Source organism: Vibrio sp. OPT20, assembly GCF_963889365.1.
In the GTDB taxonomy this organism is placed as follows: Bacteria; Pseudomonadota; Gammaproteobacteria; order Enterobacterales; family Vibrionaceae; genus Vibrio; species Vibrio splendidus.
Window position 1 is genome coordinate 114,510 of record NZ_CAWPOA010000101.1, and the last position, 43,931, is coordinate 158,440.

Below are 43,931 nucleotides of genomic sequence, written 5' to 3' on the forward strand. Positions count from 1 at the left end.
CGAATTTCGTTGAACAAGGTTACGGGGTTCTACCTCGCAAGCTGATGTACAACGACTTTGTCATTGTTGGTCCTCAAAGCGATCCAGCGAAGATTGAATCTCAAAAAGCAGTGACTGATGTATTCAAAGCAATCGCGAACAATAACGTGACCTTTGTTTCTCGTGGTGACGACTCTGGTACTCATAAGAAAGAGATGGGTATTTGGGCACAAACTAAAATGGAACCAAACTTCGGTGGTTATCGCAGTGTTGGTCAAGGCATGGGCCCTACTCTGAACATGGCGTCAGAGATGCAAGGCTACACCATGACAGACCGTGGTACTTGGTTGGCTTACCAAAACAAATTGGATCTTAAAATCCTTTTCCAAGGTGACACGAACCTGTTTAACCCTTACCAAGTGATTCTTGTTAATCCAGAACGCTACCCGAGCATTAACTACCAAGCAGCGAAAGTATTCAGTGATTGGCTGGTTAACCCTAAAGGTCAGAAACTGATTAACGACTTTAAACTGCACGGTAAACAGCTGTTTGTTGCGAGCGCAGAATAGTTTGTTGCAAGCTTAGAATAGTTGATTGTAAGCAATGAGTCGTTGGTTGTAAGTAAAGCGTAGCGTTGAAGGTGTAGTCAAAACCAACAAGCACTACACTTAGCTAAACAGTTAACGAAGCACTCTTAAAAACAATAGCTGGCCAATTCAAGCTCAAATAGTTTGTGTCAGCTATGATTAACATCAGTCATTACCGATAAAGACCTATTATCGATTCACACGAGATACTTCATGACCCTATGGCAAACAACGATTGATGCAATGAACCTACTAGTGAGTTTTGACCACGAATTGTGGAAAATCGTCGCGGTATCTTTCAGCGTATCTTTGTCCGCCATCTCATTAGTGATTGTTCCTGCAATCCTTATGGCTTTCTTATTGGCTTATACCGAGTTCCCCGGGAAGTGGGCATTGTTATCGGTGATTAACACCCTGCAAGCTATCCCAACCGTGGTTATCGGTTTGTTGATGTACATGATGCTCTCTCGTTCTGGCCCACTCGGTGATTGGGAATTACTGTTCACCCAAAAGGCGATGATTCTAGGTCAGATGCTGATCTGTTTCCCAATCCTAGTCGCGATGATGCATGGCGCTCTGCAAGCCAGTGACCGCCGAGCGGTTGAAACTGCGCGCACGCTTGGTGTATCAACCACACGTGTGGCATGTACCTTAATTTGGGAAACGCGCTTCCCTCTTTTAGCTGCAACTATCGCTGCCTTCTCTCGTATCGTCACTGAGGTTGGTTGTTCAATGATGGTCGGTGGCAACATTATGGGGATGACAAGAAACATCCCAACAGCTATCGCTATGGAAAGCCACAAAGGCGCATTCGCTCAAGGCGTCGCCCTCGGTATGGTGTTATTAGCATTGGCATTAGCCCTTAACTTTTTCCTTTCCAGTGTGAGAGGAAAAGGCTATTTAAGAACTTAGGAACGCTGTCATGAGTATAAAAATAACAACGCAGCAAATTTCAATGCGCTACAAAGAGCGTGTTTTGTTCCATATTCCCGAATTGTCGATCGGCCCTAACGATGCCATTTATCTCAAAGGAGATAATGGTGTGGGTAAAACGACCCTACTTAAAATATTGTCTGGATTGATTCAGCCAAGCTCTGGCCGCATTCAGTCTCCGACACAAAGCTGGCAGCAGATCTTATTCCCTAGGCTCAAGTTCAAAGACATTATTTACCTGCATCAAACCCCCTATCTTTTTGATGGTTCGGTGTACCAAAATGTCGCTTATGGCATTCGCTTTAACAAAGAGAGCCAAAAAAATAAGCGAGCTCAAATAATTAATGCGCTGAGAATGGTAGGTTTAGAAACCTTGGCAGATGAACACATTTCTGTGTTGTCTGGTGGTGAGCGTCAACGCGTTGCAATGGCACGAGCTTGGATTCTTAAGCCGTCAATCTTGCTAATGGATGAACCAAGTGCCTCTTTAGACAAAGAATCTATTGAAAGATTGGTGATAATGGCCGAAGATCTTCTTCAAAGAGGCGCGAGTTTAGTCATCACGAGTCACCAAACTAACGCGTTAACCGACTTATGTAAGAAGCAATGGTGGATCAAAGACAATACTTTGACCGAATCGCCGCTTCTGCAAGTTATTCAGAAAGATAAAGCACAAGAGAATATTTATGCTGCTTCCAACGCAAACTAGTTGGGTTATTTTGGCTGGCGGACAGGCCAGCCGCATGGGCGGAAAAGATAAAGGACTTGTTGAGCTCAACGGTTCTCCGCTTATTCAATACGTTATAAACAAGCTGTCACAGCAAGATGTCAGCATCACTATCAATGCCAACCGTAACTTAGACAGTTACCAAGCATTTGCTCCGGTTGTTTCCGATTCCTTCCCTGACTATCCAGGTCCATTGGGCGGTATTCATGCTGGCCTTAAAAACGCGAGCACAGACTGGGTCGGCTTTGTCCCTTGCGACAGCCCACAAATCAGTGACGACCTTGTTGAGCGTTTTTGTTCTGCAGTTAAAGAAGACAGCGACATTCTTGTCGCGCATGATGGCGAATTTAAGCAACCTGTATTCACCTTATTCCACAAACGTGTTCTGCCAAAGCTAGAAGCGTTTTTGGAACGTGGTGATCGTAAAATCATCTTGCTATACAAAGAGTGTGTTACCGAATATGTCGATTTTAGCGATTCTCCTAACTGCTTTGTTAATCTGAACACGCCAGAAGAACTCACCCAATTCGGAACGCTTCAATAATGAAAGATTCAAAACAACGCCCTAACCTTCCTCTATTGGGCTTTGCTGCTTATAGCGGTACAGGCAAAACGACCGTACTTGAAGCTCTGCTTCCGCTGTTGACTGATGCGGGTTTAAAAGTGGGTGTTCTTAAACATGCTCACCACGATTTTGATGTCGATAAGCCGGGTAAAGACAGTTACCGCTTACGTAAAGCGGGCGCGAATCAAATGTTGATTGCATCGCGTAATCGTCACGTGATGATGACAGAAACGCCAGAAGCCGAAGCTGATTTTGATTACCTTCTGACACGTTTCGATACCAACACGCTGGACTTAATTCTGGTTGAAGGCTGTAAAAACATCGCTTTCCCTAAAATTGAATTGCACAGAGATGAAGTCGGTAAACCTTGGTTATACCCGAACGATGACAACATTATTGCCATTGCTGCAGACAGCCAAGTGGAATCCGAACTGCCACAAATGGCGATCAGTGACTTAGAAGCGATTCGTGATTTCATCATCGAATATGCTCAATCATTCGACCCTTCTTCGCAAACAAGCAAAACAGCGTCGTGTTCGTCTTCAAAAGACAACACGCCCGCAGTGTGTTGTGATTCGTTCTCTCCTGCTGGTTTAACCGTTACTCAAGGCCAACAAAAGATTGTTGATAGCATTGACGCGCTTGATCTCACAGAGAGTGTTGAACTATTGCAGGGCTACGGTCGTGTGTTGGCTGAAGATGTGATCTCGCCAATCAATGTGCCTCAAAACACCAACTCAGCAATGGATGGCTACGCAATTCGTAGTGAAGATTTAGAACTGGATAGTTACCAACTGGTTGCTGAAGTTATGGCTGGTCACAGCTACGACAAAACCGTTCAACAAGGTGAAGCCGTTAAGATCATGACGGGTGCACCAATGCCTGAAGGTGTTGATGTGGTTGTGATGCGTGAGCAAGCCGTTCAAGAAGGCGACACAGTTAGCTTCCCAGACGCTAAAATCTCCGTAGGACAAAATGTCCGTATGGCGGGTGAAGATTTAGAAATCGGCCAACCTGTCTTTACTCGTGGTACACGCATCGAAGCACCTGAAATGGGCATGATGGCGTCGTTAGGTTTTGGTACCTGCCCTGTCCTGCGTAAAGTTAAAGTGGGTGTGTTCTCCACGGGTGATGAAGTTCAAGCACCGGGCAGCGAGCAAAAACCAAACTCTATCTATGACTCAAATCGTTTTACTATTATCGGCATGCTTCAAAAGCTTGGCTGTGACATCGTAGATTACGGCATCATTGAAGATGATGAGCAGAAGATGATGGACGTGCTGCACTCTGCGTCGTTAGAGACCGACATGGTTCTGACTTCTGGTGGCGTATCTGTTGGTGATGCGGATTACATCAAGCTTGCGTTAGATAAGCTAGGTGAAATCAACTTCTGGCGTATCAATATGCGTCCTGGTCGCCCACTGGCTTACGGCAAAATTGAAGACAAACCTTTCTTCGGTTTACCGGGTAACCCAGTTGCTGTGATGGTGTCGTTCATTAACTTTGTAGAGCCAGCGATCCGCAAGCTTCAAGGTCAAACGAACTGGACGCCAGTGAAAGCAAATGCCGTAGCGACTGAACAATTGCGTTCACGCCAAGGTCGTACGGAGTTCAGCCGTGGTGTGTTCTCAATGAACGAATCAGGCGTACTTGAAGTGAAAACAACCGGTAAGCAAGGTTCAGGTATTTTACGTTCAATGAGCGAAGCGAACTGCTTAATTGAAATCTCGCCAGCGGTTGATACCGTGAAAGTTGGTGAAACGGTAACGATCATTCCGCTACAAGGTCGCGTTTGATTCAAAGCTCAAACACCTAAATTGACTTGGCCGCTTTTTAATTGACTGAGAAGCTCTTTGCCAAAACATAGATGAAGCCCCTTCTATCGAGCTTTCGATATTATGGGGCTTTCTTTTCTGTTCGTTTTGTAAAAGACAACCTGTTCGTTGCCTAAAAGATAAATAGCTTAAATTACGCTAAACGTTAGAACGATAATCTTAAGATTTCTTATCATAACCTTGAGCCACGTACTGTTTTTATGTAGAGTGCGCGCAAAGTAATAATTCTATTGGAGAGCATCATGGCTCGTACCATTCTGTACACTTACAAAGACGAAGACAAAGAGTTACTGTTTTCGAAACAAGAACACCGCACGATCCAAGAAGCTGTAGCTGCAGCCGAAGGCATCGACATCACTGAGTACCTAAAAACTGAGCAACAGCTTGAGTTTATTTCTGATACTAAAGCGGTTCGTAACTACCAAGACAACTATTTCCGTAAGCTTGGCTTCACTAAGCTTACGTTGAAGCAAAAAGACAACCTTGGTGTTGGTAAAAAGAAGAAGTAAGCCCTCTGGCTTCTTTTTCTCGATCTGTAGTTTCTAGCTTTTCGTTTGCACTTGAGAGCTAAGAAGTTAAGAGCTAAAGAAACTGAAACACCGAACAATAAAAAATGCCGCAACCTCTTTTGAGATTGCGGCATTTTTGTTTGTGCTTTTAACTATCTAACCTTAACTAGGTTAACGGTAAGTAACGATTACTTAATGTTAAGGAATGCTGCGCCACGAACGCCGCCTGAATCACCGTGCTTCGCTTTGATGATTTTTGGACATTTCGCTACAGACAATAGGTATTTAGGAACACGCTTTGGCATCTCTTCGTAGATAAGTTCGAAGTTTGAAAGTCCACCACCTAGAGCTACAACATGCGGGTCAAGTGCAGTAAATAGGTTTGCGAAACAGATAGCCAATAGCTCCATGAAACGGTCAACGTGCTCAGCTGCTTTTGCTTCGCCTTCATTGTACGCTTGGATGATTTCAATCGCTTTCTTTTTCTCACCGAAGTAGTGCTCATAAATCAGTTCAAAGCCGCGACCAGATAGGTAGCTGTCTAAACAACCTTTCTTACCACAACCACAACCCAATAGCGGTGCGTTGTCACCAAGGTGGAACCATGCATCAATAGGAAGACGCATATGGCCGAGCTCGCCAGCAACGTGGTTACGTCCTGAGAATACTTTACCATCAAAAACCAAACCACCACCAAAACCAGTACCTAGAATTAGGCCAGCTACTGATGGTTCATCTTTCAATTCATCATCCCACGCTTCAGACAGCGCAAAACAGTTCGCATCGTTCTCGATTTTAACACTACGACCAATCAGCGCTTCTAAGTCTTTGCGTAATGGCTTACCTGTTGAAGCCGGTACGTTAACAACAAGCATAGTGCCGTCGTCCGCATCTTCCATACCAGGAAGACCAAGGCCAATTTTGCCTTCGCAAGAGAATTCGCTATCGTATTTTTTTACCAAACCGGCAATCGTATCAAGTAGCAGTTGATAATCTTCAGTAGGCGTTGGTACGCGTTCGGTTGCTACTCGCTCAAGTTTTTCATTGAACGCACCAAACTCAATTTTTGTGCCGCCAACATCAAAGCCGTAATACATGAAATCTCTCCAATTTTTCCCTAAATTCGGGCAAATAAAATTTTTAAATTAAACAACTAGGAAGCATTATCCATAACACTCCCCCTACAAACCGTGATAGATAACAAACTTATCTCGTGTTCGAATCTGTTTGAACAACAAGTCAGCACAAAGCGGTTAAAGGTTAGAGTGACGTCTCACTTTTAGTATGCTCTATGAAAGCATTCAGGCTTGGCTTGGTTGGATCCGATTTATAACGTGTCTTACTCAACATGTAGCTTTCACGAAATGCTTCAAACCATAGCTGTAAAGTCTTAGCACCCTGCTCTTCACCGGCTTGTTTCAAAACTAAGCTCGCGACTTCGGCCGTTGATAGATGTTGTTCGTTGTCTGACTTACGCATCATGTATTGAGAAACCGATTCCGGTTCAATCGACAACACCGGTAAATCTTGCAGATACTCTGACCGACGGAAGATACGTCGTGCTTCGCGCCAACTGCCATCAATGAAAATCAACAACAGTGTTTTGTTTGGGTCGCGCATTTGTGGCAGATCTTGAACAACACGCTTTTTGTCGTCGGTATAGTCTTCAGGGAATACGATCACAGGTTGGTATTTGTCATCTTTGAGGACATCCAACATCTCTTGATTTGGCTCAGTACGATGCCAAAGGTAGGCGTAACTGTCCTTAACCGTATCAACAATCAAACGGCCAGTGTTACTTGGCTTTAAGATTTCGTTGTCTGACAAGATCAACATAGTCGCGACATTCGTATTAACGTTAGGTTGATGCTCACAGATACAGCTGTCTTGTTTGATTTTACAGAATTCACATCGCACGACTTTACACCCGCGCGCATTAAACGGTTTGGTAGCAATGGATAAACGATGTTGATATAAACGGTGAAAAGCGTGGATTCTCATGGACAATAACGATAACTCTAGAAAAGTGGCACGATTGTACTTACAGTGTCCTTAGAATGATAGAAGGAATTCCCATGCAAGACCCATCACTGCTTCGCCTTGTTTGTTTTATTGTCGTTTTTGGATTGTGTGCGCTTTGGGAATACCGTTTTCCGCGAAAAACACTGACTCAAAGCAAATGGTTTCGTTGGGGGAATAACTTTGCGTTGGTTGCTTTGAACAGCTTTCTATTAGCCACTCTGATTCCTATCGCAGCATTCCAAGCGGCGGTTATCGCGCAAGAAAACCAATGGGGTCTGTTCAATACCCTGTCACTTCCGAAAGAGCTCACCATTCTGGTCTGCGTATTACTGTTAGATTGCGCCATTTACCTGCAGCACTTGGTGTTTCACCGTGTTCCTTGGTTGTGGAAGCTACATCGAGTTCACCATGCGGACCTAGATATCGATGTCACAACCGGAACGCGCTTTCACCCTATTGAGATGATTCTTTCAATGCTCATTAAAGTGAGTTTGGTGATCGCACTTGGTGTCCCTGTTATCGCAGTCGTGATATTTGAAATTGTTCTTAATGCGAGTGCGATGTTTAACCACAGTAATGGACGTTTTCCGCTATGGGTGGATAAGCGATTGAGAAAAGTGATTGTGACCCCAGACATGCACCGCGTTCATCACTCGGTCATTGTGAAAGAAACCCACTCTAACTTCGGCTTCTTTTTATCTGTGTGGGACATCTGGTTTAAGACTTACCGCGCTCAACCAAAGCTTGGCCACGATAAGGTGCATATTGGCGTTCCAGAGATTCAAGATGGTAAAGAACAACGGTTAGATCTGATGCTACGTCAGCCATTTACTCAATTCCCGACGACGAAAAACTAGGTTTGAATTCGTTTGAGGCTCAAGCTTATCTTGAGACCAAACTTATCTTAATAACGAAGTTAGCTTAAATACAAACTTAGCTGAATGCCAAAACAAAACGCCCTTAGATTCTTGTGAGAATTTAAGGGCGCTTCTGTATCGATAGTCGTTATAAGCGTAGTTAGTGATTAAGTGCTGCTAGTGCTTAAGCTCTTGCGCACACTAACTTAACTCTCACGCACGTTTATTTCAGCACGTACTTGTGAAGCATAGCTTGTTGGTGCCCTGCTATCTCACCAACTTGCTCTGAGCTTTCAATCATAGATTCAAGTTGCAGTTTAGTATTTTCCCCCTGCTCAGATACGCGAGTAATTGAATGCGTTACATCTACAGTCGCACGGGCTTGTTGTTCGGTTGCCACCATGATTTGCTCAACACGTCCTTTGATCTGGCTAACCGCGAATTCGATTTTCTCGAAGGCCTGCTTTACATCGCCACTGGTTTCCAGTGCATTCGCCATTTCGCTTCTCGATTCCGTTACAGAAGCACGTGAGCGATCAGCTGCCGCTACTAGCTCGTTCATCATGTTGCGAATATTGGTGGTTTGCTGGGAGGTACCACTCGCCAGTTTTCGTACTTCATCGGCAACCACTGCAAACCCGCGGCCTTGATCTCCTGCTCGCGCTGCTTCTATTGCGGCATTCAATGCGAGTAAATTGGTGTTTTCTGCAATACCACTGATCACGTCGACCATTTCACGAATCTGTTTAACGCGAATATCCAAGTCCGTCATCGATTCTTGATTCAGGCTAAGAGATTGCTCGAGTGCTTGTAATCGCTTCTGATTAAGGCCGACCACTTGGCTACCATTGACTGATTCGTCTTCTGCTATCTGCGCGTCGTCATTCGATGCGTTCGAGATACGAGCAATCTCACCAATGGATGCTTCAAGTTCTGTAATTGTGGTGATCATATTCTGTAGCGATTCGTTCTGCTCGTTCAAGCTTGAATTGGTTTGCTCGGCAGCGTCATGGCTTACTTCAGCGGTTTGATAGAGCGTTTCACAGTTGCGCGTTACCAAACGAACCGAATCCGCGGTGGAATCAACGACCGTATTGAGTTTCGAAGTAATAACCTGTAACTCTAGCGGCCCGAGTAGTTCACTTTGTTTAGAGAAATCATGATCTGCAAGTGAACTCAACTGGTGAGTAATGTTTTTAAGCCCTTTATTCATCCAGCGGCGTAATACAAACCATGAGAGCACGATGATTATGGCAATCACTAGCCCGCTGATAAACAACACACGATCAATGTTGGTGATGGTTTGATTTACAACGAGTTCACTTTCATCAATCAGGTGGGAAGCGGTAGAAGACAACTGATTCAATGTGCTGATGACGGTATTCGCTAGGGTGATGACTTGCGTTAAGTTCTGCTCTTGCTGCTGAACCAGTTCGAGTTTTAAGAGGATTTGTTTGATTACACCTTCTTCGGTAAAGCCTTCTTTCACCATCTCGTAAGGCGCCGTCAAGCTCGCGAACTCTGCAATGTCTGGGTGCCAATCGGCAAAATCGCTGTAAGCCAAGTTAAGGCCTGCGATTCGGTTTCTCAATTGACGGTATTCGTCTTGTGCTTTATCAATGTCAGATTGCATCATCAACATCAGGAAGGTGTTCGCCATAGCAGACGCACTGGATGTAAATCGGTTCGCTGCATCGCTCGCTTCTGGGTTGTCTTCAACCAAGAATGAGCTGATTCGGTTCATTTCAGGTCCGATAGATCCAACACCATAACGAAACTCGCCCATTTTACTGTCGATTAGGTTTTGCTTACTTTGAATCTCAATCTGTGCCAGCAATACCGTATTAGTCATGGTTTGCAGTTGCGCCATATCATCAATAAGGTTTTGTTGCTGCTCTAAAGAGATCGCATCAGGAAAAGATTGGGAGATAAAAAGGAGTTCCTCAAGCGTGGTATTACTCTCTGTTGCGAGCTGGTCAATTGAAACCATTGTCGACTTCAGCGTATCTAAGTCGGTTGACTGGGTGCTATAGGTGAGAAGTTTTACTTGCTCTAATACGCTTTGCGTTAATTCGGCGTTGTGTAAAGCAAGGGGTAAAGCTTGTTCTGAAAGTGCGTCAAAATGTCCTCCGACTCGTTCAACTCCCCGAATGCTAACCATTGATAAAAAACTAACGAGTAAAAGAATGGAAATAAATACAGCAGTGACGGTTTGAATGAGCGAGAATGTATAACGTGAGGGTTTTATTGATAAATTTGTGTCGGGCATGTGAAATCCAGTTTGACTACGAAAAGAGATATCCTTAAGTTAGTTCGTATACTAGAAGTCCTTGATGACGTTTTTATTTCAGTTTTTTGTCAGAAGAGTTACATATGAAATTCAGAAAAATGGCTGTAGTTACAATAACTTTAGCAACATTGGCTGCGTGTAGCTCGTCACCATCGCCTTCTCAGCTTAGTCAAACCGCACAGAAACCCTTATCAAAGTCAGAACAATTGACTACAAACGCTTATATGAGCGTGTATGAACAGTGGAAAGGTGTGCCATACCATTTCGGTGGGACATCATTTCGAGGCGTAGATTGCTCCGCTTTTGTTCAAATTGCCGTGCAAAATGCGACACAACAAGCCCTACCGAGAACCACAAAAGATCAGAGCAAAAAGGGAAAAGAAATAGCGTATGGACAAGCAACAAGCGGAGATTTGGTATTTTTCAAAACGTCGATGACGGTAAGACACGTAGGTGTGTATTTAGGGAATAATCAATTCCTACATGCTTCGACATCGAAAGGTGTCATTATATCGAGGTTGGATAACCCTTATTGGGCTTCTAAGTTTTGGCACTTTAGGCGTTTATAGCGGTTTAAAGTCTTAACCGCTAAACGAGGTCACTTTTAAAGCTACGACGTAAACGCCTATCATCGTGAACATAATCATCGTGAAAAAATGACTAACGAGGAAATGGACAAATAGTTAGTCGTATTTAGCGACAGCAGAATCAAATAGATTCTTCACTAGCGCGATGTATTCATCTAGAAATACAATTTGCTCGTTGGTCGCTTTCTTAGCCCATACACCCGCTAATACTTCGCCTAAATCCGCTACCACAGCATCGGCTTCTTTCAAAAGTTGAAAACGAACACTCGAATGCAACTCTGGATTTTGCTCAAAAATAGCCATGATGTTTGTTGAAATCATGTCTGTGATGATGTCTTCAACACTCTCATTACCTGTATCGCCATTACTATTTGTAAAGACGTCCAGATTAAACGATAAGTGCTCGATCAGAGCCAAATAGCCATCGGTTTCTACAACCACAATAAATCTCCGTTTTAAGCTCAAGAGCAGATTAATACGTACTTGCTTAATACTATGTAAATGAAGCGATTTGTCATCACTTTATTACCAAAAACCGTATTAAAATGATCCTAGTTAGTGTTTCAGCTTAAATATTAAACCAATAACTGAATATATACGTGTCGCTAGATGTCTGTTGGTCAAGATACTTTGCAGACTCTACACGTCATCATTACTCAGCACGCCATCATTACTCGGCTATTAAAGAGTTAGTAAAGAGCTAGTAAGCTGAGATGGTCACGTGCCCTATCGTTAACCATAGTCGTTTCAACCTACTCTAATAGCACATTTAAGTTGATGCGTAGACAATAACAAGCTCCAACTACTTTTCCAGTTTGTTTCGACCAAAACCGTTTCGATTGTGAGGCCAGTTCCAAACAATTCTATAACTTCGCATTGCCAATTTCTGTTTGTATTTCAAAGAGCTTGAATCAGTTCGAGTTCACAAATCAGCCAATTGATTCTATATAAGGTAAAGAACAGATAAGAACATTGACGAGTACGTCTATAAATTGCTCAAATTTATCCTAAACTATGGCTAACAAACAGTATTTCTAACCTTCAATTTTTTAACTTTCAGTCTTTGAGGATTTCCTATGTGGCAGGCCATTTCTCAACAACTTTCAGATACTCTTCTATTTAACTTTCAGATTACTGAACGTACCAAGGTTTCTGGTGGTGACATTAACGATTGCTATATGATCAGCGATGGTAATGAACGCTACTTCGTAAAAGTGAACCAGCGAGAATTTTTACCTAAGTTTGAAATCGAAGCTGAGAACTTACGCTTGTTAAGAGAAACTTCCACCGTTTATGTGCCTGAGTTGGTACTGATTGGTAAAACCAAAGAATGCTCATTCATTATTCTCAATTACTTGCCAACTAAGCCGCTTGATACCGGTAATAACAGCTTTGATTTTGGTGTGCAGCTTGCTCAGCTTCATAAATGGGGCGAGCAAAAAGAGTTTGGTTGTGACCAAGATAATTATATCGGTAGTACGCTTCAGCCTAACCCTTGGCATAAGAAATGGGGGCGTTTTTTCTCTGAACAACGCATCGGCTTCCAACTGCAATTGCTAAAAGAGAAAGGCATTGAATTCGGCGATATTGATGACATCGTTGATGTGGTGAATATGCGTCTTGCTGGCCACAATCCTCGCCCTTCGTTGCTTCATGGTGACCTATGGAATGGCAACGTAGCGAATTCAGCCTTTGGGCCAATTTGTTACGACCCCGCTTGTTATTGGGGCGACCATGAATGTGACTTAGCGTTAACGGAATTGTTTGAAGGGTTTCCAAAAGAGTTTTATGAAGGTTACCAGAGCGTCAATCCACTCGACGTTGGCTATACTGATCGGAAAGACATTTACAACTTGTACCATCTTCTTAACCACTGCAATCAATTTGGCGGCGAATATTTAGCACAAACTGAAGCATGCATTCAGAAGATACAAGCCGTTTAATACCTATCACAGCTAGCTATTGCGTTCTATAAAGCTACTGCGATTTGGACAAGTTACAGTGAGGAGAATTAGCCATGCATAAATACACAGAGAAACATGTCTCGTGCCCCCACTGTGGGCATGCAATCAGCATAACGCTCGATGCTTCTAATGGGAGCCAGGATTTTTATGACGATTGTCCAGCGTGTTGCAATGCCATTCACCTCGATATGCAGGTAGATGAAGTCAGAGACAGAATTAATCTCTCGATTGATGCAGACGACGAACAAGTCTTCTAACCCCTACTCTCTTGTCGAGTTGGATCTACATCTCGATTTAGAGCTACACCTCGATTTTGAGGCTAGCTTAGAAAAATACAAATACACAAAAATAGAAAAAGAGCACCTAATGTGCTCTTTTTTAATATCTTCGACTTTTACTTAGTGTCGCTTTTGGGGCAAATGCTATTGATAAACCGTCACTACGATTTCTGGTTTGCCAATACGCGCTCAACAGTATCAACAATCGCCTGTGTTTGAGGGTCGAATTCAATATTTACTTGGTCGCCTACTTCACGGCCGCCAAACAGAGTACGATTCAGCGTTTCTGGGATAAGGTGAACAGAGAAACGGTTCTCTTCCACTTCACCGATTGTCAATGAACAACCATCAACGCCAATGTAGCCCTTGCTCAACACATACTTCATTGATTCTTGCGGCAGCTCAAACCAAAGCGTACGGTTATTTTCTGTCTTAATCACATCAACGAGGTTACCCATCAGAGTAATGTGGCCAGACATGCTATGTCCGCCAATTTCGTCACCAAACTTTGCTGCACGCTCAACATTCACTTTGTCACCAACATTCAGTTGGCCCAAGTTCGTCAATCGCAATGTGGCTTGCATTAAATCAAAAGCAATCTGATTGCCCGACATTTCCGTTACCGTTAAGCAACAACCGTTATGAGCTACTGAGGCACCAATTGCTAATCCCTCAACCATTTCATCTGTTAACTCAATGGTATGAGTCTGAAACAGCTCTTTTTTGTTTATTGCAACCAGTGTTGCCATGCCTTGAACGATACCTGTAAACATAAGATTCCTATTTAGCATTTTAGTAACAGTTTTTCATAGCAGTTATTGTGACATTTCTTTATGATTCGTCCAGTGGAAGCTTAAGATCATTGCCTCTGATTCCTTCAGAATGTCCTTTCCTACACTATTATTCTAATTTTCCCTCTTATTTGGAGTTGTTTGTGCATCGTTACAAAGAAGAATCCTCGAATCTAATCAAACTTGCGACACCAGTTTTGATTGCATCTGTTGCACAAACTGGAATGGGTTTTGTTGATACCGTAATGGCCGGTGGCGTAAGTGCTATCGATATGGCGGCGGTTTCGATTGCAGCAAGTATCTGGCTACCATCAATATTATTTGGTGTCGGTCTTTTGATGGCGTTGGTTCCTGTTGTTGCACAACTGAACGGTTCAGGCCGCCAAGTCAAAATTCCATTCGAGATTCAGCAAGGTGCATTTTTAGCGCTCGTCATCTCGTTACCTATTATTGGCGTGCTATTCCAAACGCAGCTGATATTGGAATGGATGGACATTGAGCAACTCATGGCAGACAAAACCATCGGCTATATGAATGCGGTGATGTTTGCTGTGCCTGCGTTTTTGCTGTTCCAAACATTGAGAAGTTTTACTGATGGCATGTCTTTAACTAAGCCTGCCATGGTGATCGGTTTTATCGGTTTGCTATTAAACATCCCGCTAAACTGGATGTTCGTATACGGAAAACTTGGTGCCCCTGCTCTGGGTGGTGTTGGCTGTGGCGTTGCAACAGCTATCGTCTATTGGGTGATGTTTGCACTGCTGTTCGCTTACGTTTTAACATCAAAGCGCTTGGCTAAAATCAACATCTTCGGGACGTTCCACAAACCTCAACTTAAAGCTCAAATTCGTTTGTTTAGACTTGGTTTTCCAGTTGCTGCCGCTATCTTCTTCGAGGTCACGCTGTTCGCAGTGGTTTCCCTATTGGTTGCCCCATTAGGTTCATTGGTTGTTGCCGCACACCAAGTCGCGATTAATTTCTCTTCTCTCGTGTTTATGATTCCAATGAGTATCGGTGCCGCCGTGAGTATTCGTGTTGGCCATAAGCTTGGTGAAAACAACACTGAAGGTGCGAAAATTGCAACACACGTGGGTATCATCGTCGGTTTGGTAACCGCCTTTATGACAGCGGCATTAACAGTATTGTTTAGAGAGCAGGTTTCGTTACTTTACACAGAGAACACGGCGGTAGTTACCGTTGCAATGCAATTGTTGTTGTTCGCTGCGGTTTATCAATGTACCGATGCAATCCAAGTTATCGCTGCAGGTGCTTTGCGTGGATACAAAGACATGCGTTCGATCTTCAACATTACCTTCGTAGCGTATTGGTTACTTGGTCTTCCTATCGGCTACATATTAGGAATGAAAGATTGGATTGTTGAACCTATGGGTGCACATGGCTTCTGGATTGGTTTCATTGTCGGCCTAACATCAGCTGCCATTATGCTCGGCATGCGTTTGCATTGGATGCATAAACAAGACGATGATGTTCAGTTAGAATTTAGCTCTCGTTAGATTCGTCCTCGCTAAACCGGTGTCGCCGTTATTGCATACAAAAAGAGCTCTGATTTTCAGGGCTCTTTTCGCTTACGGCTGTAAATAATTTTGGGGGCGATTAGTTTATACTCAGAGATTAGTATTCACTCTTCTCTCTAACAAAGCGTGCAAACTTGGGCTTTCCGTTTTGAGTAAAGCCATTGTATCGAAAAGTAATACGGCTGCCTATTTCGGGCGGTGCGAGCCTCATCTGGTCACTGAACCCACTTCCAATATAAAATTCTACACCCTCTTCTGTGTGAACCAAAATAGAACCCATCATCCCTTTATACTTCCCTGTTCCACCTTTGTAGCCAATAACCGTGGCTTCCGCATCGTGATGCCTTTTAAGCTTTAAAAGGTCATTACTTCGGCCTGCTTGATAGCGACTGGTGATCTTACGAAGCATCAAACCTTCACCATTACTCTCATCGACGTTATCGAGTTGATGGAACAAAGCTTCTTCATTGTGAACCGGTACATGTTCGATGTAGCTGACATGAGGTTCTCCTATCATGCTTACCCAATGCAAGATGTTGTAATAGCGCTTTTGATAATCACCAGCAGCCCCTGGCATATCAAACAACATGAAATCTATTTGGCGCCACGCTACGTCACTAGGCGTATGATCGAGGACGGTAGATTGGACTAAGTGGAATTGACCTCTTCCTGCCCACAACTCCCCTTCGAGATGTACCTTAGGCAAGTTTTTTGTAAACCACTTCGGTGAGTAAATGCGATTCCCATTTCGAGTATAAAGGTGTTGTCCGTCCCAAAGAGCCCGAATCCCATCAAGCTTTTCACTCTTCCAGTATTCAGAAACATCAATGCCTTGTTGGTATGTATTGGCCAGTACCAAATGGTCGGGAGGTAAATAGGATGAATGAGAAGAAAGCGAACACGCCCATAGAGTTGCTATCGCCAATTTAGTTAATCTCATCATCTGCTCCGTATTGATATCTGTAGTGGTCAACAAACGCCTTTAATCCTAAGCGTTCTGACACGTAGGTAGACAACCTTTGCTAGAAGATGCGATCCACACATCAACCTTATTTAACTTTCAATTTCATTCATTTAATTAATGACTTATGGGTCTCAAATGTTCACCCATTTTTAGTTCTCATATTGAGAAACCGACTTTCTCAATATGAGATAGAGATTAGCGTTCGAGTTAAGCTATTGAAAAATATAAGCATAAAAGTTGGCACATTCAGTGCAATTGTCCATACATACTCAAAAGGAGATATCGCTATGGAACTACGTAAGATTGATTTAAATACAACGACACTGACTCTTTCTATCTTCGGTGATTTAGATGCAGCAGGTAGCCGTGATGCTCAGACCGATATTGACGATGTAATCTCAAATGATGGCCACCCTGAAATCGAAGTTGATTTTAGCCAAGTTGAGTTTTTAGATTCATCTGGTGTTGGCGCGATTGTTTACATGTTCAAACGCCTAACTGAGCGTGAGCGCAACATGCGACTTGAAAATGTGACTGGCCAGCCTCTTGAAATTATGAACTTGTTACGTATTGGCCACGCTATCCCAGTAAATTCAAAAAATCCTACAAATTCATGAAGATCCACTAAGCTAGAAGTAACAAAACATAATAATAAAAAGTAAAAACATAGGACGTTGGCATGAAAATACTGAAAAACTACATAGCCCTTTCTCTGTCTGCTTTGGTTCTAGGTGGCTGTACTAGCTACCCTGAACAAGGCTCCGGCGGTTTGGCTGAAAGTTATGACTCTATTAATTACCAAAATTCCGACTTTTCTCCTGTGATGCCAGACGAACCTCTTGGTCCTGAACACGGATTACGTTTTGATTGGCAACTGGCTAAATTACATCTTGATGCCTTGATTCAAGAAGGCGCCCGTTGGTGCTTCCCCGCTGCTGTTGTGCAAGCGATAGAGAAGCAAAATCGTATCGCTCGTGAACTACAAGGAGGCCTGCTTCTAGATGCGGCAAACGACCTAGTCATTCAAAGAAAACGCTTAAACGAACTTGAAGTCCAACTGGACTATGTGACCTCACAAGCCCGCTGTGAACCACCAAAAAATGAAAACCAATTTAGAATGCAATTGTCGGTTATCGAACAGTTGTACGACCTGCTTAACGTTGACAACCAATTCGCGGAAAACTCTACCGAAGTCAATCCCAAGTACATGGGACGACTTGCCGAGGCGACCACACTACTGAAAGAACATAAATCTCTAGACCTTGTTGTTACGGGTCATGCCGATGCTACGGGTACCGAAAAATTTAACGATGACTTGGCACTTGGACGAGCTAAACAAGTCGAACGCTACCTAACTATTTTTGGCTTAGGTGCTCAGCGAATTAAAGCCGTGTCTGTGGGTGAAACTGTCCCTCTTTTTGAAGGCGAATCAGACGGTACGCGTTTAACTAACCGCCGAGTGAGTATCGAAATTATCTCCCCTAAAAATGCCGAGAAAATGGGAGGTGGATTATGAAATTATTGATCGCTTTTATCATCACCCTATCGTTAAGCTTTACGAGTGTCGTGAATGCGAGCGAAGAGTTTTCAGACGCGGTTCAAGTCGGTGACCTTATCCAAGTAAACGTACCCGGTGAAAGTACGTTAAATACGGGGTTCCAAGTGGATAAACGTGGCCGCATTACCCTTCCTGAAGTTGGCGCCGTATTTGTTGCCGGTTATGACAGTGAACAGCTTAACAAAGTCGTTCTAGAATCACTGGCAACCGCTTATAAAGATCTTTCGAACGCTTCGGTCTACGTCAAAGAACAACAAATCATTATTTACGTTCAAGGTTATGTAGAACAGCCTGGCGAATACACACTAGCATTGGGTTCTAGCATCCAAATGGCGCTTTACGCAGCCGGTGGATTACGTCCGGGAGCACAACTGGACAAATTGATTCTTAAGCGAGGCGCGGACAAGAAAGAGTTTAACTACAAACGTTTCCTTGATTCAGGTGACGAATCAACGCTACCTACTCTGCAATCACTGGATTCGCTTTTTGTTCCAGCATCGCCCTTAGTAGGTAATATTGAACAAGAATTCGATGCTGCTAAGCTTGCTAACTCTGGTGACAGTGCCGATTCTCGCAATTCAATTAAAGTATTTGGCGAAGTAAATGCACCGGGTTCGTTCACTTATAAAGAGAGCACCGATCTTGTTGACGTACTAATGCGCTCGGGCGGTGTGACTCGTTATGCCAGTGTTGAGCAAATCCGAGTAATTTCAAACAACACGCCTACGCTGTTCAACCTTAAACGTTATTTAGATTCTGGTGACGAAAGCCTACTTCCGATCTTACGCCCGGGTGCAACCATTTTTGTACCGAAGCAAGAAGAAGAGATTAAGTCTGGTGCCAACATGGTTTACGTGATGGGTGAAGTTGCCGCTCCCGGCGCTTTTGAAGGAAAAAGAGACGCTACTTTCATGGATATCCTTGCCAATGCTGGCGGTCCGACTCGATTTGCAGAATCGCGCCAAATACGTGTGATCAAAGCGGATGGCAGAGTACTTAAATTCGATTTAGCGGCTTACACAGAAGGTCTACCTAACTCTAATCCACCGAGTATTAAAGCCGGTGACGCTATTTTCGTTCCAGAGAAAACCGACATGAACGAGAAGTCTTGGTTGAAGATTGCACCAGACAGAGCGGTTAACGTTATCGGTGAAGTGAACCGACCTGGTCGTATTGAATGGTCAGATGAAATGAACTTCATGGGATTATTGGCTCACGTCGGTGGTCCTACGTTGAGAGCGGACACCTCAAAAATTGAAGTTGTGACAGGTAGAAAGATGGTTGTGTTTAATCTTGATGATTTCATCAGAAATGGCGCGCCACGAGATCTGATGCCCCAAATTCGCGCGGGCTCTATCGTCCGTGTCCACGACTTACCACAAGATCCTTCAGACAATAAATCTCAATGGGTACGTCAAAGCTCTGATGCTTCGATCTACATCTTTGGACAAGTGAATGCACCCGGTCGTTACCGCTTCACCAAAGACATGCACTTTCTAGATATCTTGTCTGCGGCAGACGGCCCTACTAAGGATGCCGATATACACAACGTTCGTGTTACGCATCGTGATAAAACCTACTCTAAAGTAAGTAAACTCAATCTATCGCTCTACTTTGAAACCGGTGACGAATCATTACTGCCAAATGTAACCACTGGTGACACCATTTACATTCCAGAGAAAGGTAAAAACTGGTTAGATACACCGAAAGAAGAAACCGTTCGTGTGCTTGGTGCGATTAACAACCCAGGTCGCTATGTGTTTAACGACAACATGACGATTCTAGATATATTGGCAGAAGCGGCAGGCCCTACTGACAATGCTTACGTAGAGAAAATTACCATTGTGAATATGTCTTGTTGCCAAGGTCAAGCTCGTACCTTCGACCTTGTTGAATTCAGCAAAACAGCCAATATTTACAATCTACCTGTGCTACGCGCTGGTGACACTATCTACATCCCAGATCGCCGTGAGAGCTTTATGGAAAAAGCTCGTGTAGGTCTAGAAGACATATTACGTCTAACAACAATGATCGTCTTAATAGGAGCTTTATAATGACAATTTCAGCGACCCATGCAGAAGTCGAGCAACTGTATTTAGCTTCTGAACTTAACGGACAGAAATCGATTTGTGTGACTGCCTGTCATTCAGGTGACGGGGTAACCTCTGTTGCTACTGCATTAGCAGAACGTTTTCTCCTTGCTGGTCATTCTACGCTTTATGTTGACCTCAACTTATACAACCCCGCTTTCAAAGATTTGAACATGTTAGAAGATAGTCAACAGGGGCAGTTAATAGAACATGTTGAGTCTCACCGGATGTTTATTGGTGTCCCGGCACCTCAAGTGGCATCAACACAGCTTGCTTATAAAGACCCGACAACGTTACAAAAAGTGGTCAACAAATGGCTAGAGAAATACGACAGAGTCATCATCGACACCTCACCGCTTCTCAATATTAACAAAGGGAATATCCCTGCACAGTCTGTTGCGAGTGCCTGTGACAGCACATTGATGGTTGTCGCCTATGGTGAAACGTCAACTCACCACCTAGAACAAGCGAAAAAGCTGCTTGATGCTCAGAGTATCAATCTAATGGGCAGTGTGATGAACATGAAACAAACACCTAGCTTTGCACAAGAGTTGGTAAGACAAATCAATCGAATGAAATTCCTTCCAACTAAATTTCGCGATAGCTTGGCAAACAAGCTGTATCAAAATGAGTTTTTAAACCTGCCGATGTAACTTTTTCGCGCCACTATAGCTTTCTTGTGCAACTATAGGTTTCTTGTACAACTGTATGGCTGTCATTGATACCATGACAGCCACCTATCCTATTAAACTTCAAGCCCCCGACAGCTCTAAATGCCCCAAAACCAAATTGGGTGTTTTTGGCGAAATTATTATTGAAAATAAGATTTTAAAAACCATTCAACGCATTTCACACACGTCAACCATGGTCTTACCACCTTTAAATCCCTTCAAAAATCAACAGCCCCATGCCTAACTTTAGCGGTAATGTGACACAGACGGTTAAAGTGCCATGTAAATCGCATCAAAGATGGAATTCGTACGATTATTCCCTAAGATTATAAATAGAGGTGGTTTTTGACGAATTTGTAATAGTTTGACAAAGTTATCCGATGGCTGTTGAAACACAGTGGATGAATTGGCAAATCACACTTCACTGACTTTGCACGTTTATCTATTCAAACTTCACCCATCCCTCCTTCTGCTCAAATGGTTCAAATACACGGAAAGGATCACCATCGAGCAATTTAGATAATCAATTTACCTTGGTTACCTTAGTTGTATTATTAAAGAGAAAGGAAACTCAATATGAAATACAAGTTAAGCTCCGTATTTTTGTTAGTAGCAGCAGCCAGCGGTAATGCTAACGCTGGAGAATGTGGCAGCGTAACAATCGCAGATATGAACTGGAACTCTGCAACACTGATCGCCAATATCGACCAATTCATCCTAGAACATGGTTATGGGTGTGATGCCGAACTTATCCCTGGCGACACCATGCCAACAGGCACATCCATGATTGAAAAAGGCCAGCCTGATGTTGCACCTGAACTTTGGAGCAACAGCTTAAAAGACGCATTGGACAAGGGTGTCCAAGAAAAACGTCTTCGCTACGCAGGTAAAGCACTTGTGAATGGTGGTGAAGAAGGCTTTTGGGTTCCAGCTTACTTAGTTAAACAATACCCAGAGATGGCAACCATCGAAGGTGTACGTAAAAACGCTAGCTTATTTAAGCACCCTGAAGACCCAGATACATCAGCATTTTACAGTTGCCCAGCAGGCTGGAACTGTCAGATCAGCGCCGGAAACTTGTTTAACGCTCTTGAGCTGGAAGACAGTGGTTTCACGATTGTTGATCCAGGCTCGAGTGCCGGCTTATCTGGCTCTATCGCAAAAGCTTATGAGCGCGAAGAAGCTTGGTTTGGTTACTACTGGGCGCCAACTGCCGTTCTAGGCAAATACGACATGGTTAAAGTTGACTTTGGCAGTGGTGTTAATGAACAAGAGTTCTTAACTTGTACCACCAAAGAAGACTGTGATTCACCTAAAGCGACCATGTACCCGCCTTCACCCGTTCACACTATCACCACTGAGAGTTTTGCGTCACGTGCACCTGAAGCTTATGACTACTTCACTAAACGTGGCTTCACAAACGATAAGATGAACTCCCTGCTTGCTTGGATGGAAGACAATCAAGCGGATGGTGAAGAAGCGAGCCTGCATTTCTTGAGTGAGTTCCCAGAAGTATGGCACCCATGGGTTTCTCAAGAAGTCGCTAAGAAAGTTGAAGCTGAGCTTTAATCGCAGCATTTCGATAGCCGTTATATTTCAATGATAGCTATATTTCGAAACGCACTGTGCACTAAGCACTAAGCACTAAGCACTAAGCACTAAGCTTCAATAATACGGAAATAACGTCGCTATACTTGATGTTATTCATGATTCGGAGCCCTTTTCATAGGCGATTACCTCATCGCATGAACAAGTGGCTCCGAACTATAAGGATATAAAATGGCTGACACCAATTGGTTATCAACCTTTCCAGAGATGGAACGCGCTGATTTACGAACCATAAAAAAGACGCTAGATGGCGCATACCGTGAATTCTCTCGTGAATACGGTGAAATGATTGAATCTCTATTTGACCCTCTTCTTTCATTCCTTGTTTGGTTTGAAAAACTTCTTATCTCAACCCCTTGGATTATTGTCCTCGCCGTTTGTACAAGCCTTGTCTACGCCGCGAGTCGTTCTTGGAAACTGGCTTTAGGTTGTGTCGTTTCTCTGCTCCTTATTGGTTACTTTGGAATGTGGGAAGACACCATGCGGACGCTCAGTATCATCACTGTTTGTACCTTGGTTTCGATATTCTTAGGCATTCCGATTGGTATTGCGATGGCTCGTTCAAATCGAGCTCAATCTATCGTTACACCGATGCTTGATATCATGCAAACCATGCCGGCATTCGTTTACTTGATCCCAGTGGTGATGTTACTCGGCATCGGTAAAATTCCAGGTTTAATCGCCGTGGTTATCTACGCTATCCCACCTGTGATTCGTTTAACCAACCTAGGCATACGCTTAGTCGATAAAGAAGTCCTTGAAGCAGCAACCGCCTTTGGTGCGAGCAAGAAACAACGCTTATGGGGTGTTCAACTCCCTCTAGCAATGCCAACGATCATGGCGGGTATCAACCAAACCATTATGATGGCACTGTCTATGGTTGTTATCGCATCCATGATTGGTGTGAAAGGCCTAGGACAACCAGTTCTTAAATCCATCACCAACCAATATTTCACATTAGGCTTGATGAACGGTTTTGCCATTGTTGCCCTCGCAATTCTTTTTGACCGCGCTTCACAGGCATACGCAAGAAGAACCAATGCGCATTTAGGAGGACTCAAGCATGACTAAACCATTGATCGAAATTAGTGGTCTATACAAAGTGTTTGGACCGAAACCTATGTCTGTTATGAACCGAGTTCAGAACGGCGAACACAAAGATCAGATTCTTGCGGACACAGGTCATACCGTCGGTTTAAAAGAGATTAATCTCGAGATTAACCGCGGTGAAATCTTCGTTATCATGGGGCTTTCCGGCTCGGGTAAATCGACTCTAATTCGCCACTTCAACCGTTTAATTGACCCAACGCAGGGTAAGATTATGGTCGAAGGCATTGATGTAATGAGCCTCAATACCAAGCAATTAGAAGAGTTCCGCCGTCATAAAATGTCGATGGTATTCCAACGCTTTGGCTTAATGCCTCATCGCACCGTGGTAGAAAACGTTGCATACGGGTTGGAAGTGCAAGGCATCAAAAAAGAAGACCGTTTAACGAAAGCCAATGAATGGTTAGAAACGGTGGGTTTGAAAGGTTACGGCAAGCAGTACCCTGCCCAGCTTTCTGGCGGGCAACAACAACGTGTTGGGCTTTCGCGAGCACTGTGTACTAACGCTGAAATCTTATTAATGGATGAAGCCTTTTCGGCACTCGACCCTTTGATTCGAAGTGAAATGCAAGATCAGCTCATTGAACTGCAAGAAAAGCTTCATAAGACGATTGTTTTCATCACCCACGATTTGGATGAAGCACTCCGTCTCGGCGATCGAATCGCAATTTTGAAAGATGGCGAGTTGGTACAACAAGGTACGCCACATGAGATTCTGCTAAATCCTGCCGATGACTATGTAGAAGCATTCGTTAAAGACGTAAACCGTGCTCGTGCATTGACGGTTGAAACCGTTATGCAGCCTCCTCTCTATCGAATCACTTCAGAAACGATTGAAGGTGCTCTGGCACAAATGAAGATGCTGAAAAACGATTACGCTTATCACGTAACGGATGAAGGCTATCAAGGCTTAGTGACCCAAGAGAGCTTACAAGACGCGGTTGAAGATGCCTCTGTTCATGACTTCAGCGATGAGATTTACGAAGAGGTACCTGCTGTTTTACCTGATGCGGTAATTGAAGAAGTACTTCCAGACACTATGTCTTGTGACTACTCCCTTCCAGTTGTCGACGAAGAAGGTAATCTGAAGGGTGAATTAGAGAGAAGCGCCGTTGCTGATATCTTCTCTGAAAGTAGCGAGGAAGAAGTAGAAGCCGACCCAAAGCCAAAGATTGATAAAGCTTCGTAGTTCTACTTTTCGTTATTTAAAGCACGGCTGTTTAAATTATCGTTATTTGCGTTATAGGTATTTGGGTTATCGCTATTTTGGTTATATAGCTATTTAGATTAGCCTAAACTACTTAACCCGCTCTAAGACCACTGTTGTTAATTCACTGCAGTGGTCTTTTTTATTTGTATCGGCCTCGTTTTCTCCTGAGCTCAACCGGCCCTTACGCTTATAGGCACCTAAGTTTATATTTCATAAGAGAAAACAAAATTAAATCAGTCCGTTAGGCTTGTCACAAACCCTGTAACAATATGAGTGAGATGGTAATTAATTGCTCTATTTGTACGGCAACCAGTTGAAATTATTCTAGAAAATGACTAGAACTTATTAGTACTCACGGATATTACGCTCAACGAAAGGACTTAGTTTGATGAATTCCACTTTAGCGTCAGACACAGCTGCACATCTAAACTCACAAGAAGTTAGCGAGCTTGTTGATGAAAGCGTTCTAGAGCAAATGATTCGAGATACAAGTGCGGATATTATTCCAATCTTGATCGACCATTATGTCGAAGAATCACAAACACGCTTGGTCGCCATAAAAGAGGCTGTCGCTCAGCACGACGCTCAAACACTTGAGTTCGAGGTCCACACTCTTGGCAGCACGGCCTTATCATTAGGTAATCGCCCTTTGGGTGAGTTGGCTCGCGCTTTAGAGAAGCAATGTTTAGAACAGAGTCATGATGCGGCATTTCGACAAGTTGACGAATTACTAGAACTCGCAGAGCGTTCAATCAAAGCCTTGCTTGAAAGAAAAGAAGCTGGTTTCAGCGAGCTCTGAATGCTCATTAGTATCAGTATCAGTATCGGTATCAGATAAAAACTCAACATAGTCGTTATCAATATAGTCACCATTAATAGGCACTCCGGCGTGACCAACAACGCGAGAAAGTACACCTATCGTTTCTTAAGAGATTGCATGCGGTAGATAACAAATACACAAGTCTCGTATTGATGGATACATACCACTATGTTATTGATTGGTTAGGATAAAGTTTCAAAAGGAATACACAATGCGCCCTAAGGTATTGTTAGTTGAAGACTCCACCTCACTCGCCGTACTCTACAAGCAGTACGTAAAAGACGAGCCCTACGATATTTTCCACGTCGAAACCGGCGCGGAAGCTAAGATCTTCATTGAAAGGCACTCTCCACAGCTTGTTATTCTCGATCTTAAGCTGCCCGACATGCCAGGCGAAGAAGTCTTAGATTGGATAAGTGCGAACGAAATACCGACCGCCGTCATCATCGCGACAGCACATGGCTCAGTTAATATTGCTGTAGACCTCATCCAGCGCGGTGCGGAAGACTTCTTGGAAAAGCCAATTCAAGCCGATCGACTTAAGACCTCTGTCCGTTTGCATTTAAAACGAGCTAAGCTAGAGAACCTCGTTGATGACATGCAAAGCAAGTTCGATCGTGACCGCTTTCATAATTTCATTGGCTCTTGCCTACCTATGCAGGCGGTTTACAAGATCATTGATTCTGTCGCGCCAACCACTGCCAGCGTGTTTATTAATGGTGAAAGTGGTACAGGTAAAGAAGTGTGTGCAGAAGCGATTCATCAAGAGAGTCAACGTAACGGTAAGCCCTTCGTTGCGATTAACTGTGGTGCTATCCCTCGAGACCTAATGGAGAGTGAAATCTTTGGTCACGTTAAAGGTGCATTTACCGGAGCAACAGCCGACCGTAAAGGTGCAGCAATGCAAGCGCATGGCGGTACCCTATTTCTCGATGAGCTTTGTGAAATGGAACTGGAGATGCAAAAGAAGCTCCTTAGATTTTTGCAAACCGGTACGTTTACTCCACTCGGTGGCAACCGCGAGATTAAAGTTGATGTCAGAATTATCTGTGCGACCAACCGCGACCCACTGGTTGAGGTAGAAGAAGGACGTTTTAGAGAAGACCTTTACTATCGTGTTCACGTCGTGCCTATCGAGATGCCACCGCTTCGTGAACGAGGAGGTGACATTGTCACCCTTTGTAATCACTTCTTAAAGCTGTACGCGAAGCAAGACAAGAAGAAGTTCAAATCAATAGACAAAGAAACGCAGAATCTACTTAAACGTTATGCGTGGCCAGGCAACGTGCGTCAGCTGCAAAACATCATCCGTAACATCGTGGTGTTGAACAATGAAACAAGCGTGACCAAAGACATGTTACCGCCTCCGATTAATAAAATAGACGCAGCTCCAACCTCGAAATCAGTGACACCAATTCGAGTAGCGGCGCCCCAATCTGTTGTTGTGGAAGCACCCGAAACTAAGTTGCCACCGATTACTCCTGAAGAGTTGGAGCAATCGTCAGTTGTTCCCGCTAACAACGACCCGATGACGCCCACATTTACAACAAGCGAAGGTGCTATTCGTCCAATGTGGCAAATAGAGCGCGAAGCCATTCAACACGCGATCAATCATTGCGATGGGAATGTGCTAAACGCTGCTGTGTTGTTAGAACTTAGCCCTTCTACCGTTTACCGTAAGAAGCAGGCTTGGGAATCAGAAGATGAGTGCAATCAAGCCTAGCCAAGGTGCACTCAACGTAAACCTTCATGAAATTTGGCTGTTGATCGACAGCCAAACTTTTGGAGGTATAGAAACGCATGTTTTAGAATTAGCACAAGGCCTGATTTCTGAAAGCGGTCAGTATTCAGATGCTGTTCGAATCGTTCTTTTGACTCAGTTTAATCCTGAAGCGATCATCGTTGAAAAGTTGAATACGCTGAACATCCCTTTTAGTTACCTCTCCGATTTAGCCTTATGCTGTTCAGGTTCAAGCGGCAATAGCGCGACACAGCTTAAACGTGCAGTTCAACATTATCAGCCAAGGCTTATCCATGCTCATGGTTACAAAGCCAGTTTGGTCAGTAAACTCATCAAGCTCCCACCGTGTTTTAACAACACCAAACAAATCACCACTTATCACGCAGGTGAAACCCCAACAGGCAAAGTATGGCTTTATGACTGGCTCGATCGTTACAGCAGCTTTCTTTCTGATCAGTCGCTCGTGGTCAGTGAGAAGATTAAAGCGAAAGTACCGAGTAAAACCCATCAATTGAATAACTTCGTTAAAGTCCCAACCGGGTTAACCCCCCTCCCTTCATCAAGCCCATTCCATGTTGGTTTTGTGGGCCGATTAAGCCATGAAAAAGCGCCTGATCGATTTGTCGCATTAGCCAAACAGTTTCCTAATGTTAGGTTTGAGCTTTTTGGTGACGGACCAGAAATGGACGTCTTAGCTAAATCGCAGCCTGATAATGTTACCTTTCATGGGCATCAGACCAATATGGACGACGTCTGGAGCCAAATCGATTTGTTAATCATCCCTTCCCGCTTTGAAGGCTTACCTATGGCGGCATTAGAAGCCATGATTCGCGGCATTCCCGTTCTCGCTACCTCAGTTGGTAACTTGCCTAAGCTCATCGTGCACCAAGTTAATGGCTACCTCGCCAATTCAGAATCTGATTCAGAAACAGCGTTAGTACTAGAACAGCATTTATCCTCGTGGATGTCATTGACGAGCGAGCAACGTGACTCTCTCAAGAGTAACGCGATAGAAACCGTGAAAGACCAATACTCGCCACAAGCTGTTGTCCCGCAGTTGTTGGAAATCTATCAACTCGACCGTTAATACTCGTCTTAATAGGTAACTGGTTATTTTAGCTGGATAGCTTAGCCGTTCTAGTCAGTCTTATACTGATTCTCAAAATGACAAAACTCACCTCAAGGCAACGCCCTCACTTAATAATCCAACAGTAAATCAGTTAGTTAAACAAAATGCATAACTGGCACTCGCTTTGCAATATTTAACATTAGGTGTAACTACGTCTCAAAAGATTGCGAGCGAGTCATTAAGAGTTTATTTGCGAATAGAGGTCACAATGGTCAACCCTGAAGCCAATAGATTGCCAGTCATCATCACGATCAGCGCCTTGTGTGTCGGGCTCGGTATTGTCTGGTACTTCGTGCCGCATCCCGCTGTTATTGTTGCGCTCGCTCTTGTGCCATTGGCCGGATTATTCGTGTTAAACAAGACATTCTGGCTAGTCCTATTGTTCGTTGTCTTTTCATTTTTCCGAATTCACGAAGCCATACCTCAACTCTATTCGCTTAAAATACCGCTGATGCTTTCATTAGGCGCTCTGTCAGCTCTGCTCTGGCATGTATTAATCAGCAAAGAGCTTAAAATCTTCTGGCACCCTTGTTTAAATTGGCTCGCCATTTTTTGGGTATTGGTTTTTATTGGTATTATCTTCGCGTCTAACAGGCCCATAGCACTTGCAGAATTCAAAGGCGTTTATTGGAAAATCATCGTGATGACGCTTGCGATTACTTGGCTAGTAAACACCACGGAAAACCTCGCAAAAACCGCGATGACGATTATCTACGCGGGCGCTTTAGTCAGCTCTATTGCCGTGTATAACTCAGTAAATGGTATTGGGCTTGTTGAAGGCTCACGCGTGACTATTGGCCGCGATTTTGGCTCTATGTTAGGCGACCCGAATGATCTAGCACTGGTACTGATGTTCCCACTCGCCTTTACGATAAGCCAAGCCACCACGACTGGCATCTCACGATCCAAACGTTTAATTAGTGGGTTAGTCTGTTTGTTGCTGCTCGCCGCCATTATTGCCACTCAAAGCCGTGGCGGATTACTGGGTTGTATTGCGGTGATTGGTATTTTTGCGTGGAAACTAGTGCGCTCTAAAGTTCTCTTAATCTCCGTAGGAACTGTCGTGGCCGTAGTGCTCTACTTGGTTGCTGGGATCTCAGACAGATCTTCTGGTGGTGCCGCTGAACAAGGTATCGATGAATCTGCAATGGGCCGAATCTATGCATGGGAAGCGGCAGTAAAAATGGCAGTTGAGAATCCACTGACAGGCGTAGGGTTGAACAACTTCTTCTCGAACTACTTCTTTTATAGTTCGCACTGGGACGGACTGAATCACGCCGTTCACAGTACTTGGTTTGGTGTGCTCGCTGAAACTGGCTTTCTAGGGTTGATTATCTTTCTGATATTGATTGGCTCACTTATCAAAACAATACGCTCGACACTCAAACAGCTTTCAGAGACGACCAACGCAATCGACCCAAATCTCAATGCCGCGGCTTACGCCGTATATGCTGGGTTAATTGGCACCATCGTCTCGGGTACCTTCCTAACACAAGGCTTCAACTGGCCTATCTATATTCTTTCCGCATTGATTGTTGCTGTTGCGAATGTATCTCATACTGCCTGTCAAAATGAGAAAATCTAAAAGTAAATTTGTAACACATTGAAAATAATCAACTTATTAAATGGCACAATATATGAAAGTACTTCTATATAACAAAAAAGAGGATTTTCATTATGACGTCAGTATCTATACATCAATTCAAACATTGGCTTAAGTTTCACCCTAATTCTCGAATTAGAAATGTGTTTTTCATTTTGAAAGACATCAGAAGCGCAGAGCTACCTACCCCTCAAGTACTTAATCGCTGCCTATATCAAGCGCACAAGCTAGTGGTGAATTTTGTTTCTGGCTTTACGCGATTCTTCTACTGGACTCCGGCTTTCAAAGGTCGTGTCGCTCAATGTGGCAAACGCCTGTATTTATACGGTGGCCTCCCTTTCGTGAGCGGTCCGGTACAAATTACGATTGGCGATAACTGCCGTATCTCTGGCCACACTACATTCTCTGGTTGTACCCAACCACTTGAAGGCTTGGAACACCCACTACTGTCGATTGGCAACAATGTAGACATCGGTTGGCAATCGACCATCGCTGTTGGCGGTAAAGTCGTTATTTCTGACAACGTACGCATCGCTGGCGGCGCTTTCCTGTTTGGATACTCTGGACACCCGCTTGATGCAAAACGTCGAGCACTAGGTGAAGGCGATGACCCTCAGCAAATCGGCGACATCATTCTTGAACAAGATGTATGGCTAGGCACCAATGTTACCGTTAAAGGTGGCGTAACCATCGGCGAAGGTGCCGTAATAGCCGCAGGCAGCGTGGTAACAAAGAACATCCCTGCCTTCGCAATCGCAGGCGGTAACCCTGCTCGAGTTGTCGGTCAGATTAAATCCGTTGAAGTGACAGAATCCGATGTATTCGACTCGTTAGAGACTCATGGAGGCGACCATGCGTGATTTAATCGTATTTGGTGAAGACTTTGGTGGCCTACCTTCATCGACTCAACATTTAATTCGCCACCTTGCTAAGCAACACAAAGTCTTATGGGTCAACTCTATTGGCTTAAGACAACCGAAGCTGTCCGCCAAAGATGTAAGCCGAGCGTTCAACAAGTTGTTTGGTAAAACCAAGGCCGTTACTCAAAACATGCTCGACTCTGAGGGGCACGACAACATTACTATCGTTAACTTAAAGACAATCCCTGCGCCTGCTTCAAAGTTTTCTAGAAAGCTGGCTCAGCAAATGATGTTGCACCAACTAAAACCGGTTATTGCGGAGCTTAATCTTAACGAGCCTATCCTATGGACTTCCCTTCCTACCGCTGTTGATTTATGCGGACACTTAGGCGAGTCAGCGGTTGTTTATTACTGCGGGGATGACTTTAGCGCGCTCGCGGGCGTTGACCACAAAACTGTCGCACAGCATGAATTGGAATTGATTGAAAAATCAGATCTGGTCTTCGCTGCTAGTGAAAAGCTTATGGACAAATTCCCTAATGAGAAAGCTCAACTCTTACCACATGGTGTCGATGTCGGGCTATTTTCTACACCAGTTCCAAGAGCACACGACTTGCCAAGCAACCACCGCCCGATTGCAGGCTTTTACGGCAGCTTATCTCAATGGCTGGATTACGACATGGTCAAACATGTGGCGACAGCAATGCCGGAATGGGACTTTGTATTCATCGGCCCTAATGAGCTTGATACATTGTCGTTGCCTAACCTCGATAATGTTCATTACTTGGGGCCTCGCCCACATCACACGTTGCCAAGCTATTCACAACACTGGGATGTGAGCCTATTACCTTTCGTTGATAACGAACAGATCCGAGCATGCAGTCCATTAAAGCTGATGGAATACCTTGCCGCGGGAACTCCTATCGTGACCACCCCTTTTCCTGCAATGGTTCCTTATAAGAACCACGTTACGTCCGTTGAAAATGCACAACAGATGGTCGAAGCTCTCGAGCAAAGCCGTCACCTTGAAAACTCGCCAGTCTCTGTTGTCTCTAAAGACAGCTGGCAGAACCGTGGTAACTTCGTACATTGGATGTTGGAGCTATTATGAATAATCTGAAATTGCGGTTATTAGTCATCATCAATGCCATGTGGCGCCAACGCTACGTTATTGTTCTACCAATCCTTATTTTGCCCTTTGTAGGTTTTGGTGTGAGCAAGTTGGCTCCGACTAAATATGACGCGCATACCAGTATGTTGATTCAAGAAACGGCCAAAATGAATCCATTCTTGGAAGACATCGCCGTTTCTACCATGCTCAAAGACCGCCTTAACGCGTTGAGAACACTACTTCATAGTCGACATGTTCTTTATTCAGTCGCTGATGAACTGCAATTAACCACACCCGATATGCCTGAAATTGAGAAACAAGAGATCATTACTGACCTATCTCAACGTCTCACGGTGACTCAGCTTGGAAAAGATTTTCTAAAAATTAGCTTAAGCTCAAACACACCAGATGGAATGGAAGCGACGCTTCGTTCGGTAAGTGAACATTTTATTGAGCAACTGTTAGCACCAGAACGTTCTTCGATTGAAGACTCGAGCAACTTCTTGAAGATTCATATAGATAAGCGCAGTGCTGAACTTGAAGTAGCAGAAGAAGCCCTTGCCTTATACATGAATGAGAATGTTCATTCGACGCCTGAGGTACAGAGCCAAAGTTTGAATCGCTTAGCTTCACTCAAACAAACACTGGCGGAAAAAGAAGCCGAGTTATCCGGTGTTGAAAAAAGCTTAGGGTCAATCGATCAACAGCTTTCAAAAACCAACCCCGTGATAGGTCGAATAGAAGATCAGATCATCGACATTCGTAGTGAACTGACTCTACTTCAAGCCAAATACACAAACAAACACAGTGCCGTACAAGCTAAAGTTCGTGAACTAGATAGACTTGAAAATGAGAGAAAGAGTTTACTCGATGTAACTCAACCTACGATGAACAGCGACCAGCTTTGGGACATTGCAAGTAGCACGACACTGAACAAACTGTCGGATACCCAACCTCTTTTAGTCACCCAACTACACAGTTTACAACTTGTTCGTGCTCGCTTTGAGTCTTTAACTGAAGAAACGAAAAGCCTTCGTACTATGATTTTCGAATTAGAACACAAGGCGAATAACTTCGGTGAAAATGCAAAAGAGATGTATCGCCTTAAACGCCAAGTTGAAATCAAGCGTCAGCTATACGATGAACTGACAGAGCGTTATGAAATGGCTCAGCTAACAGGTTCACTTGGCGTATTCGAGCAAAACAAACGTGTGAAGATTATCGATTTGCCCTTCACGCCTAGCATGAAATCTAACATGCCGACTTTTATCTTTATCTTGGCTGGGTTTGTTGCGGGTATTGGATTGGGTATTGGTTTAGCGGTATTGTTCGAGCTGTTTGACTCTTCAATCAAACGCAAAGACGAAATCGAAGATATCTTGGGTGTCCCTGTGATAACGGTGATCCCTAAAATGAGCTAGTCAGCCTCAAAGCCATTTTTAACTTGCTAGCTTCTTAGCTTTCTAGTTTCCTAGCTTCGTGCTTCCTGGCTCTCTAGTTTCCAAGTACTAAACGCCAACACTCGGTTGGCGTTTTGCTTTTATAAAGCCCCAATTATTAATCCCACTTTCAATTTCCCCAAGCACCACGATTCAAATAGCCCTTCACTCGTATCCTGTTTTGATTCCCATTTTGAGAAACGAAAATCGCCCTCGAACCACTCGTCATAAGCCACTGAAATATAATAATTATTTAATTGGCACAACTCCTGCAATCTCCTTGTGTAGTCAAACGTTTTAAAGAAGTTACTTCAAGAGAAACGTCAGAAAAGCGAAACAAGAATTATAAAGGCAGGGTCCAAATTATGAATAACCAGATAACAAAGCATGGCAAGAAGATCATACACGTTGTTCAACACCTTGCCCCAGGCGGATTAGAAACCCTAACGTTAGATTTGCTGCGCCTTGCTAAACCAACAGACCAAGTGTTGATCGTCAGTTTAGAAGGCACAAAAGCAGAATCAATCGCAAACTGGCCGAAGCTGAAGCCTTACCACAACCAAATCGTGTTTTTAGATAAAGAGCCCGGTGTTCAATTCAACATCATCATAAAACTCATCAAAGCATTTAGAGGAATTCGCCCTGATGTTGTTCATACCCATCACATTGGCCCACTGCTCTACGCGGGTTACGCTGCCCGTGTATCAGGGGTTCCTACTCGAATTCATACCGAGCATGATGCTTGGCATTTGAAAAATAACAAACGTCGTCGCCTACAAGCATTAGCACTTAAAGCCGCTCAGCCAACTTTGGTGGCCGATGCAACCCGTGTTTACAACCAACTGCGCTCTGCCTTTTCATACAACAACATCATCACGATTAAAAACGGTGTGGATTGCGAGAAGTTCAAACCGATGTCAAAAGTAGACGCGAGAGCAACACTCGATCTACCAACCGATAAACACATCGTAGGTTGTGCGGGACGTTTAGAACACGTGAAAGGTCAAGACCAACTGATTAAAGCGCTTACCTTACTTCCTACTAACACCGTTGTCGCATTGGCTGGTGATGGTTCAAAACGCAAGCAACTGGAACAACTCACTGACCGCTTGAATTTGAGCGACCGTGTGACCTTTCTTGGCCTAATTGAAGACATGACTTCCTTTTACGGCGCGTTAGACACCTTCTGTCTACCTTCTCGTCATGAGGGGCTGCCACTTTCTACACTAGAAGCTCAGGCGTGCAACATCCCTACCGTCGCGATGAATGTAGGAGCTGTCGATGAAACCTTATGTCCAGTCAGCGGCGCCCTCGTCAAAAACGGCAGCATTGTGGGGTTAGCTAGTGCGCTATTAGAAAAGCAAAATGAACGCTTTTTGTCACCTCGTCGTTACGTACTCGACAACTTCGACATTGTAAAAATGGTTGCCTCTTACAACGATATCTCAAAAGGAGTTTGCGCATGATCGACTGGTTGCTTGCAGGACTTTGCTTATTCTCTGGTGCGCTGATTGTCTACCATCACGCTGCCTATCCACTGTTACTGCGTTGGTATGCGAAAAGTCACCCGGCGCGTCAAATTGAAGAGAGCCATCGTTGTTATAAAGACGAACAACAAGATTGCACACTACCCACCATTACCATTCTTGTGCCAGCATTTAACGAAGAGCAGTGGATCGCCGATAAAGTTCGTAACCTTGCTTCATTAGATTACCCAAAAAAGAAGCTACAAGTGATTATTGCTTGTGATGGCTGCACTGATAACACGGTAGAAATCGCCGAAATGACGATTCAAGAAGCGATGTGCAGCGATATCTATTTCGAGATACATGACCACAAGACCAACCGAGGAAAAGTTGCGGTTATCAATGAAGAAGTGACCAATATAGAAAGCGATATCACGGCACTAAGTGATGTATCAGCCCTTATTTCATTGGATGCATTGCTTATTGCAGCCGCTCATTTTGAAAGTGACAAGGTTGGTGTGGTAAACGCAACGTATCAACTATGCCCAACGGGCAACGAAGGTGAAAACGCGTACTGGCAGTATCAAACCGCCGTTAAAGAGTCTGAGGCTTCATTAGGTTCGAGCTTGGGTTCTCATGGCGCGTTCTACTTGTTTAGAACCCATTTGTTTGAACTACTGCCTCTAAACACTATTAATGATGATTTCATCTTACCAATGCAAATTGTTAAACAAGGTTACATTGCAGAATACGAAACACAAATGGTGGCACTGGAGCTAGAAGAATCGAACCTAGAAACAGACTTCAAAAGAAGACTTCGTATTTCAGCGGGCAACATGCAACAAGCGATTCGATTGTTTGGCTTGTTCAGCCCCAAGTTCAAAGGCATCGCGTTTGCGTTCTTCTCAGGAAAAGGACTTCGCCTACTCACTCCATATTTAATGATTGTGTGCTTAGTGTGCTCAATCTTACTTAGCAACTACTTGGTATTTGAAGCACTGTTATGGGCTCAAGTTGCCGTTTATACCATTGGCGTACTTGGCTGCATCTTGCCAAAGCGTCTAGTAAACAAACCTATTTCATTAATCTCTTATTTGATAGTTGGACACTATGCCAACTTCATTGGTGGCATTCGTTACCTAATCGGACTAGAAAACTCACCTTGGACACGAGCGAATCATTAAGGACTTATTATGATGAACATTGAACAGCTATCTACTCAAAACTTATACCAATACAAAATCTCACGTGCTAAACGTACGTTTGATTTCGTAAGCTCACTAATTGCTTTGATTTTGCTAGCGCCAGTATTTCCATTGATTGCGATGGCGATAGCACTGACATCTCGCGGCCCTATTTTCTACCGCCAATTGCGTGTCGGTAAATCTACGCCAGAGAAAATGGCAATCTTTGAGATCATGAAGTTCCGTAGCATGTACGAAGATGCAGAAACGCGTTCTGGCGCAGTTTGGGCTACAGCGAATGATCCACGAATCACACCCGTTGGCCGCTTTTTGAGAAAGACACGTCTTGATGAGCTCCCTCAACTGTTCAATGTATTGAAAGGTGAAATGTCTCTAATTGGTCCACGCCCTGAACGCCCTACTTTTTACACCAAACTAGAGAACGAAATCCCTTACTTTGCTGACCGTACATACGGCGTAATGCCCGGTATCACGGGGCTTGCACAAGTGAATCAAGGTTATGACACCTGTATTGATGATGTACGTCGTAAAGTGGGCTTTGACCACAGTTACGCATTAAGCCTATGTTCGGTGAAGTCTTGGATTGCCGCAGATCTCAGCATCATTTCTAAAACTATCATTGTGATGGTCGACGGTCGAGGTCGTTAAACTGATATGGTGTGAGGCGAAAGAACAAGCTGTCTAGTCCAAGGTGAAAAATAGAGCAGTCTGTCCCATGCGAACACAAAGCCAGCTTTGATAATGATTTGTCAGCTGGCTTTTTACTGTCTTAAAACAAGCCAAACCCAAGAACGCTTCGATTTTAAAATCCAATTGGTATACGATGCCAACATACTGTTCTAAAAACGATTAAATGCCGTTGTTATGAAAATCGCAGATCTTAAGCTGTTTACCACCGTTGTCGAACTGGGTAGTTTTACTGCCGCAGCCAATGCACTTGACCTTCCCCGAGCTAACGTTAGCCGTAGAATTAACGACCTTGAGAAGTCTCTCGGCATTCAACTGTTCTTTAGAACCACAAGAAGCCTCTCCTTAACCAAATCTGGCGAGCTCTATTACAAAGAGCTGCTCAATGCGCTAAGTGCGCTCGACAAAGCGAACCATGTCGCTTCCAACCTTTCAGAGATTGCCCACGGGCAAATTAAGATTGGTCTATTGCCTGAAACCAGCGACATCATGCAGTCGACTCTTTTTAAATTCCAAGATATGTACCCTATGGTTGAGCTGGATATTCGCAACATTAGTAACGGCTTTGTCGACATGTACCGTCAAGGGTTAGACCTCGCTATGCATGGTGGTACGTTGAGCGACGCTAACGTGGTTGCTCGTAAAGTGATGGTTCTCCAACGTATTTTTGTCGCAAGCCCTGAATTTCTAGAGAAACAAGGCAAGCCCTCAAACCTAAGAGAGCTCTCCAATTACCCATTTGTTTGCTTCAGGTGGCCAAGTGGCGACATCGATAAACAATGGGACATCAAAGATCACACCATCAAAGTTGAGCCTTCGGTCGTCAGCGACAGCATTGGGTTCGTGAAAGGCGGTGTAATTCGACATAGAGGCATCGCGTTGTTACCAGAACTCTTGGTACGACAGCAACTCAAAGACGGCACCTTGATTAACCTGTTCCCCGACGAGAATCTTCAAGAAGAAGAAGCATGGCTGCTCTATCCTCAGCGTAAAGCGTTAAGCCATTCAGCACAGCTTTTGATTGATTTTTTATTACAAGAACTTCCAAAGCTATAGTTATTGTAACGAATAACGTGACAGTGTTTCACGTGCAGACTAGATTATCTAAACAAGACTGAAAGATAGAATTACTCCATAAATTGACAGGAGTAATCCATGAAGCCTATATCTCAACATTCATCTGTTTTGCAGCGTTCGTCTATCTTTCAGCAGACACCTATCTTCAAACACACAGTCATTGCACTAAGCCTAACCGCTCTGTTTGGTTGTAATGACTCTGAGGCGACGATAGCTCAAAAACAAACGCGCCCGATTCAAGTTATCCAACTTGAGCCTCTCTCTCATCAAGTTGAAAAATCGTTCACAGGCAAATTGCAGTCATCAGAAACCGCTGGCGTCGCGTTTCGTGTGCCTGGCACTATTCAAAAAATGATGGTCTCGGTTGGTGATTCAGTAAAGAAAGGCCAACCACTTGCGCAGTTAGACCCTCATGATTATCAAGTCGCGTTAGAAGAGTTACAAGCACGAGCACTCGAAGCGAAATCTGCACACAAATTAGCGAAATCCGAACTTGTACGAGTAAAACAAGCCATCGCTGATAATGCGATTGCCGATGTTAATCTAGACCGTGCAATCAGCGGTTATGAACGAAGTGAAGCGGCGGTTAAAGTCGTAGAACAGAACATACGCCGTGCGAAAGATTCGATTCGTTATACCCAACTGCTCGCACCCTTCGACGGCGTTGTAGCGGCATCGAACTTCGATCAGTTTGAACAAGTTCTGCCGGGCATTTCGGTTTTCACCATCCACAACCCTGATCAGCTTGAAGTTAAAATCCAAGTCCCAGAGAACTTGATTCATGAGTTCCAACCGAATCAAACCGCTGTTATCAATTGGTATGGCTCAGAGGAAAAGCTGATTGGGTACGCCGCTGAAATTGCCACGTCACCTCACCTTATCAAACAGACCTACGCGGTTACCTACCATGTAGAAACAACCGGCAAGTCAGTGTTACCGGGTAAAGCCGTCACTCTGACAACTCAACTTGGCGAAGCTAGCAACAATTTCTGTTTACCGTATTCAGCGTTGGTGAATCAATCTGGCATCGAGCAAGTGTTCACGGTTAAGAACGAGCAAGCTCATGGCGTAACTGTAGACGTGGTTTCAATGTCTCAAAATACCGTGTGTGTTGAATCAACGCTCAACGATGGCGATTTCGTCGTGGTAAGTGGTGCTCAGTACGTCATGGAAGGCCAACACTTCTCTGATATTCAAGTTAAGAGCCTGTAGGTAAATCATGATGAATCTAGCTGATTTTGCGATCAAACAACGCACCTTCATCCTGTTTTTCACTGCATTGAGTGTTATCGCAGGCCTGTTTTCTTACTTTGATCTTGGCAAGCTCGAAGATCCAAGCTTCACCATCAAAACGGCCGTCGTAGTAACGCTCTACCCCGGTGCTTCTGCGGAAGAAGTGGAACAGCAAGTTACTGATACCGTCGAAACTAAACTGCAAGAGATGGGGTCATTAAACCGACTTCGTTCACTGTCTCGCCCTGGCATGTCGATGGTGTTTGTCGATCTCAAAGAATCTCTTAATTCAAAAGCACTTCCTCAAGAGTGGGACTTATTGCGTCGCAAAGTCTCTGACATGAAGCTGTTATTGCCTTCGACGGCGCAGATCAGTGTAGTACAAGACGAGTTTTCTGAAGTCTACGGCATGCTTTTCTCTATCCACAGTAAGGATGCTTCGCCTGCTGAGCTAAGACGTTACGCAGAAGAACTCCAACGCAGAATTAAAACCGTCGATGGCATTAAGAAGATTGAGTTACACGGTGTTCAGCCACGTGTTGTTCACATCGACATTCCAGATGAAAGATTGGCGCAATACGGTTTATCTATCACACAAGTTTGGTCGCAGCTGAATACGCAAAACATGGCCTTCGATGCCGGTAAGTTTTCAGCAGGAACTGAACGAATCCGAGTTCAACAGTCGAGTGAGTTTGGTTCATTAGACGACATCAAAAACCTGATGATCAAAGGCGGCGTGAGTGAATTAGGAACCAGCTTAATCCGCTTAGGCGATATTGCAGACGTCACAATGGGCTACCAAGAGCCAATGATGACTGAGAACCGCTACAACGGCGTACCTGCAGTCACATTAGCGATGAGCCCAGTCACCGGCGTAAACGTGGTATCACTTGGTGATGAAATCAATCAAATCGTCAGCGATTTTCAAGCAACCCTGCCGTTAGGTGTTGATATCGCGACAGTTGCTAACCAGCCGGAAGAAGTTCAGAAATCGATCGACAACTTCGTAAGTAACTTGCTAGAGAGTGTCGCGATTGTATTCATCGTCCTGTCTATATTCATGGGACTAAAAAGCGCTACCATCGTCGGCTCAAGCTTACTGCTGACTATCTTGCTGACACTTATCTACATGAACATCGCTTCAATCGATTTACACCGAGTTTCGCTAGGTACGTTCATTCTTGCGCTTGGTATGTTGGTTGATAATGCCATTGTCATCACCGATATGATGATTGTGAAAATCAACAAAGGCATCGACCGAACCAAAGCCGCAATTGATTCTGTTAAAGAGACTGCAACACCGCTCTTTGGCGCGACAGTTATCGCTATCATGGGTGCAAGCCCTGTTATTTTTTCAAAAACCGATGCGGCTGAGTTCGCAAGCTCGGTATTCCTTATCATCGCCTCTTCACTGTTATTGTCTTGGCTCGTCGCGATGACTTTCACGGCCTTGATGTGTTGGTTCTTCATCAAGCCAACCAAGCAAGCTGACAACACCAAAGTGAGCTTATACCGTAAGAGTGTAAACTGGACGGTAGATAACCCACTCAAAGCACTGATGGGGCTTATTCCGTTGATATTAGTGACGGCATTGGCTGTGCCGAGCATCGCGGTTAACTTCATTCCACAAGCCGACAGGCCCATCCTGTTTCTAGATTACTGGCTACCGAATGGTGCCAAGGTTGAACAAACCTCAGAGGACATGAAGCGCATCGAACAGTGGTTGTTAGAACAGCCGGAAGTCGACAGTATCTCAACATACGTTGGCGCGGGTGCTCCTCGTTTCTCAGTAACCATTGAGCCAGAACCGTTTGATCCTGCTTATGGTCAGATCTTGATTAACGCGACCGATTTCCCTTCACTCAGCCCGCTGATTGCGCGTGGCGACAAATGGTTAATGGAAGAGTTTCCAAACGCCGATCCTCGCTTTAGAAGCTTAAAGCTTGCGACTTCGGATAAATTCAGTGTTGAAGCGCGTTTTTCAGGCCCAGATATCGAGGTACTGCACGGCTTATCTGAACAAGCGAAAGCTATCTTTGCTCGACACCCAGACACCAAGTACGTGCGTGACGACTGGCGTCAAAAGAGCAAAGTGCTAGAACCTGTCATCAACCAAGACAAGATGCGTCTTGCAGGCATTAACCGTGCAGATATTGCATTCGCGATGAAACGCGCGTCAGAAGGCATGCCGCTGGGTCGTATGAACTTAAACGACGAACTGGTGACGATTCAACTGCGTGGTACAGAAAGCTCTATTCAATCGCTAGAAACTTTGCCGGTACGTTCTTTATTGGGCATCCACAGCGTTCCACTAGGTCAAGTCATTGACGGGTTTGAGCTTACAAGCGAAGAGACCATGATTTGGCGTCGTGACCGAGTAAAAACCATCACAGCACAAGCTGGCGTTGGTCGCCACACCACACCTGCAGCGGTAAGAAACTCGGTTAAAGAACAAATTGAATCCATCCACCTTCCCCATGGTTACCACTTGGAATGGGGCGGCGAATATTACGACGAGCACAAAGCCGTCAGCGATATTCTTAAGCAGCTGCCTAAAGCAATGCTGTTGATGGTGATTATCTTAGTGGCGATGTTTAACGGCTTCAAACAGCCAGTCATCATCTTCACCACCCTACCGCTTGCGGCGACGGGTGCAACATTCAGCTTATTGCTGTTGGATAAACCATTCGGATTCATGGCATTGATTGGCGCGGTAACCTTGACCGGTATGATCATCAAGAACGGCATTGTATTGATGGACCAAATCGAGCTTGAACGTAAAAACGGTCGCTCACTGTCTGATGCAATCAAAGAAGCAACCGTGAACCGCACAATGGCGATCTCAATGGGTGCGCTCACCACAGCACTTGGCATGATCCCGCTGCTTAGTGACCTGCTATTTGACCAGATGGCGGCAACCATTATCGGTGGTTTGGCTGCAGCAACCGTGTTGTCTCTATTTGTAATGCCTGCGCTGTACAAGCTTTTCTATCGAACTGAAGAAAAAAAGACAGTGGCCGAAGCCATTAAAGATGCAGTAGTTGTGCTCGATGCAACGCCTCAGTCTACAAACAGCGGCACTCCAACCTCATTCAATAAGGAGCAATAAACATGTATCCATTAACTAAGTTTAAAGTGGCTCCTATTGCTCTCGCCTTGTTGCTGACAGGTTGTGCGGTTGGCCCTGATTACGATGAACCACAAACGACCATGGCTGAGACCTTCTTATATAGCCAAGGTGATGTGAACCAAGACGGAGTGAGCCAAAACGAACAGCACAATCATTGGTGGACACAGTTCAATGATCCAACGCTCAATCAGTTAGTGGCTGATGTTCAAAGCCAGAATATCCCGCTGAAACTGGCCGCTGAGCGAATCAACATGGCGAACTCATACAAAAGCGTTGTTGAATCATTCAAAGTCCCGACCATCAATGTCGGTGGTGGTTATTACAACTACCAACTGAGTGAGAACGACTCCCTACTCGGCCCGGTATTTGGCGCCTCTGATGCGGTTGAATCAGCAACGGGGATGTCGCTGCTGGAAGCGCAACACGATGGTGGGTTCTTAGGTGCAAGCATCGCATGGGAAATGGACTTGTTTGGACGTATCGATAAGCAATCCAACGCAGCAACAATTCGAGTAGAACAAGCCGAGATATTCCAATCGGGTTTGAATACCTTGATCACTGCCGATGTTATTCACAACTACCTGCAATATCGTGGCGCTCAAGAGCGAAAAGCGATCGCACTAGAGAACATTTCCGACCAAAAGCAGACTTTAGAACTGGTCACCAAAGTTGTTCGCAGCGGCTATGGCTCGGAGTTAGATCTTGCTCAAGCCAAAGCCATGCTTGCCGCGACTGAATCCATTGTTCCTCAACTTGAAATCGCAGAGCAAGTTCACAAACAACGTATGGCAGTGTTGTTAGGCGAATCACTTACGAGCGTGAACCAACGTTTAGCGGGTGAATTTACGTTACCGAGAATGAACGATGTGATTCCTACAGGCTTACCTTCTGACTTGTTAGAACAACGCCCAGACATCCGAATTGCAGAACGCGAAATGGCAGCCATTAACGAAGAACTCGGCGCAAGCATTGCCAATCGCTACCCAAAATTCTTCCTAACGGGTACGCCAGGAGTTACAGCCGGAAGTTTTGATGATCTGTTCAGTAGCGATTCATTCGGTTGGGCGGCATCTGCAGGCATCAGTTGGAATGTATTCGATGGTGGTCGAGGCGAAGCCATGGTGGAAATGAACGAAGCAAGGTTCCGTTCTGCAGCGCTTAACTACCAACACTCGGTAGACAGCGCCTTTGCAGAAGTCGATTCAAGCTTGTTTGCCTATGGCCGTAGCCGAGAAAACCAAAAGCGCATCGATGAAGCTACCCTTGCCGTTGATAATGCGGTGAACAAAGCAAAGTCGCTATACAAAGCGGGCCTAGTCGATTACTTGTCGGTGTTAGACGCACAAAGACAACAAAAAGCGATGCAAGATCGCCAAGTAGCCGCCAAGCTTCAAACCGCCAACACCACGATTGCAGTGTATAAAGCGTTAGGTGGCGATTGGAAAGTCGCTAATGAAACGCAGAGTGTTGAATTAGCCCACGTTAACTAGGCTCTCTGCTTTCAGTTCTCAGCTGAATAATGCAATAAGCGTAATAAAAAATACCGCCGTTGATTACGGCGGTATTTTTGTGAACTGGTTAGCTGGTAAATAAGTTTACCAACAAGATAATCCGTTACTTTATATCGTTACGCTTCGCCCACTCTTGTAAGGCATCACCCATAGTCAATCCTGTCGCATTGTTCATCCACTGCATAAAATCACGGTCAAATTTAAACTCTTCGCCAAGCTTGGACTTAAAATATCGACGCACGTTCTGAGTCG

The 43,931-nt window shown here is 44.4% G+C and carries 40 protein-coding genes; 33 read left to right on the forward strand and 7 right to left on the reverse strand.

Annotated elements, in window-relative coordinates; genetic code table 11:
- The 6 genes from AACR09_RS20490 to AACR09_RS20515 form a co-directional block, all read left to right on the forward strand.
- Window positions 1-548: substrate-binding domain-containing protein (locus AACR09_RS20490; protein WP_228010779.1), on the forward strand; the 548-nt coding region annotated here is incomplete at its 5' end.
- Between the two features lie 231 nt (window positions 549-779).
- Window positions 780-1,478 (forward strand): ABC transporter permease, encoded by a 699-nt coding sequence (locus tag AACR09_RS20495; RefSeq protein ID WP_017068184.1) that lies wholly within the window; start codon window positions 780-782, stop codon window positions 1,476-1,478.
- Between the two features lie 10 nt (window positions 1,479-1,488).
- Window positions 1,489-2,208, forward strand: a complete 720-nt coding sequence (locus AACR09_RS20500) for an energy-coupling factor ABC transporter ATP-binding protein (protein WP_193835604.1) — start codon at window positions 1,489-1,491, stop codon at window positions 2,206-2,208.
- On the forward strand, window positions 2,186-2,770 hold the full coding sequence (mobA, locus tag AACR09_RS20505) for a molybdenum cofactor guanylyltransferase MobA (RefSeq protein WP_004733776.1): 585 nt from the start codon (window positions 2,186-2,188) through the stop codon (window positions 2,768-2,770). The genes AACR09_RS20500 and mobA overlap by 23 nt, the downstream gene beginning before the upstream one ends.
- Window positions 2,770-4,587: a bifunctional molybdopterin-guanine dinucleotide biosynthesis adaptor protein MobB/molybdopterin molybdotransferase MoeA gene (locus AACR09_RS20510; protein WP_108085707.1), complete on the forward strand. Its 1,818-nt coding sequence runs from the start codon at window positions 2,770-2,772 to the stop codon at window positions 4,585-4,587. Before mobA ends, AACR09_RS20510 begins: the two co-directional genes overlap by 1 nt.
- A gap of 281 nt (window positions 4,588-4,868) precedes the next feature.
- Window positions 4,869-5,135 (forward strand): DUF2960 family protein, encoded by a 267-nt coding sequence (locus tag AACR09_RS20515; RefSeq protein ID WP_004733780.1) that lies wholly within the window; start codon window positions 4,869-4,871, stop codon window positions 5,133-5,135.
- 188 nt (window positions 5,136-5,323) lie between these two features.
- On the opposite strand, the gene nagK is transcribed toward AACR09_RS20515, so the two are convergent.
- Window positions 5,324-6,232, reverse strand: a complete 909-nt coding sequence (gene nagK, locus AACR09_RS20520) for an N-acetylglucosamine kinase (protein ID WP_004733781.1) — start codon at window positions 6,230-6,232, stop codon at window positions 5,324-5,326.
- Window positions 6,233-6,395: 163 nt separating this feature from the next.
- Complete coding sequence (locus tag AACR09_RS20525) at window positions 6,396-7,142, reverse strand: tRNA-uridine aminocarboxypropyltransferase (protein WP_182796006.1); 747 nt, start codon at window positions 7,140-7,142, stop codon at window positions 6,396-6,398.
- Between the two features lie 68 nt (window positions 7,143-7,210).
- Between AACR09_RS20525 and AACR09_RS20530 the strand changes: the two genes are divergently transcribed.
- Window positions 7,211-8,014, forward strand: a complete 804-nt coding sequence (locus AACR09_RS20530) for a sterol desaturase family protein (RefSeq protein ID WP_193835605.1) — start codon at window positions 7,211-7,213, stop codon at window positions 8,012-8,014.
- Window positions 8,015-8,237: 223 nt separating this feature from the next.
- On the opposite strand, the gene AACR09_RS20535 is transcribed toward AACR09_RS20530, so the two are convergent.
- Window positions 8,238-10,283: a methyl-accepting chemotaxis protein gene (locus tag AACR09_RS20535; protein ID WP_193835606.1), complete on the reverse strand. Its 2,046-nt coding sequence runs from the start codon at window positions 10,281-10,283 to the stop codon at window positions 8,238-8,240.
- 104 nt (window positions 10,284-10,387) lie between these two features.
- Here AACR09_RS20535 and AACR09_RS20540 point away from each other — a divergent pair, with 104 nt between their 5' ends.
- On the forward strand, window positions 10,388-10,873 hold the full coding sequence (locus AACR09_RS20540; RefSeq protein WP_017083653.1) for a C40 family peptidase: 486 nt from the start codon (window positions 10,388-10,390) through the stop codon (window positions 10,871-10,873).
- A 114-nt stretch (window positions 10,874-10,987) separates the two neighbouring features.
- On the opposite strand, the gene AACR09_RS20545 is transcribed toward AACR09_RS20540, so the two are convergent.
- Window positions 10,988-11,332 carry a DUF3802 family protein gene (locus AACR09_RS20545; protein ID WP_004733787.1) on the reverse strand — a complete coding sequence of 115 codons (345 nt, stop codon included), beginning with the start codon at window positions 11,330-11,332 and terminating at the stop codon, window positions 10,988-10,990.
- A 635-nt stretch (window positions 11,333-11,967) separates the two neighbouring features.
- On the opposite strand from AACR09_RS20545, the gene AACR09_RS20550 reads away from it, so the two are divergent.
- Both AACR09_RS20550 and AACR09_RS20555 read left to right on the forward strand, forming a co-directional pair.
- Window positions 11,968-12,834, forward strand: a complete 867-nt coding sequence (locus tag AACR09_RS20550) for a fructosamine kinase family protein (protein WP_004733788.1) — start codon at window positions 11,968-11,970, stop codon at window positions 12,832-12,834.
- 74 nt (window positions 12,835-12,908) lie between these two features.
- Window positions 12,909-13,112, forward strand: a complete 204-nt coding sequence (locus tag AACR09_RS20555; RefSeq protein ID WP_004733789.1) for a CPXCG motif-containing cysteine-rich protein — start codon at window positions 12,909-12,911, stop codon at window positions 13,110-13,112.
- Window positions 13,113-13,294: 182 nt separating this feature from the next.
- On the opposite strand, the gene AACR09_RS20560 is transcribed toward AACR09_RS20555, so the two are convergent.
- A complete protein-coding gene (locus tag AACR09_RS20560) occupies window positions 13,295-13,906 on the reverse strand; it encodes a riboflavin synthase subunit alpha (RefSeq protein WP_193835607.1) in 612 nt (203 codons plus the stop codon).
- Window positions 13,907-14,067: 161 nt separating this feature from the next.
- Here AACR09_RS20560 and AACR09_RS20565 point away from each other — a divergent pair, with 161 nt between their 5' ends.
- Window positions 14,068-15,438: an MATE family efflux transporter gene (locus tag AACR09_RS20565; protein ID WP_004733791.1), complete on the forward strand. Its 1,371-nt coding sequence runs from the start codon at window positions 14,068-14,070 to the stop codon at window positions 15,436-15,438.
- Window positions 15,439-15,556: 118 nt separating this feature from the next.
- Here AACR09_RS20565 and AACR09_RS20570 read toward each other — a convergent pair whose 3' ends face one another.
- Complete coding sequence (locus AACR09_RS20570) at window positions 15,557-16,399, reverse strand: DNA ligase (RefSeq protein ID WP_029222951.1); 843 nt, start codon at window positions 16,397-16,399, stop codon at window positions 15,557-15,559.
- A gap of 311 nt (window positions 16,400-16,710) precedes the next feature.
- On the opposite strand from AACR09_RS20570, the gene AACR09_RS20575 reads away from it, so the two are divergent.
- From AACR09_RS20575 to AACR09_RS20680, 22 genes are all read left to right on the forward strand, one after another.
- Window positions 16,711-17,040, forward strand: coding sequence for an STAS domain-containing protein (locus AACR09_RS20575; protein ID WP_004733793.1), 330 nt, complete (start codon window positions 16,711-16,713; stop codon window positions 17,038-17,040).
- 62 nt (window positions 17,041-17,102) lie between these two features.
- On the forward strand, window positions 17,103-17,939 hold the full coding sequence (locus AACR09_RS20580; protein ID WP_193835608.1) for an OmpA family protein: 837 nt from the start codon (window positions 17,103-17,105) through the stop codon (window positions 17,937-17,939).
- On the forward strand, window positions 17,936-20,035 hold the full coding sequence (locus AACR09_RS20585; protein ID WP_017083651.1) for an SLBB domain-containing protein: 2,100 nt from the start codon (window positions 17,936-17,938) through the stop codon (window positions 20,033-20,035). Before AACR09_RS20580 ends, AACR09_RS20585 begins: the two co-directional genes overlap by 4 nt.
- A complete protein-coding gene (locus tag AACR09_RS20590) occupies window positions 20,035-20,724 on the forward strand; it encodes a tyrosine-protein kinase family protein (protein WP_065607006.1) in 690 nt (229 codons plus the stop codon). The genes AACR09_RS20585 and AACR09_RS20590 overlap by 1 nt, the downstream gene beginning before the upstream one ends.
- A gap of 55 nt (window positions 20,725-20,779) precedes the next feature.
- Window positions 20,780-20,986 (forward strand): hypothetical protein, encoded by a 207-nt coding sequence (locus AACR09_RS20595; RefSeq protein WP_133151093.1) that lies wholly within the window; start codon window positions 20,780-20,782, stop codon window positions 20,984-20,986.
- Between the two features lie 332 nt (window positions 20,987-21,318).
- A complete protein-coding gene (locus tag AACR09_RS20600) occupies window positions 21,319-22,311 on the forward strand; it encodes an ABC transporter substrate-binding protein (RefSeq protein ID WP_004733797.1) in 993 nt (330 codons plus the stop codon).
- A 210-nt stretch (window positions 22,312-22,521) separates the two neighbouring features.
- On the forward strand, window positions 22,522-23,421 hold the full coding sequence (locus AACR09_RS20605) for an ABC transporter permease (protein ID WP_004733798.1): 900 nt from the start codon (window positions 22,522-22,524) through the stop codon (window positions 23,419-23,421).
- Window positions 23,414-24,646 (forward strand): quaternary amine ABC transporter ATP-binding protein, encoded by a 1,233-nt coding sequence (locus AACR09_RS20610; RefSeq protein ID WP_102556486.1) that lies wholly within the window; start codon window positions 23,414-23,416, stop codon window positions 24,644-24,646. Before AACR09_RS20605 ends, AACR09_RS20610 begins: the two co-directional genes overlap by 8 nt.
- 409 nt (window positions 24,647-25,055) lie before the next feature.
- Complete coding sequence (locus AACR09_RS20615; protein WP_108111336.1) at window positions 25,056-25,466, forward strand: Hpt domain-containing protein; 411 nt, start codon at window positions 25,056-25,058, stop codon at window positions 25,464-25,466.
- 232 nt (window positions 25,467-25,698) lie between these two features.
- The gene (locus tag AACR09_RS20620; RefSeq protein WP_193835609.1) at window positions 25,699-27,210 is read left to right on the forward strand and encodes a sigma-54-dependent transcriptional regulator; all 1,512 of its coding nucleotides are present in this window, start codon (window positions 25,699-25,701) and stop codon (window positions 27,208-27,210) included.
- Window positions 27,191-28,315, forward strand: coding sequence for a glycosyltransferase family 4 protein (locus tag AACR09_RS20625; RefSeq protein WP_193835610.1), 1,125 nt, complete (start codon window positions 27,191-27,193; stop codon window positions 28,313-28,315). Before AACR09_RS20620 ends, AACR09_RS20625 begins: the two co-directional genes overlap by 20 nt.
- A gap of 250 nt (window positions 28,316-28,565) precedes the next feature.
- The gene (locus tag AACR09_RS20630; RefSeq protein ID WP_102561943.1) at window positions 28,566-29,942 is read left to right on the forward strand and encodes an O-antigen ligase family protein; all 1,377 of its coding nucleotides are present in this window, start codon (window positions 28,566-28,568) and stop codon (window positions 29,940-29,942) included.
- A gap of 92 nt (window positions 29,943-30,034) precedes the next feature.
- The gene (locus AACR09_RS20635; RefSeq protein WP_193835611.1) at window positions 30,035-30,820 is read left to right on the forward strand and encodes an acyltransferase; all 786 of its coding nucleotides are present in this window, start codon (window positions 30,035-30,037) and stop codon (window positions 30,818-30,820) included.
- Entirely contained in the window at window positions 30,813-31,931 is a 1,119-nt protein-coding gene (locus AACR09_RS20640) for a glycosyltransferase (protein ID WP_193835612.1), read from the forward strand. The genes AACR09_RS20635 and AACR09_RS20640 overlap by 8 nt, the downstream gene beginning before the upstream one ends.
- Window positions 31,928-33,352, forward strand: a complete 1,425-nt coding sequence (locus AACR09_RS20645; protein ID WP_193835613.1) for a GumC family protein — start codon at window positions 31,928-31,930, stop codon at window positions 33,350-33,352. The genes AACR09_RS20640 and AACR09_RS20645 overlap by 4 nt, the downstream gene beginning before the upstream one ends.
- A 383-nt stretch (window positions 33,353-33,735) precedes the next feature.
- Window positions 33,736-34,836: a glycosyltransferase gene (locus tag AACR09_RS20650; protein WP_193835614.1), complete on the forward strand. Its 1,101-nt coding sequence runs from the start codon at window positions 33,736-33,738 to the stop codon at window positions 34,834-34,836.
- Window positions 34,833-36,020, forward strand: a complete 1,188-nt coding sequence (locus tag AACR09_RS20655) for a glycosyltransferase family 2 protein (protein WP_102573093.1) — start codon at window positions 34,833-34,835, stop codon at window positions 36,018-36,020. The genes AACR09_RS20650 and AACR09_RS20655 overlap by 4 nt, the downstream gene beginning before the upstream one ends.
- 9 nt (window positions 36,021-36,029) lie before the next feature.
- Window positions 36,030-36,689, forward strand: a complete 660-nt coding sequence (locus tag AACR09_RS20660) for a sugar transferase (RefSeq protein WP_017077278.1) — start codon at window positions 36,030-36,032, stop codon at window positions 36,687-36,689.
- A gap of 216 nt (window positions 36,690-36,905) precedes the next feature.
- Entirely contained in the window at window positions 36,906-37,784 is an 879-nt protein-coding gene (locus AACR09_RS20665) for a LysR family transcriptional regulator (protein WP_102500487.1), read from the forward strand.
- 99 nt (window positions 37,785-37,883) lie between these two features.
- A complete protein-coding gene (locus AACR09_RS20670; RefSeq protein ID WP_017091047.1) occupies window positions 37,884-39,017 on the forward strand; it encodes an efflux RND transporter periplasmic adaptor subunit in 1,134 nt (377 codons plus the stop codon).
- Window positions 39,018-39,027: 10 nt separating this feature from the next.
- A complete protein-coding gene (locus AACR09_RS20675; protein WP_193835693.1) occupies window positions 39,028-42,147 on the forward strand; it encodes an efflux RND transporter permease subunit in 3,120 nt (1,039 codons plus the stop codon).
- Window positions 42,148-42,149: 2 nt separating this feature from the next.
- The gene (locus tag AACR09_RS20680) at window positions 42,150-43,658 is read left to right on the forward strand and encodes an efflux transporter outer membrane subunit (protein WP_193835615.1); all 1,509 of its coding nucleotides are present in this window, start codon (window positions 42,150-42,152) and stop codon (window positions 43,656-43,658) included.
- 124 nt (window positions 43,659-43,782) lie between these two features.
- Here the strand turns inward: AACR09_RS20680 and AACR09_RS20685 are convergent.
- A partial coding sequence (locus AACR09_RS20685) for a DUF6434 domain-containing protein (protein WP_228010812.1) occupies window positions 43,783-43,931 on the reverse strand: 149 nt, incomplete at its 5' end.

Excerpts from the sequence above, each read along its gene's own strand:
- AACR09_RS20625 (WP_193835610.1), top strand. The coding sequence starts at position 27,191 with ATGAGTGCAATCAAGCCTAGCCAAGGTGCACTCAACGTAAACCTTCAT.
- nagK (WP_004733781.1), bottom strand. The coding sequence starts at position 6,232 with ATGTATTACGGCTTTGATGTTGGCGGCACAAAAATTGAGTTTGGTGCG.
- AACR09_RS20555 (WP_004733789.1), top strand. The coding sequence starts at position 12,909 with ATGCATAAATACACAGAGAAACATGTCTCGTGCCCCCACTGTGGGCAT.
- AACR09_RS20530 (WP_193835605.1), top strand. The coding sequence starts at position 7,211 with ATGCAAGACCCATCACTGCTTCGCCTTGTTTGTTTTATTGTCGTTTTT.
- AACR09_RS20635 (WP_193835611.1), top strand. The coding sequence starts at position 30,035 with ATGACGTCAGTATCTATACATCAATTCAAACATTGGCTTAAGTTTCAC.
- AACR09_RS20610 (WP_102556486.1), top strand. The coding sequence starts at position 23,414 with ATGACTAAACCATTGATCGAAATTAGTGGTCTATACAAAGTGTTTGGA.
- AACR09_RS20650 (WP_193835614.1), top strand. The coding sequence starts at position 33,736 with ATGAATAACCAGATAACAAAGCATGGCAAGAAGATCATACACGTTGTT.
- AACR09_RS20640 (WP_193835612.1), top strand. The coding sequence starts at position 30,813 with ATGCGTGATTTAATCGTATTTGGTGAAGACTTTGGTGGCCTACCTTCA.
- AACR09_RS20510 (WP_108085707.1), top strand. The coding sequence starts at position 2,770 with ATGAAAGATTCAAAACAACGCCCTAACCTTCCTCTATTGGGCTTTGCT.
- mobA (WP_004733776.1), top strand. The coding sequence starts at position 2,186 with ATGCTGCTTCCAACGCAAACTAGTTGGGTTATTTTGGCTGGCGGACAG.
- AACR09_RS20660 (WP_017077278.1), top strand. The coding sequence starts at position 36,030 with ATGATGAACATTGAACAGCTATCTACTCAAAACTTATACCAATACAAA.
- AACR09_RS20630 (WP_102561943.1), top strand. The coding sequence starts at position 28,566 with ATGGTCAACCCTGAAGCCAATAGATTGCCAGTCATCATCACGATCAGC.
- AACR09_RS20605 (WP_004733798.1), top strand. The coding sequence starts at position 22,522 with ATGGCTGACACCAATTGGTTATCAACCTTTCCAGAGATGGAACGCGCT.
- AACR09_RS20585 (WP_017083651.1), top strand. The coding sequence starts at position 17,936 with ATGAAATTATTGATCGCTTTTATCATCACCCTATCGTTAAGCTTTACG.
- AACR09_RS20645 (WP_193835613.1), top strand. The coding sequence starts at position 31,928 with ATGAATAATCTGAAATTGCGGTTATTAGTCATCATCAATGCCATGTGG.
- AACR09_RS20535 (WP_193835606.1), bottom strand. The coding sequence starts at position 10,283 with ATGCCCGACACAAATTTATCAATAAAACCCTCACGTTATACATTCTCG.
- AACR09_RS20560 (WP_193835607.1), bottom strand. The coding sequence starts at position 13,906 with ATGTTTACAGGTATCGTTCAAGGCATGGCAACACTGGTTGCAATAAAC.
- AACR09_RS20590 (WP_065607006.1), top strand. The coding sequence starts at position 20,035 with ATGACAATTTCAGCGACCCATGCAGAAGTCGAGCAACTGTATTTAGCT.
- AACR09_RS20500 (WP_193835604.1), top strand. The coding sequence starts at position 1,489 with ATGAGTATAAAAATAACAACGCAGCAAATTTCAATGCGCTACAAAGAG.
- AACR09_RS20540 (WP_017083653.1), top strand. The coding sequence starts at position 10,388 with ATGAAATTCAGAAAAATGGCTGTAGTTACAATAACTTTAGCAACATTG.
- AACR09_RS20495 (WP_017068184.1), top strand. The coding sequence starts at position 780 with ATGACCCTATGGCAAACAACGATTGATGCAATGAACCTACTAGTGAGT.
- AACR09_RS20570 (WP_029222951.1), bottom strand. The coding sequence starts at position 16,399 with ATGAGATTAACTAAATTGGCGATAGCAACTCTATGGGCGTGTTCGCTT.
- AACR09_RS20550 (WP_004733788.1), top strand. The coding sequence starts at position 11,968 with ATGTGGCAGGCCATTTCTCAACAACTTTCAGATACTCTTCTATTTAAC.
- AACR09_RS20655 (WP_102573093.1), top strand. The coding sequence starts at position 34,833 with ATGATCGACTGGTTGCTTGCAGGACTTTGCTTATTCTCTGGTGCGCTG.
- AACR09_RS20615 (WP_108111336.1), top strand. The coding sequence starts at position 25,056 with ATGAATTCCACTTTAGCGTCAGACACAGCTGCACATCTAAACTCACAA.
- AACR09_RS20595 (WP_133151093.1), top strand. The coding sequence starts at position 20,780 with ATGGCTGTCATTGATACCATGACAGCCACCTATCCTATTAAACTTCAA.
- AACR09_RS20675 (WP_193835693.1), top strand. The coding sequence starts at position 39,028 with ATGAATCTAGCTGATTTTGCGATCAAACAACGCACCTTCATCCTGTTT.
- AACR09_RS20515 (WP_004733780.1), top strand. The coding sequence starts at position 4,869 with ATGGCTCGTACCATTCTGTACACTTACAAAGACGAAGACAAAGAGTTA.
- AACR09_RS20680 (WP_193835615.1), top strand. The coding sequence starts at position 42,150 with ATGTATCCATTAACTAAGTTTAAAGTGGCTCCTATTGCTCTCGCCTTG.
- AACR09_RS20620 (WP_193835609.1), top strand. The coding sequence starts at position 25,699 with ATGCGCCCTAAGGTATTGTTAGTTGAAGACTCCACCTCACTCGCCGTA.
- AACR09_RS20600 (WP_004733797.1), top strand. The coding sequence starts at position 21,319 with ATGAAATACAAGTTAAGCTCCGTATTTTTGTTAGTAGCAGCAGCCAGC.
- AACR09_RS20665 (WP_102500487.1), top strand. The coding sequence starts at position 36,906 with ATGAAAATCGCAGATCTTAAGCTGTTTACCACCGTTGTCGAACTGGGT.
- AACR09_RS20575 (WP_004733793.1), top strand. The coding sequence starts at position 16,711 with ATGGAACTACGTAAGATTGATTTAAATACAACGACACTGACTCTTTCT.
- AACR09_RS20670 (WP_017091047.1), top strand. The coding sequence starts at position 37,884 with ATGAAGCCTATATCTCAACATTCATCTGTTTTGCAGCGTTCGTCTATC.
- AACR09_RS20580 (WP_193835608.1), top strand. The coding sequence starts at position 17,103 with ATGAAAATACTGAAAAACTACATAGCCCTTTCTCTGTCTGCTTTGGTT.